Here is a 54,297-nt window from a genome sequence, read left to right on the forward strand (position 1 = left end):
ACGTCGGGCTCACCACCCGCCAGCTGGACCGGCTGCGCGAGCGCGGCGGGATCGCCGAGTTCGAACTCGACGTCCACGCCCTGCTCGACGAGGAGCGCCGCGCCGCGCACATCTCCGAGGTGGCCCGGGCCTGCGCCCGGGCGCTGGAGGAGAGCGAGGTCGTGGTGCGCACCACCCGCTCGCTCGTCACCGGCACCGACGCGGACGACTCGCTCGCCATCGCCCGCAACGTGTCCGCCGCGCTGGTCGAGACCGTACGGGCGATCACCGCCGAGCGGCGGCCCGCGTTCGTCGTCGCCAAGGGCGGCATCACCTCCAGCGATATCGCGACCGAGGGCCTGGAGATCCGCCGGGCCTGGGCGCGCGGCACGCTGCTCCCCGGCATCGTCTCGCTGTGGGAGCCCGAGTCCGGCCCCAGCGTCGGCATTCCGTACATCGTCTTCGCCGGCAACGTCGGTGACGACAACGCCCTCGCCGACGCGATCGACCTGCTCCGGAGCCGATGATGCTGCTGCATGGAACCGACGCCCTGACCGCCGCCGCCCGCGAGGGCCGGGCGATACCGGGCTTCGTCGCCTACAACCTCGAGACCGTCCAGGGCATCGTCGCCGCGGCCGAGGCCGCCGGCCGGCCGGTGCTGCTCCAGGCCGGATCGAGCGCCTTCAAACACGCGGGCCGCGCGGCTCTGATGGCCCTCGCCCTCGACGCCGCCCGGCGCTCGGACGCCGCGCTCGGCGTGCATCTGGACCACAGCCGGGACCTGGAGGAGATCACGGCCTGCGTCGAGGCGGGCTACACCTCCGTCATGGTCGACGGCTCACACCTCCCCTTCGCGGAGAACGTCGCGCTCACCCGCAAGGCCGTCGAGCGCGCGCACGCCGCGGGCGTCTGGGTCGAGGCCGAACTGGGCGCGCTGGCGGGCGACGAGGACGTCTCGACCGACGCCCGCGCGGCCGGCGGCTCCATGACCGACCCGGAGCAGGCCGCGGAGTTCGTGGCCGCGACGGGCGTGGACGCGCTGGCGGTCGCGGTCGGGAACGTCCACGGCTTCACGGCCGAGCCCGTACGACTCGATCTGGACCGCCTGGCGCGCATCCGCGATGCCGTCCCCGTACCTCTCGTACTGCACGGCGCGAGCGGGCTGCCCGAGGAGCAGCTGCTCGGGGCGGTACGGCGCGGCGTGGCGAAGGTGAACGTCAACGCGGAGCTGCGGCGGGCGTACTTGGAGGCGGTGTCCTCGGCGCTGCCCGGGGCGCTGCCCGGCTCGGACGTGGTGTCGACGTGGGCCGAGGGGCGGGATGCGGTCGCGGCGACAGCGCTCCGGATCACGCAGAAGCTGTCGCCGCCCCCCTCGACGACGCAGCCGACGTAACCCCTCCCCCCTCCGCAACGTAGCCAGGGCCGCGCGCGACCCGCGCCGGCCCGGGCGCCCCCTCCTCACGGATCCCCCTCCCCCGGTCACCGCTGGGCGCGGGTGTCCGCCAGCGGCGACAGCCCCGCCGTGCCCTCTCATGCCTTTTTCTCGTCCCCTCCCCCTCCCTCCCAAGGAACCCGCATGTCCACATCCGCTTCCCCAGCAACATCCACACCCCGGACCGCCGTCATCGGCCTGGGCGCCATGGGGCTGCCCATGGCGCAGCGGCTGGCCGGGACGTTCCCGGTGGCCGTGTTCGACATCGCGGCCGAGCGCCGCGCGCTCGCCGTCGGCCACGGGGCCACCGAGGCCGCCACCCCCGCCGACGCGGCCCGCGACGCCGACGTCGTCGTGCTGGCCGTACGCGACCAGGCCCAGGTCGACGGCGCGCTGTTCGGCGAGTCGGGCGCCGCCGAGACGCTGAAGGCCGGGGCCGTGGTGGTGCTCACCAGCACCGTCGGCCCGGAGGCCGCCCGTTCGACCGCCGCCGCGCTCGCCGAGCGGGGCAAGGACGTACGGCTCGTGGACGCCCCGGTCAGCGGCGGCCCGACCCGCGCCGGAAACGGCGATCTGCTGATCGTGGTCGGCGCGGAGCCGGCCGCCCTCGAGGTCGCCCACCCGGTGCTGGACCGGCTCGCCTCCACCCTGACGGTCATCGGCGACAAGCCCGGCGACGGCCAGGCCCTGAAGGCCATCAACCAGCTGCTCGCGGGCGTACACATCGCCGCCGCCGCCGAGGCCGTGGCCCTCGCGCGCGGCCTCGGCCTCGACCCGCAGACCGTGATCGACAGCCTGAGCCAGGGCGCGGCGGGCTCGTTCATGTTCGCCGACCGCGGTCCGCGTATGGCGCAGGCGTACGGGGATGGCGGCGCGGACTCCGTCGAGGTCCGCTCCCGCCTCGACATCTTCGTCAAGGACATGGGCATCGTGACCGGCATCGCGAAGAACGCGCATGTGCCGGTGCCGCTGGCCTCCGCGGCCGAGCAGCTGTATCTGCTGGGCGAGCGGGCCGGGCTCGCGGCCCGCGACGACTCCTCCATCGTGACCGTCCTGTCCCCGAGAGGAGAAGGCCGATGAGCCACGGCGCGCTTCTGACGGTGGCGGCGGCGGGCGTGGCCCTCCTGCTACTCATGATCATCAAGGCGAAGATCCAGCCCTTCGTCGCCCTGGTCGTGGTGTCCATCGGTGTGGCGCTCACGGCGGGCGTCCCGGCCGCGGAGCTGGTGGCCACCATCGAAGAGGGCATGGGCTCGACGCTCGGCCACATAGCCACGATCATCGCCCTCGGCGCGATGATCGGCCGCATCATCGAACTGTCCGGCGGCGCCGCGTCCTTGGCACACTCGCTCATGGACCGCTTCGGCGAACGCCGCACCCCGCTCGCGCTCACCGCGGCCGGATTTCTGCTCGGCATCCCGGTGTTCTTCGAGGTCGGCCTGATCATCCTGATGCCGATCGCATACGGCGTGGCCCGCGCGTCGCGCAAGCCGCTGCTGGTGTACGCCCTGCCCATGGGCGCGGCGATGCTCACCGTGCACGCCTTCCTGCCGCCCCACCCGGGCGCGGTGGCGGCGGCCACGACGATCGGGGCCGACCAGGGCTGGGTGCTGCTGTTCGGCATTCCGGTGACGGCGGTCGTGATCCTGCTGGGCTATCTGCTCGCCAAGCGGATGACGCGCCGCGAGTACCCGATGACGGCGGATGTGTACGCGAAGGTGTTCGGCGAAGGGGACGGGTCCGAGGCCGAATCGGGGGCCGAGCCCGCGCCCAAGGGCGCCGTCGCGGGCCCGGTCGAGGGCGCGGAGAACCCGCCGTCCTTCGGCATGGTGGTGTCCCTGATCGTCACCCCGATCGTCCTGATCCTCCTCGGCACCATCGGCACCAACTTCCTCTCCGAGGGCTCCACCCTCCGCGCCGTCCTCACCGTTCTGGGCGCCCCGATGGTCGCCCTGCTTGTCGCGGCGGCGCTCGCCGCGTACTTCCTGGGCGCCCGGCGCGGCTGGTCGAGCGCCCGTATCTCCGAGGTCATGGGCTCGGCGCTGCCGGGCGTGGCCATGGTGATCCTGGTGGCGGGCGCGGGCGGTGTCTTCGGCAAGGTGCTGGTGAAGACCGGCATCGGCGACGCCGTGGCCGACGTCCTGGACCGTACGGGCCTGCCGCTGCTGGCCCTGGCCTTCGCGATGACGATGCTGCTGCGCGCGGTACAGGGCTCCACCACGGTGGCCCTGGTCACCACGGCCGGCCTGATCACCCCGCTGCTCCAGCGCACCGACCTGTCCCCGCAGCAACTGGCCCTGGTCTGCCTGGCGATGGGCGCGGGCGGCCTGTCGGTCTCGCACATCAACGACGCCGGCTACTGGATGTTCACCCGTCTGGTCGGCCTCGAGGTCGGCGACGGCCTGCGCACCTGGACCGTCCTGACGACGGCGATGGGCGTGGCGGGCTTCCTGCTGACGAGTCTGCTCTGGCTGGTCGTTTAGCGGATACCGCAGCAAGACGGCAGCGAGACCGACCGCGTGTGCCTGGCCCCGACGGGGGTCAGGCACACGCGTTTCCCGTCATCGTCTGCGTACCGATCACCGCGAGCAGGCTCAGCTTGTCCGCCGCATCCGTGCCCGGGGCGGCGGTGTGGATGACGACGTGAAGGTCACTGCCGGGGGCGTTGAGGACGTCGCAGTCGAGGACGGGCGGGCCGACGTCGGGGTGGTGGACGGTCTTGGTGTCCATGGTGTGGCTGCCCACCGCGTGCGAGTCCCAGAGCCGGGCGAAGTGGTCGCTGGCGCGGCGCAGGTCGGCGACGAGGGTGCGCAAGGGCCGGTCGGCGGGGTAGTGGGCGGTCGCGGAGCGCAGGTCGGCGACAGTGGCGGTTTCGAAGCGGGCCTGTTGTTCGGGGGTGTGGGTCACACGGTCGGGGCGCCCGGTGAAGTGGCGCCACAGGACGTTGCGCTCGCGCTCCGAGCGCCCGGAGGGGTCGCCGTGCAGCGCGGCGTACAGCTGGTTCCAGGCGATCAGGGTCCACGCCGCGTCGTACACCCCGACCGGGGTGGCCCGCATCTGGTCGAGCATGCGCTGGACGCCGGGGGTGAGGTGGGACGAGATGCGGTCGGTGGTGGGCGCGGGCCGGCCCGCGAGGAGAAACAGGTGGCGGCGTTCCGGTTCGGACAGCCGTAGGGCCCGGGCGAGGGCGGTGAGGATCTGGGGGGACGGGGAGGTCGCGCGGCCCTGTTCGAGACGGATGACGTAGTCGACGGACATCCCCGCGAGCTGGGCCAGTTCCTGGCGCCGCAGCCCCGGCGCACGGCGCACCCGTCCGGCCGGCAGGCCGACCGTCGCCGGGTCCAGCCGGTCGCGCCAGCGGCGCAGCGCGCCCGCGAGGTCGCCGGCCGCATCGCCCCCGCCCGGGCGTCCGGTGTCCCCGTCCGGGTGTCCAGTGTTCCCGCCCGGGCGTCCGGTGTTCCCGCCCGGGCGTCCGGTGTTCCCGCCCGAGCGTCCGGTGTTCCCGTCCGGGTGTCCGTCGTCCCCGGCCAGGCTGCCGGTGTTCCCGCCGCCGCTCCCTGTTCCGCTCATCGGTTCAGTATCCGGCCGGGGGCCGTGGGCGTCCCGCGCCCAGCCTGGTACCGCTTTTACCAGGACGAGGCTTGCCCTTCCTGTTCCCTCGCGCCGCGCCGAGGCTGATGGGCATGCGAACCAAACGCCGCGTTGAGATCGCCCTGGACCTCGCCTGTGTCCGTTGCTACCTCGGCTTCACCCGCCTCACCCGCGCTGCCGACGGCGAGGCCGAGTTGACCATCCGCCCCTTCCAAGCCGAGCCCGACGCGCCCTCCGCCGGTGGCGAGCCGTTGTTCGAGGTGTGGAGGCGGACCCGGGGCGAGGCGTTCGTCCAGCAGGTCGCCTCCGACACCTCCTTCGGCGTGGCGGACGGTCTCGAGCTGCACTTCGAACGCGCCCTGTTCACCAACACCTTCGAGGCTCACCGGCTGGTCGCCCGCGCGTCCGCACAGGGGCTCGGGGAGCGGATGGCGGAGCGGCTGTTCCGCGCGTACTTCACGGACGGGCTGCTGATCTCCGACCGCACCACCCTGGCCCGGCTGGCCGCCGAGACCGGAGTGGTGGCCGCCACCGACGCCGACGAGACGGCCGCGCTGCGCGCCGAACTGGACCGCGTACGCGCGCTCGGCGTCCAGGTCGACGCCGTACCGTACGTCGCCTTCGAGGACGGGACCGTCCTCGAAGGCGCGCAGCCGGAGGACGCCTACCGCGCGGCGCTGACCGCCCCGCTCACGCCAGCCGGATGACGTTCCAGGACATCGGCTCCAGCGTGGCCCGCAGCACCCCGCCGTCCAGGGCCGTGCCGGTCGCGGCGTGCGGGGTGACGCGCTCGGGCTCGGCCAGGGTGTTGCGGGCCTCGGGGTCGGCGTCCGCGAGGACGCTGTGTTCGACGATCCGGGATACGGACAGGCCGTGCAGGTCCACCTCCAGCGGCAGCGGCCGCGTCTGGTCGCGGTTGACGGCGAAGACGGTGACCTCACCGGTCTCCTCGTCCGCGACGGCGGTGGCGTGCAGCAGCGGCACCTCGCCGTACTTGGCCGTCTCGTGCGTCGGGCTGTCGACGTTGACCTGTAGGACCTGCCCGCGCCCGTGACGCGACGCCTGCGCGAACGGGAAGAAGGTGGTCTGCTTCCAGGCCGGGCCGCCCGGCTCGGTCATGATCGGCGCGATGACGTTGACGAGTTGGGCGAGGCAGGCGACGGTGACCCGGTCGGCGTGGCGCAGCAGCGCGATGAGCAGTGAGCCGAAGACGACGGCGTCGGTGACGGAGTAGTTGTCCTCCAGGAGCCGGGGGGCCTCGTCCCAGTTGGGCGGCTCGGCGCCGTGGAAGCGGGTCAGGTACCAGACGTTCCACTCGTCGAAGGAGAGGTTGATCTTCTTCTTGGACTTGAGCCGGGCGCCCACGTGGTCGCAGGTGGCGACCACGTTCTCGATGAAGGACTCCATGTCGACGGCCGAGGCGAGGAAGGAGTCGCGGTCGCCGTCGAGCTCTTCGTAGTAGGCGTGCAGGGAGATGTAGTCGACGAGGTCGTAAGCCTCCTGCAAGACCGTCGCCTCCCACTCGGCGAAGGTCGGCATGGACTGCGAGGAGCTGCCGCAGGCCACCAGTTGCACGTCCGGGTCGATCTGCCGCATCGCGCGGGCGGTTTCGGCGGCCAGCCGCCCGTACTCCTCGGCCGTCTTGTGACCGGTCTGCCAAGGGCCGTCCATCTCGTTGCCCAGGCACCACAGCCGGATGTTGTACGGGTCCTTGTCGCCGTGTACGGCACGGCGGTCGGACAGGGCGGTGCCCGACGGGTGGTTGGCGTATTCCTGCAGCTCCAGCGCCTCGGCGACGCCACGCGTGCCGAGGTTGAGGGCCATCATCGGCTCGCCGTCGACCTTGCGGAGGAAGTCGATGTACTCGCCGAGGCCGAAGCGGTTGGTCTCGGTCGACCGCCAGGCCAGGTCGAGTCGGCGCGGGCGCTCGTCGACGGGGCCGACGCCGTCCTCCCATTTGTAGCCGGAGACGAAGTTGCCGCCCGGGTAGCGGATGACGGTGACCCCCAGCTCGCGGATCAGCTCCAGGACGTCGGTGCGCAGACCGGCCTCGTCGGCGGTGGGGTGGCCGGGTTCGTAGATGCCGGTGTAGACGCAGCGGCCCAGGTGCTCGACGAACGACCCGAACATACGCGGGTCGACGTCGCCCACGGCGAAGGCGGGGTCGAGGGTGAAGCGGGCCGGCGGGGCGGGAGCGGGGGTGTCGGCGGCGGTGCGGTTGCTGGGGGTCGTCGGCTGCATTGCGGCGTCTCTCTCCTGCGCTGGCGCGCGCTTGTCCGATATCTCGGATACCGATCGCGACTTCGAACGAGACGGTAAGATCTCCGTTCCCCACGCGTCAACGCCTCGTGCGGCCCGGAAGTGCCCGTCCCGACTGTCGGAGGCGCGCGAGAGACGCGGGTTCTGGCGGACCGACGACCACTCGATCGACGTGTACGAGGACGCCCGACGGCTCCTCGTCGTCGGCCCGGACGAGGCGCTGTACATGACCTTCAACGGTGACTCGGGATCCTGAACCTCAGCGCCGCCCGGGTGGTGTCGAGCGGGAAGTCCCCGGTGGCCTCGGGGACCCCGGCAGTTCGGCGCCGCCCTCGGGCGGAAGCCAGGCGGTCAGGCGTCCCCGGCCGACCGCTTTCCCTGCCGCCCCTCCTCCCGGTCGGCGAGCAGCGCGTCGAGAACGTTCAGGGCGCGCCAGGTCCGGGTCATCCCGAACGTTGCGGTGGCGCGGACGGCGGCGCGGACCTCGTCGGGCGTCGCTCCCGCGCTCAGTGCGCGGCCGACGTGGGCACGGAAGCTCTCCTGGAGGGTCTGGTAGAGGACGTCCACCGTCATGGTGGCGAACGCCCGCTCGCGGACGCTGATCCGGGACATGCCGGCGCGCATCCGCGACTGCAGGTCCATGTAGTCGGCGAAGCCAGGGTCGAGGGCACGCACCTCGGCGCGCATCGCCGCGGGGAGGGGACTGCCCGTGCCGTCCGCGTTCACGTGGTGGCCCTTGCCTGTCGGCCCGGGCAGGCCGTGCTTGCGCTCGACCTCGGCCAGTCGCTCCAAGGCGGCCAGCGCCGCCGGGTAGCCGCTGTCGTAGGAGATGAAACGGAACAGCTCGCGTAGGTCATCGGCGTCGAGGCCGTTGTCCAGGGCGGCCCGCACATGCAGTTCGAACGGCATCCCGAGAACCTGCTCGCAGACGTCGGCCACGAGGTTGAGAAGAGTGCGCTCGCGCGGGGTCAGCTGCGTTCCTGGACCGGTGAGTTGGAAGCTTACGGTGGCCATTTCCGCGAACACCGGGTCGAGTTCCTTGACCGTGGTCTGGGTCGGCAGCGTCATGGTGACTCCCCTTAAGCGAACACCCGTAGGGCTACGACAGTAAGGCTACGACTGTAGTCCTACAGGTGTTCCCAATACAATGGCTGACCATGGATGCGACCACTCCGGCCCGAACGACCGCCCGCACTGCGCCGCGCGGCCGCAACCCGCGTGGCCAGGGCGAGCGGCTGCGCGCCGAGATCGTCGACGCGGCGCTGCGGCTGCTGGACGAACTCGCCGACGACCAGGCGCTGTCGCTGCGGGCGGTCGCCCGCGAGGTGGGCATCGCCGCGACCTCCGTCTACATCCACTTCGCCGACCGCGACGCGCTGGTGCTGGCCGCACTGGAGCACTGCTATGCGGACCTGTTGCGCGCGGTGGACGACGCGGAGTCGGGCGCCGCCGACCCGGTGGCCGCACTGCGCGCCCGAACGGCGGTGCTCGGCGCGTGGTCGCGCGAGAATCCGGGGCTGTACAAGGTGCTGCACGAGAGCACGCTCAACCGGCGCACGGACATGTCCTTCAAGGAGGAGATGGCCAAGCGCACGACCGCGGCGATCCGCCGCTGCATGGACGCCGGGCTGGCGCCATGCGGCGACGCGGAAACCATCTCCCTGGATCTGCGCACAGCCGTCCACGGCGCGGTCTCGCTACGCGTCAACCAGCCCGAGCTGCCCTGGCCCCCACTGGAGGAACAGGTGGACCGGTTCCTGGTGAAACTGGTTGGCGTTCCGCCCGCAGAGGGGTGACGCGGCGTGGTGTGCGAAATGGCTCGGCGCAGCGCAAGGCCCCGGGCCGTGAGCCGCTGATCCCTATTTGATCTGCCCGGCCGCCCACTCGGCCCATTCGCGGCGCATGGCGTTGAACCGCAGGCCGTACTCCAGCGCGATCCGGCCGTAGACCGACAGATCGTCGTCGCCCCAGTCGATGGACTCCGCCAGCCGGCGCAGCTCCTCGTGATCCCGCTCGGACATCTCGACGAGCCCGGTCAGGTATGCGCGCGCCTGCTCGGGCTTGAGCACCCCCAGGAAGAACACCCGCAGCAGAATGTCGCTGCGGGTGTTCCGCTGTGGTTCAGTCTCCGTCAGCCAGTGCCGCAGCTCGGCCAGCCCCTCATCGGCGATGGCGTATTCCTTGCGGCCGCGTGGCCCCTCGGCGGCCACCGCGATCAGTCCGCCGGCCGCCAGTTTGGTCAGCTCCGTATAGATCTGGCTCTGGGTCGCGGGCCAGACGGTGGCCAGCGAGGTCTCGAACCGCTTGAGCAGGTCGTATCCGCTGGCGGGGCGCTCCGAGAGGAGGCCGAGCAGTGCGTGTCGAAGGCTCATGCCCCCAACTCTACCTTCCAGGATTGACATGTCTCAGCTGGACCTTCTACTTTTGACATGTCAGAAGAGGGACCTCGAAACGGAGTGACCATGTCCTACCTGCGTACGTTTCTGCCGTGGATCGTCTTCGCCGTACTGCCCTCCGGGAGCTGGCAGTGGGGCGCGCTGGCCGCGCTGGTGGTCGCGGTGGCGCTGATCGGCCAGCAGGTACGGGCCGGGGTCGGGCTCGACGCGCTGATCATCGAGCTGGGCTCGGCGGTCTTCTTCGCCGCCCTGGCCGTCGTCGCGTTCACCGACCACGACTCGAACGTGCACGACTACTCCGCGGCCCTCTCCTCGGGCACGCTGGCGGTCATCGCCGGGGCCTCGCTGGCCATCGGCAAGCCGTTCACCCTGGGCATCGCCAAGCGCACCACCCCGCGCGAGCTCTGGGCCCTCAAGCCGTTCATCCGGGTCAACGTCGTCATCACCGCCGTATGGACCGCGGCCTTCGTCCTGACCGCCCTCGCGCTCGCCTTCGAGGCGCACACCGGACACGGTCACTCGACCCCCGCCACGCTCGTCCAGATCGCCGGCTTCGCCGTCCCGATGGTCTTCACCATCCGCTACGTCGCCCACGTCCAGGCCAAGGCCGGGCAGCCGGCCTGATGACCCCGCCCGACCCGATGACCCCGCGACACCTCTCCGGGAACTACGCCCCGGTCGCCGAAGAACTCACCACCCACGACCTGCCGGTGACCGGCACGATCCCGCCCGAGCTGGCCGGCTGGTATCTGCGCAACGGGCCGAACCCGGCCGACGCCGCCTCCGGACACTGGTTCTTCGGCGACGGGATGATCCACGGGCTGCGGCTGGAGGCCGGGCGGGCCGTCTCGTACCGCAATCGCTGGGTGCGTACCCGCAGCCTCACCGGCGGGGCGCGGATCTACGACGAGCAGGGCCACCGCGACCTCGCCGCGGGCCCCGCCAACACCCACGTCGTACGGCACGCCGGCCGCACCCTGGCCCTGTCCGAGACGACCCTGCCCTACGAGCTCACCCGCGACCTGGACACTCAGGGCCCCTACGACTTCGGCGGCAGGCTGCACACCGCCATGACCGCCCACCCGAAGACCTGCCCGACCACCGGAGAGCTGCACTTCTTCGGCTACGGGATGCTGGAGTCCACCCACCTCACCTACCACCGGGCCGACGCCACGGGCGAACTGGTCATCAGCAGGCCCATCGAGGTGCCGGGCCCGACCATGCTGCACGACTTCGCCCTGACCGCCGGGCACATCGTCTTCATGGACCTGCCCGTCGTCTTCGACCCCGAACTCGCCATGTCCGGTGGCACCATGCCGTACAGCTGGGACGACGGATACGGCGCCCGGCTGGGCGTGCTGCGCCGCGACGATCCGCACGGCGCGGTGCGATGGTTCGACATCGGCCCGTGCTACGTCTTCCACTCCTTCAACGCCTACGACGCGCCGGACGGCACCCTCGTGATGCATGTGATGCGCTACCCGGAGATCTGGCGGCGGACCGACCACGGCATCACCCCGCCCCAGAACGCGGTCCTGTGGAAGTGGACGATCGACCCGGCGGCCGGGACGGTCCGCGAGGAGCAGTGCGACGACCGGCCGGGCGAGTTCCCCCGGATCGACGACCGGCTGGCCGGGCTCGCCTCCGTGTACGGGCATATGACCTGCGACAGCTCACTGGTGCGGTACGACCTGGCCACCGGGGCCACGACCGCACACGACTTCGGCCCCGGCCGCACCCCCGGCGAGGCGGCCTTCGCCCCCGCCGACGACGTGGCCGGCGGGCCCGGCTGGCTCATGACGTACGTCCATGACGCGGCCACCGACCGCAGCGACCTGGTCATCCTGGACGCGGACGACCTCGCCTCGGATCCGGTCGCCACCGTCCATCTGCCGGCCCGGGTGCCGTTCGGCTTCCACGGCAATTGGCTCGACGACCGCCACCCGACGACCCCATGATTCACTTGCCTCGGCCATAGAGCGTCTGTCGCGGCAACTGAGGCACGGGGGGATCGAATTGAGTGACGTCCACTCACCCATCCCGGAACTGAACCTGCTCAAGGAGTTCAGTGACCGGATCGGTCAGGTCTGGTACTCGGCGGGGTTCGAACTATGCGAGTACGGCGTGGACGCCGGTCTGGACACCTGGTCGGAGGATCCGGAGTTCCTGGCCCCCTTCATCCCCTTCGCGCGGGCCACCCGCTCCGGTTCCCACTACGCCCTGTGGCTCTGTGACGATCGGGCCGACCTCGCCACCCTGCCCGTCGTCTTCGTCGGCGACGACGGAGACCTCGACGTCGTCGCCCGAAACCTGCTGGAGTTGTTCCAGCTTCTGACCATCGACGACGAGACCTTGAACCCCGACCTCGTCGAGCAGCACACCGACGGCCACCAGGACTACCTCACCTGGCTGAACGAGACCTTCGGGCTGCGGCCGCCGGAGGACATCGACGCGCTCAAGGCCGGGCTGAAGGAGCACGACGAACAGTTCAAGACGTGGGCGAGCCGGTTCGTCGAGCTGGACTGAAAGCCTCCGCGAGCATCAGCCCATACGAGCGAGCATCAACCCGTACGAAAGGGACCCACCCATGACCACCGAACGCCCCCGCGTACCCACCACTGCGGACGAACGCGAGACACTGCGCGGCTTCCTCGACTTCCACCGGGCGACCCTCGCCAAGAAGTGCGACGGCCTGTCCGACGAGGAGCTGCGGCGTCAGTCGATGCCGCCCTCGACGCTCTCACTGCTCGGGCTGGTGCGGCACATGGCCGAGGTGGAGCGCAACTGGTTCCGCCGGGTGCTGGGCGGCGAGGACATCCCGCTCGTCTGGTCGGACTCGTTCGACTTCCAGGCGGCCTACGACGCGCGGGAGGCCACGCGGGCTGAGGCGTTCGATGCCTGGCAGGCGGAGGTGGAGCACGCACGGCGGATCGAGGCGGCGGCCGAATCGCTGGAGGTGACGGTCCACGCCGAGCGGTGGGGGCAGGACGTATCGCTGCGCACGGTGATGCTCCACATGATCCTGGAGTACGGGCGGCACAACGGCCACGCCGACTTTCTGCGCGAGGGCGTCGACGGCACCGTCGGGGTCTGAGGCGCCGCCTCCGCCCTCGTACCGCGCGTCCTACCGGCTCACCAGCCGGAGCTCCACCTCGCGCTCCTGGTCGCCCGGCACCTTGCCATGGTCCTCGATGGCGAAGGCGCGGGCCAGGACCTCGCGCATCAGCTCCACCTGACACGGGCAGCCCTGCAGATCGGCCGTGATGGGCGCGGTCAGTGCGGTGGGCTCGGGCTCCGGGTGGGTCGGGGTCACCTCGAAGGTCGAGGTCCACACCATGGGGTGTCCTTCGAGCGGATGCTCCGGCAGACCGGCGTAGGCATCGTCGGAGCGGTAGCACCGGTGCAGTACGTCGAAGACCACGTCGGCGTCGTCCCGCGAGATGCCGGTGAGGTTCACCATTACGTACTCGGCGTGCCATTCCACGCTGGCCATGGCGGGCACCTTCTTCGCTTTCGCTGAGCGGTTTGAGCGGTTGCCTACCTTTCATGTTCGCAGCTTTTGTGAGGTTTCACCCGGATGGCTCGTCCGGAATCGGATGGTCCGGGCGCGGGCTCCCGGACTTCCGGGGGCTCCCCCGCCGCCCGGTGCCGGACTCGTCCAGATCAGGCACGTCGTCGGGGTCGTCGGACGGGCCGCACCGGGCCGGGGGGCTGCCCGCGTCCAGGGGGTCAGGGCCGTCGTGCGCCTGCTGGTCGGGCAGGTCCCGCGGTACGGCGCCGATGTGGTCCCCGGGGGCTTCCAGTCGTCGGTCAGTCACTGCCGGTTCCCTTCGTCGGCGGACGGACCCCTCTCAGGTACCCGAAGCGCCCGGAACTACGCCGGCAGCCCAGGCAGCAGGTTCCCCATACAGGGTTTACCGACCCTTTACCTTCGGAATGGTGACCTTGTGGTTGACAGGGGGAGAAGCGATGATCGAAACCGTATTCCGGACCGATGCCGTGCCCGTGGCGGATCGGTTCGAGTTATGGCGTGAGGTCCTGACCAAGACCAAAGCGGCCGCGCCCGCGGAAGTCAGCAGTGACCACGCCGACGACTACTGGGCCGAGATCCGCATTCTGCGGCTCGGCGGCGCCCACGTATGGCCCGCGGGCATGCGCCCCATGCGCATGCGGCGCACCGCCAGGCAGATCCGGCAGTGCGACCCGGAGGTCTACCACCTCACCTATGCGCTCGTGGGCGCCAAGGGGACTGTCCAGGCCGGCCAGGAGGGCAGCCTCGGACCGCACGATATGCACATCGTCGACTCCTCGCGGCCGTACGAGGTCCATGTGCTGGCCCCGGACCGCGCCAGGGCGGTGGGGCTGGAGATCCCCAAGAGGCTTCTGCCGCTGCCCCTGGACCGGGTCGACCAGCTGGTCACCCGGCGGCTGTCGGCACAGGAGGGTGTGGGCGCGCTGCTGGCCGGATTCCTGACCCGCCTCACCGACGACGCCGGCTCCTGGGGGCCGTCCGACGGCGCCCGTCTGGAGGCCGTCCTGGTCGACCTGGTGTCCGCGGTGCTGGCCCACCAGCTCGACCTCGACGCCGCGCTTCCGCCGGAGACCCACCAGCGCACCCTGTCGCTGCGCGTCCAGGCCTTCATCCGCCAGCATCTGGGCGATCCCGAGCTGACGCCGAGCGCCGTCGCCGCCGCGCACCACATCTCGGTCAGTTATCTGCACCGGCTCTTCCGGCACCAGGGCACCACGGTCTCCGCATGGATCCGCCGCCAGCGGCTGGACCGCGCCCGCCGCGAGCTGGCCGACCCCGCGCAGCGCGCGGTCCCCGTCCATCGCATAGCCGCCCGCTGGGGGTTCCCCCACCACGCGGCCTTCACCCGCGCCTTCCGCGCCGCATACGGGCTTCCGCCCAGCGACTACCGGTACGAGACGCTGGGCGGGCGCCCGGCCCGCTGAGCCTCGGCTCAGACGAGGACGTTCTTGTAGAAGATGTTGCTGCGGCGGTCGCCCGCCTCACCGGAGGCGAAGCCCAGGAAGAGCCGGACCTCCCCCGCGGCCGTCCGGTACACCCCCATGCCTTCGGGTTCGCGGTAGGTCAGCGTGGAGCCCGCGCCGGTGAAGGCCCGCTGGGTGAGAGCGCCCGTGTTGACGTTGACGCTGGAGGTGTAGGCGTTGCCGGGGGACGGGTTGGTGTCGCTGTAGGCGGTGCCGGTCAGCTGGTAGACGTAGGAGCCGTAGAGCGTATAGCCCTGGAAGGTGGCGGAGTCGCTGGGCTGGGCGAAGTCCGCGAGGCGGTTGGTGTAGTTGCCGGCCGCGACCTCGTTCACGTTGAAGATCGCGTACCGCCTGCTGCCCGCGGTGTTCAGATAGCGGATCGCCATCCGGTTGTTCACCGGGTCGATCGCGCAGGTGGTCTCCGTCGCGTCGGAGACGGGCGAGTGCTTGGTCAGGGCGGAGGAGGTGTTGGAGAGGGTCGTCCCACTGCTCCAGCGGAAGCGGGCCAGTCGTTTGCCGCGGGCGCCGCTGTTGACGTCCACTTCGGTCCACAGATAGGTGCTGCTGCCCACCGCCTGCGCGCCGATGGACACGGCGTGTCCGAATCCGAGCAGATACATATAGCCGAGCTCATTGCCGGAGAAGTCCAGCTGGGTGATGCACAGATCGCCGCTGCTGTCGGCGGAGCCGTCTTTGAGCTGGGCCACGAACAGGCGCCGGTTGACGTTGTCGAAGCAGAACGACTGCTGGACCCTCGCGTCGTGCAGCCGCGCATGGCGGAAGAGGTCGTACGAGGGCTGGGTCAGATCGAAGCGCGAGGACGTCGGTACGGCTGTGGGGGCTGACTCGCTCGCGGTGGCCACCTTGGCGCCCAGGCCGAGCGCGGCGCCCGCCGCGGCGCCGCCGCCGAGCATCAGTAACCGGCGTCTGTTCCAGGTGCGGTCTTGCGTCATGGATCTCTGCTTTCTGTCGGTGATGTGCCGTAGCGCCCCCGTCTCTCGTCGCCGAGGGGCGGGGGCGCTACGCGCGTAGGTTCTTCGTGATCCGTCTCCAGATTTGCCCTTGGTACACCTCCTCGAACCGTCAGGTTCATGTCAGATCATGATCAGTACGCGGTCGGCCAACCCCCGCTCCAGCTCAGGAGGTTGACGCCGAGCTTCGGGGTCCCGTTGTCCTGGCCGTCGTAGTAGTGGTAGACGAGCAGGTCACCGTCGACATCGCTGATGACCGACTGCCCGCCGGGGCCGATGTAGCGCCCGTGGGACTCCAGCACCACCGAGCCGCCGTTGTTCATCATGTTGACCCCGTTCTTGTCGAGGTACGGCCCGGTGGGGCTGGTGGCGCGGCCGACCTTGATCTTGTACGTGGAGCTGGCGCCCGCGCAGCAGGTGTCGTACGAGGCGAACAGGTAGTAGTAGCCGTTGCGCTTGACGACCGTGGGCGCCTCGACGGCCTTGGTGCCGGTGGGCCGGGAGGCGATGCTGTAGACGGTCTTGTCGCCGGAGTACTGCTTGCCCGTGGACGGGTCGATGCGGATCATCTTCAGCCCCGACCACCACGAGCCGAAGGACAGCCACCACTTGCCGTCGCCGTCGACGAAGAGGTTGGGGTCGATGGCGTTGTAGTTGCTGCTGCTGGTGGTGGAGTGCACGATGCCGTAGTCGGTCCAGGTGCCCGCCTTGCCGCTGGACGAGGTGGCGAATCCGATCGCGGAGTTGCTGGACCCGAAGGACGAGACGGCGTAGTACATCAGGTACTTGCCGCCCTGGTACGAGATATCGGGCGCCCAGGGGTCATTGCTCGAGGAGTAGTTCTTCCACCATGACGGCGGGGTGTTGAAGGCGTTCCCCGAGCGGCTGAACGCGATCCGGTCGGTGGAGGTGCGGGCCTCCAGACCGCCGTGGGTGGAGTACAGCAGGTAGGTGCCGTCGCTCGCACGGATCATGGTGGGGTCGTGCACGACGATGTCACCCGTCACCCGGCCCGGATTGGGGTAGGCGGAGGCGCTGGTCGGCAACAGGGCGAAGGCCGTGGCGGCCGCCAGGACGGCGAGTCGTCGGCCCCTGCGGGCGCGGCCGCCCGGGCGCGTGCGCGCGGACTTGGCGTGGATCATTCGGCTCTCCTTCGGAATGTTTTCGGTGCCCCTCCGAAACACATGGCGGTACTCGACGCGATGGCCGGCCTCAACACCTCCCTCTTCCCAGGGGATTGACTCGCCTCTCAGCCGCCTCTACGTTCCCTCGAACGTTTCGGTGACGTTCCGGAAGTTTTTCGGAGGCAGGGGAAAGGACGCTCTTGTGATCAAGGTGATGCGCGCCGCTGTGACGGGCGCACTGGCCGTCGCCCTCCTGGGCACGGCCGCGACCGCGCCAAAGGCCCATGCCGGGGACGGCGCCGCGGCGGGGACCGCCGGCCGGGTGGACTTCGGCCAACGCCTCCAGCCCATCGACGGCTTCGGCTTCTCGCAGGCCTTCCAGCGCGCCGACATCATGCACGGCGCGCGCGGGCTGACCCCCGAACACCAGCGGGAGGTCCTGGACCTGCTGCTGGACCGGAAGTCCGGGGCCGGTCTGAGCATTCTGCGGCTGGGCGTCGGCTCGTCCTCGGACGAGGTGTACGACCATATGAAGTCGATCCAGCCGACCGACCCGGGCGGCCCCGATGCCGCACCGCGCTACGAGTGGGACGGCGACGACGGCGGCCAGGTGTGGCTGGCGAAGGAGGCGAAGGCGTACGGCGTCAAGCGCTTCTATGCCGACGCCTGGAGCGCGCCCGGCTATATGAAGACCAACGGCACGGACGCGAACGGCGGAAGGCTCAAGCCCGAGTGGCGGCAGGCGTACGCCAACTCCCTCGTCCAGTACGCGAAGTTCTACCGTCAGGAGGGCGTCCGCATCACCGACGTCGGCTTCACCAACGAGCCGGATCTCTCCACCTCGTATGCGTCCATGCAGTTCACGCCCGAGCAGGCGGTGGAGACGGTCAAGGCGCTCGGGCCGACCGTGCGGCGGGCCGGGCTCAATCTGGTGTGCTGTGACGCCGCCGGATGGGACCAGCAGGCGGCGTTCAGCGCGGCGATCGAGGCGGATCCGCAGGCCGCGGCGTTGGTCGGGGTGCACACCGGCCATCCGTACGTCACCCCCTCCGACCAGCCGCTGCCGACCGACCGCCGCACCTGGATGTCCGAGTGGAGCCCGAACGGCGCGACCTGGAACGAGGCGTGGGACGACGGCTCCGGCTACGACGGACTGGCCGTCGCCGAGGCGATCCACACCACGCTCGCGGACGCCCGCGCCAGCGCGTATGTGTATTGGTTCGGCGCCTCGATCGGGGCCACGCGCGGGCTGATCCAGCTGGACGGGGCGGACTACCACGTCTCCAAGCGGCTGTGGGCCCTGGGCGCGTACAGCAGGTTCATCCGGCCGGGGGCGGTGCGGGTGGCCGCGTCGACCGAGGCGTCGGGCGTCAAGATCACGGCGTTCCGCAACCAGGACGGGAAGCGGGTGCTGGAAATCCTCAACACGGGGACGGACGCGGTGCGGGCGGACTACGCGCTGACGGGCGGCGGTGCGGGGGGCTCCGCGCGCGGATCGGTGTACCGCACGGACGAGACGCATTCGCTGAGCCGGGTCGGCGCGGTGGACGTCCGAGGCGGAAAGCTGGGGGTCGAGCTGCCGGCGCGGTCGCTGACCACGGTGGTGCTGGGGAGCTGGACCGGCCGGCGGTAGGGTCCGCGACGCCGCGAGCCCTGCCGCCGGACGGTCCAAGCGTCGCGGGTGGGTTCGGTCCGCCCGGCGTACTGCCGGGCCGGGCAGACCGACTCCACCCCGTGGGGGGACACTCACTGGCCCGCCAGCCCCGTATGGGCCACGCCGCGGACGATCTGGCGCTGGAAGAGCGTGAAGACCACCAGCAGCGGCAGGCCGGCGATCACGACCGAGGCCATCATCTGGGCGTACCGCAGCCCGTACGAGGACTGGACGTTGACCAGCCCCACCGGCAGCGTCATCCCGTTCGGGTCGGTCGTGACCAGGAACGGCCACAGGAAGTTGTTCCACGTCGAGATGAAGGTGAAGATCGCCACGGCCGCGAGCACCGGCCGGGACAGCGGCATCACGATGGTCCAGAAGACCCGCCACCGCCCCGCCCCGTCCACGAACGCCGCCTCCTCCAGTTCACGCGGCACCCCGTCGAAGAACTTGACCAGGATGAAGACCATCGCGGGCACGGCGACCTGCGGCAGGATCACGCCCCAGTAGGTGTCGACGAGCCCCATGGAGACCATCTCCGCGAACAGCGGGGCCATCAGCACCTGCGGCGGCACCATGATCCCGGCCAGCACCAGACCGTAGAGCACCTTGCGGCCGCGGAACTCGGTGCGCGAGAAGCCGTACGCGGCCATCGCGCACAGCACCACGGTCAGCAGGGTCGTCATGACCGAGATATAGGCGGAGTTGAACATCCACTGACCGATGTCGCCCGACTTCCACACCTCGCGGTATGCGCCGAAGGTGATCGTCGAGCCGATCCACTTCAGCGGCGTCGTCGTGGTCTCCCCCTCCGGTTTGAGGGAGGTGGCCACCGCCCACGCCAGCGGCAGCACCCACAGCACCACCAGCGCGAGCGCGATCAGCAGCATGGCGATCCGGCCCGGCGACCAGCGGAACCTGCGGCCCGCGCCGGCGTCCGCGCCCGCCTTCATCTGTGTCACGGCCGTCTCCTGTGTCACAGCTGTCTCCGCGCTCATGTCCGCGCGCCCTCCTCACTCGCGCGGCGGGTCAGCCGCAGATGGATCAGGGAGACGATCACGATCAGGGCGAAGAAGAGATACGAGACGGCGGAGGCGTAGCCGATCCGGTACCCGGTGAAGCCCGCCTGGTAGACGTACTGGAGGATCGGGCGGGTGGAGTCGTCCGGGCCGCCCGCGGTCATGATGTAGACCTGATCGAAGATCTTCAGCGAGGCCAGGATCTGCAGCACGACCACAACGCCCGTGGTGCGCCGCAGCATCGGCAGGGTGATGTTACGCAGCCTGGCCCAGGCGCCCGCGCCGTCCAGCTCCGCCGCCTCGTACAGATGCTGCGGGATGGCCTGGAGCGCGGCGAGGTACAGCAGGAAGTTGAAGCCGACGGTCCACCAGACGGTGGTCGCGACGATGGACAGCATCGCGTAGCGCTCGTCGGTGAGCCAGCCGATACCGGGGTGCAGACCGAGGGAGGCCAGCGCCTGGTCGGCGAAGCCGAAGTCGGACGGGAAGATCACCCACATGAAGAGCAGCCCGACCACGCCCGACGGCAGCAGGAAGGGCGCGAACCAGCTCAGCCGCCACAGCCACTGGACCACCCGCAGATGGTGCGCGAGCAGCGCCAGGCCCAGGCCGACGAGGACGAGGGGGACCGTGGACAGGATGGTGAACCAGACCGTGTTCCACAGCGAGGACCAGACGTCGGGGTCCTGAAGGGCCTCGGCGTAGTTGTCGAAGCCGATGAAGTGGCTGTCGGTACCGGCGATGTTGTCGTCGCCAAGGCTCATCTTGACGCCGTACAGCAGCGGCCAGAGGAGGAAGAGCGCGTAGACGACGAGGAAGGGCGCGACGAAGACCAGCCCGTGCTCGGTCCAGTGGCGGCGTACGGTCCTGGGCGGGGTGGTGGCCTTGCTCTCGGAGGAGCGGGGCGGGGGCGCGGTGACGGCCGGCGCGCTCATTTCGCACCTCCGAAGGGGTTGGGGGTGTCGAGGAGCTCGCGCAGCCGGGACTTGGCCTCTTTCAGCGCGTTCTGGGGCGTACGGGAGCCGGTGAACACCCCGGAGAAGACCGAGCCGAGCTCGATCCACATGAGGGAGGCGGAGCCGGCGAACCAGGCGGGTTCGTCGAGCGCGACATCGTTGACGACCGAGCGGTATTCGGACTGCGGCTGGAGCTTGAGATACGCGGGGTTCTCCAGCGTCGGCAGATACGCCGGCACATGCCCGCCCTTGGCCCATTCCACGGTGTGCTTGAGCATCCAGGCCACGAACCCATGGGCCGCTTCATTGGTCTTGCCGCCCCGGTCCCTCTGGTGGGGCAGGACGAAGGAGTGGCAGTCGGCCTGAGCGGTGGGGCGGCCGAAGAGGGCCGGCACCCGGGTCATGGAGAACGGCAGCTTGGTGGTGCGGAAGGAGCTGATCTCCCATTCGCCGTTGAGGTAGAAGGCGGTCTTGCCGCCGTTGAAGACGGCGATGGAGCCCGGGTAGTCGACCCGGCGGTGGCACAGCCCCTCGTCGACGAGCATGGCCATGTACTCGAGCGCCTTGAGCGCCTTGGCGTCGTCGAGGGCGAGACGGCGGCCGTCGGCGGACAGGACCTTCCCGCCGGTCTGGGAGTAGAGGGTGGAGAACACCCGCCAGGGGCCGATGACATCGCCGCCGATGGTCTCGGTGACCAGCCCCGGCGCTCCGGTGACCTTCTTGGCGGCGCGCAGCGCGGCGGTGAACTCCTCGGCGCCGTTGATGGGTTTGAGCTTGCCGTCGGGGCCGAGCAGCCCGGCCTTCTCGCACACCTCGGTGTTGTAGAAGAGCACCATGGGGTGGGTGTCGAGCGGAATGGCGTACTGCTTGCCGTCGACCGCGCCGCGCTTCCAGATGTCCTCGGGGAAGTCGTCGGCGGTCACCCCGTGGTCGGCGAGCAGGTCGAGGTCGAAGGCGTCGAGGAGGCGGCCGGGCGCGAAACCGGCGAGCCGGGCCAGGTGCAGCGCCGCGACCTCGGGGGCGCGCCCGCCCGCGCCCGCCATGCCGAGCTTGGTGTAGTACGGAGAGCCCCACTGGAGCGTGGCGGCCTCCAGGCCGATCGAGGGATGGGCCGCGCTGTAAGCGTCCAGCATCGCCTTCATGTTGACGCCGTCGCCACCGCCGAAGAGATGCCAGTAGCGCAGCCGGGTCTTGCCCGAGCAGCCCGGTGAGCATGCTGCGGGCGCGGCGCAGCCGGCGGCGCCCCCGCCCACAGCGCCGACGGCGGCGAGGGCGCCGAGCCCGGTGAGCACTCCGCGGCGGGTTGGGGAGGATCGTTGCATTGCGGCTCATTCCTGCTGCACAGGCAGCGCTGTTCGCTATTTCGAATGCCGCTCGTAACTTCGGACAGGGAACATAAGCCGCCGAGGAGTGCGCGTCAACGCTTTGCACACGACTCGCCCCACCCCTTGACCCGTACGGGAGCAAGCGCTTACCGTCCGGCCGTCGGACGCGCGAGGCGGGGATGAGGCGGGGCAACTCATGTTTGAGCTGGGAGATCTGACCGTCCGCTATCCGCGCCATGACGCGGCGGGCGACGGCGACGCTGGGGCCGCGGTCGAGGCCGGGGCCGTGATCGGTCTGGAGATCTTCCCGACCGCGCTCGCCGACCGTCTGGCGCCACCCCGCGACCGCCTGCCGGAGGACGCCGCCCGCCACCACCCCGACACCGGCCCCGCCCGCCACATCGAACCGCTGGCGGCGGTGGCCCGCGCCGGGGACCCCGTACCCGAGCCCTTCGCGGGCGTACGCACCCTGCGGCGGACGGCCACGACGGCGGCGCTGCGGCTGCGGGCGCAGCGGCACACGGAAGCCGTGACCGAGGCGGCAGCGCAGGCGGCCACCGAGATCGCGGGGCAGACGGTCACCGAGTCCGCCGCATCACCCGCCACCGAGATCGTCACCGAACTGTCCGACGGAAAGGGTCTGTTGGTTGTCCACCGGCTGACCCACCGCCCCGGCGACGCCCCCTCCCCGCTCAGTCTCGGGGCGCTCCAACGCGCGGGCTTCCCTCGTCACTGCTCGCTCCTCCGTCGCTGCGCGGCTCCTCAGTCCAGCCCGCGCAGCGCCCCGAGACACGCTCACCCTTCGTACGGATCCGCACCAGCGCCGCCAACGAGGGCGACCGCCCCTTCGCCCTGGACCTGATCTCGTCCTTCACCCTCGGCGGCAGCACCCCCTTCGCCGCCGACGACGCCCCCGGCCGCCTCGTCGTCCACCGCATCCGCTCGGCCTGGAGCGCCGAGGCCCGGCTGGTCAGTGCGACCGCCGAGCAACTGCACCTGGAGCGGCCCTGGGTCACCTTCTCGGCCGTGAACGGCCGAGCTTGTGCGCTCGGTCGTTCGCACCTCGTCGCGCTCCCGACTGTCCCCTACGACGGGACGGTCACGGGTCGCATCCACCCAGCCCTCAACAGGTGTCAGGGGGAGGGTGCGGGTGCGGTGACAAGCACCCACGCCGAGCGTGCGCGATCACGTACGTTGACCCCGGCGACGACATCGGCCGGGCCAGCGAGCCCGCACCGACGACAGCGGAAATGGTCCCGGTCGGGCCGGTTGGCCCGCTCGGTATGCCCGCAGCGCGGACAGCGCTGCGAGGTGTAGGCCGCGTCCACCTCGAGGAACGGCACCCCGGCCCTGCGGGCCTTGTAGGCCAGGTGCTGACCGAGCTGATGGAAGGGCCAACAGGAGAGGGTGCCCCGCTGGTCGCGGCGTAGCCGTACCCGCTCGCGGATCCCGCCGAGTGCTTCGACGGCGATGCCGCGACCGGTGCGTTGCGCGACGGACACGATCTCCTTGCTGATGCGGTGGTTCACATGCGTGGCATGACGCTGTTCCGTCCGCTTGCGGCGGGCAAGGCGCCGCCGGGCGGAACGGCTCCTCTTCCTCTGGAGATCGGCGCGTTTGCGGGCCTGCCAGCGCCGGTAGCGGTCCAGGCGCCGTCCCTGGTAATTCGTGCCATCGGATGTGGTGGCGAGGTTCACTATGCCCCGGTCGACTCCGATCCAGTCGACCGGCTCGTACACCTCGGGCTCGGGCAGGTCACAGGTGGCGATCAGGAACCACTTCCCGCCCCGGCACACCAGGTCACTCTCACCCTTACGGTGCGCGACAAGCGTCTTGAGCTGCTCCGGGGAGCAGACGAACCGGATGCCCCGCATCCGCCCGGCCACCGTCCAGATCGACACCGTACGCGCATCGTACTGCCAGGACAGACAGCGATCGTCGAACGGCTGAGCCGCCTCGGGACGGAAGCCGATGGGGGTACCGACGGCCGCACGGTACCGCTTGCACGTGGGCGGGCCCAGATTCCCCGCCCGCAGATTGGCCCTCAGCGCCGCATACGCGTCGACGACCTTCTTCACCGCCCGCACCACCGGCTGCGCCGACAGCCCGAACCTCGCCTTCAGATCCCCATACACCTCTTTCTGCAGGTTGTTGCGGTCCTTCAGGTCCTTGGCGAAGGCGACCTGCGAGGCATAGGTGGCGGCCCGGTTGCAGGCGCGCAGGGTCGCCTCCAGCGCCGACGCCTCCTCGGGCGTCGGCAGCAATCTCACCTGGACCACCAGCTTCATGACATCGGACCATAGTGCGATAACCGCACACGCGACCGTCCCTTCCTCAGCGGCCATCCGTCCCGGTGACCCATGGGACGGATGTTCGCTTTCCGTTTTGCCCGGTGGCCGTGCGGGCGCTCCGCGCCCGGAAAGCGGATGCGGCGACGCTCCGCATCGCCAGGACGGGAGGCGATTCCTCCCCGGCGTGAACGCCGGGGCATCCTCGCCAGAACCAGGTGAAAATCGCCACGGTGGCGGAGCGCTTCGGCGCGCCCGGGTCGATGCCCGCGGCGGGGAGGCCGAGGGGTCTGGGACCTCGGCTGCGGACGGGCTGAGCATGGTGCGGGCAGGGGCTGCCCCGAGCAGTGTCAGTCGGTCAGGGAGACGATCATCTTGCCGATGTTCGCACCGCGCAGCATGCCGAGGAACGCGTCCGCCGCGTTGTCGATGCCCTTGACCACCGTCTCCCGGTAGTGCAGCTTGCCCTCGCGCAGCCAGCCGCCGACCTCCTCCACGAACTGCTGCTGGAGGTGCTGGTGGTCGTTTACGAGCATGCCCTGCATACGCAGCCGCTTGCCGATGACGAGGGCGAGGTTGCGCGGGGCGGCGGGCGGCTCGGTCACGTTGTACTGGGCGATCATGCCGCAGACGGTGATGCGCCCGTGCACGTTGAGGCGGCCGATGGCGGCCTCCAGGTGCTCGCCGCCGACGTTGTCGAAGTAGACGTCGATACCGTCGGGCGCGGCCTCCTTGAGCTGGTCCGCGACCGGGCCGTTCTTGTAGTTGAACGCCGCGTCGAAGCCGTACTCCTCGGTCAGCAGCCTGACCTTTTCATCGGAGCCCGCGCTGCCGATGACCCGCGAGGCGCCCTTGAGCTTGGCGATCTGGCCGACCTCGCTGCCGACCGCGCCCGCCGCGCCGGAGACGAAGACCGCGTCGCCCTCCTTGAAGGACGCGACCTCGAGCAGGCCCGCGTACGCGGTCAGGCCGGTCATGCCGAGGACGCCGAGGTAGGCGGAGAGGGGGGCCGCGGCCGGGTCCACCTTGACCGCGTGCTTGGCGTCCACCTGCGCGTACTCACGCCAGCCGGCGAAGTGCAGGACATGGTCGCCGACGGCGATGCCCTCCGCGTTCGAGGCGATGACCTCGCCCACGGCGCCGCCCTCCATCGGGTGGTCGAGCTTGAACGGCGGGACGTACGACTTCACATCGTTCATCCGGCCGCGCATATACGGGTCCACCGACATGTACAGGTTGCGGACCAGCACCTGGCCGGGGCCCGGCTCGGTGACGGGGGTCTCGCGCAGCGCGAAGTCCTCGGGCTTCGGCCATCCCTCGGGACGGGCGACGAGGTGCCATTCGCGGCTGGTGGCGGGAATCGCGGGCTTGGGGGCCATGGGGTTCCTCTCTTATGCTTCAGGTGATGAAACAATCATGCTGCTACATATTTCATGGTGTCAAATAAATGGGTACCCTGGTCCCCATGACCTCCAGTACCGAACCTCCTGATCCGCTGACACTCGAAGTCGTCGAACTCATCGGCACCATCGTCGCTCGCTATCACGAGGAATACGAGACGGCCGCCGGGAAGCACTCCCTGACCGGCGCGCAGGCGCGGGTGCTCGGACTGCTGTCCCGGGGTCCGACGCCCATGCGCCATATCGCACAGCAGCTGAAGTGCGAGCCGTCGAACGTCACCGGGATCATCGACCGCCTGGAGGCCAGAGGCCTCGCCGAGCGCCGCCTGGACCCGGCCGACCGCCGCGTCAAGCTCGCCGCCGCGACGGACCGGGGCAAGGAGACCGCCGACCGGCTGCGCGGCTCACTCGACTTCGCACGCGCGCCGCTGGCCGGGCTGTCGGAGCAGGAGCGCACGGTACTGCGCGACCTGCTCAAGCGGATGCTCGGGACGGACTCGGTCTGATCCCCCGCCCGGGACGGGCGGGGGGCGGGCTTGGTCCCGGGTCCCGCCCAGTTCCGGGCCATGCCAGGCCGGCGGCCCTTCTCAGGTGCACCACCACAGGAAGCGGTCGCAGGTCTCCGTGGGCGAGGGCGTGGGCTGGGACGGGGACGAGGTGGTGGGGCCTGGGTCGGAGGGCGAGGTCGGGGGCCGGGTGGCCCCGCCTCCCCCGCCGCCCGTGGCGGAGGGGGAGGCGGAGGAACCGCCCGTACCGCCGTCGGCTGACGAGGAGCCGTCCGCGCTGGGCGACTTGCTGCCCTTGGACTCCTTCTTGCCCTTGCCCGAGCCGTCCTCGCCGTCACCCTTGCCCTCGTCCGCGCTGCTCGCGCCGTCCTCACCCGCGGACGGCGCCTCGCCCGGCGCTCCGCTCTGGCGCGTACGGGGTCCGCTGGAGTCCCCCTCGCCCGGGCCGTGGTCCGCTTCCGGCGACGTATCGGGGCTGGACGAGGACGAGGGCTCGTGGAAGATGCCGCCCTCCGTGGCGATTTCCGCCACGAACAGCCCGGCCAGCACGGGGCCGAGCACCGACGCCATGATCGTCACCCGGCGCCCCCGCCCGCGCCGCGCCCGGCGCGCCCGGCCGCCGACGATGCCGCGGGGCTTTGGCTTTCTGCGGGACGCCTTGCGCCGGTCCGCGCGGGTCGAGGCGGCGCCGGGGGCCGCGGAGAGCTCGTCGTCGACGTCCTCGCCGACGACGTCACCCTTGCCGGCCTCGCTGACGGCCTCGTCCCTGCCGATGACCTCGCCCGGGGCTTCGGCCTCGGCTTCGGTCTCGCCGGTGTAGGGCGCGCGGCCTGTCCCGCCGTCGGCCCAGCCGTAGTCGACCGCGGCGTTTTCGGCGGCGGGGTACGGATGCTCCTCGGCGTACGCGCCGCAACCGGGGCAGGCGAGAGCGCCGTTGAGGTGGCGGCGGCAGGCAGGACAGTAATCCATGTCGCCGGGCAGGTTATGTGCCCGGCGGGTAGCGGAGGAACCGCGGATTGTGAGAATCCTGTGCAAGGATCGGATTCGCGCCGCGTCTGTTTCCGCTTGGCCGAAATTGTCCGCCTCGGCGGCTCAGCCCACTCAGCGCCGCTGCCTCAGAACTCCGCAGCCCTCAGCCCTTGAACGCCGGCTGCGCAAGCCCCTGCCCCGCCGTCGCGAGAACCAGCACCGACCCGGCGAGCGGCTGCTCGGCGGGGCCGAGCCCGACCCGGGCCGACGTCACATACAGGTCGGTCAGGCCGGAGCCGCCGAAGGCGCACGCGGTCGGGCGGCGCACCGGCAGCTCGACCACCCGGTCGAGCGTGCCGTCCGGGGTGTAGCGGCGGACCGCGCCGCCGTCCCACAGCGCGACCCAGACACAGCCGTCGGCGTCCACGCACAGCCCGTCGGGGAAACCGGCGCCGTCCTCGATCCGTACGAAGGGGCGGCGGCCCGTGACCCCCTCGCCCGCCACGTCGAAGACGTCGATCCGGCAGGTCGGGGTGTCGGCGTAGTACATGAGGCTGCCGTCCGGGCTCCAGCCGGTGCCGTTGCTGACCGTGACGTCGGGCAGGATCTCCGTACGGGAGCCGTCCGGGGCGATACGGGACAGCGTGCCGCCGCCCGTCGCCTCGTCGTAGCGCATGGTGCCCGCCCACAGCGAGCCGTCCGGCGCCACGGCCGCGTCGTTGCCGCGGCGGCCGGGGACCGGCTCGTGGGCCAGCCAGGAGAATGCGCCGTCGGCCCCGTACAGGCCGATGCCGTCGCGAAGGTTGACCACCAGACCGCCGCCCGCGCGGGGCTTGGCCGCGCCGACGTGCTGTTCGGTCGCCAGGACCGTGCGCCGACCGCCGGCCGGGTCGTAGGTGTGCACGCGGGACGAGAGGATGTCGACCCAGATCAGCCGCTGCGCGGCGGCGTCCCAGGTCGGGCCCTCGCCCAGCTCGGCGGCCGCCCGGACGGCGACGTCCAGTCCGCCGCCGGCACCAGCACCGACGCCGGTCGCCCCATTCGTCTCGCTCATGCTCCACGCCTCCGGTGTCCGAGGCGGGCCGACAGTTCGCCCGCGCCCTTGGCGGCCAGCTCCGCCAGTTCCTCCTGCCGCTCCTCGCTCCAGCGGATCATCGGCACCGAGATGGACAGCGCCGCCACGACCTTGCCGGCCGAGTCCCGCACCGGGGCCGCCACGCAGCTCACATCCGGGTTGGACTCGCGCTGCTCGACGGCGATGCCGCGCTCGCGGATGGCGACGAGGTGGCGGCGCAGATCCTGCGGGGAGGTGATGCTGTTGTCCGTCATCGCGGCCAGCGGCTTGTCCTGCGGGATACGGGCGGCCAGATCCTCCTCCGAGAGGGAGGCGAGCAGCATCTTGCCGACCGAGGTGCAGTGGGCGGGCAGCCGGCGGCCGGCGGCGGAGACCATGCGCACGGCGTGGGTGGAGTCGACCTTGGCGATATAGATCACGTCCGCGCCTTCGAGGATGGCGACATGGACGGTCTCGTCGCAGGTCTCGGCGACGCTGCGGGCCACCTGCTGCCCCTCGGCGGCCAGGTCGAGCTGCTCGGCGTATCGGCTGCCCAGCTGGTACGGGCGCACCCCCAGCCGGTAGCGACCGGGCTGGTCGGGGACTTGCACGAGGTAGGAGCGGGCGGCCAGGGTGGTCACCAGCTCATGGACCGTCGTACGGGGCAGCCCGAGCTTGCGGGTGATCTCGGGTGCGGAGAGCGTGCCGTCCCCGTCGAGGAAGAGCTCGAGTATGTCCAGGGCCCGGGTCACTGCGGGCACCAAGCGTCCCATGTCGCTCGCCCACCCCTTCTGGTCCAGTTGGCACCATCTGTTCGAGATTCCGGCCAGCGGCCGGTATCGCGAACACAGATTACGCAGAGGTGACTTCTCCAGGCAATGGCCAGGTATTGGTACCCCTGGGTAACGTCCGGGTGCGTCACGATGGCGCCATGAACTCCGCGCTCGACCCCTCGGCCGACTCCTTCCCCACGCCCTTCCCCTTCGTACTGGTACTGCTGCGGAGAATGGCCGATTATCACCCGGACCTGGTCGAGGGCGCACTGCGCGAGCTGGGCTTCAGCCGCTCCGTGATGCGCGAGGCCAACCGCCGCTGGCAGGCCATGCGGCGCTCACCGCGGCGCCGGTCCTCGGTCACCCACTACCGTTCCGTACTCGGCGCGCCCGAGACCACGGCCACCCGCCGGATCGGCGATCTGACCTGCGAGGCGCTGAGCTGGCCGGTGCCGCTGTGGCCGGATCTGCGGTTCGAGGTGCTGACCGTGCCGGGCGGCGGGGTGTGGAACGAGTGGCTGGTGCGCACACCCGGCGCCGCCGGGCCCCGGCCGCGTACGGTCGAGGACCTGACGCCCTGGTCCTGCACGGTGGACGAGGTGGCGAAGGCTTTCGCGCCCGCCCGGCCGATGGAGGGCTCGGCGCCCACCCGCTGGCGGCTGGCCTTCACGGCCCCGGACGGAGAAGGTGAACTCCACCACTGTGTGGCGGAGTTCACCTGGGGGCTGCTGCAGCGTGTTGACGCCGTCAGGACAGCTTCGCCGTCAGAGTGATCGTCGTACCGGCGAGCGCCTGGCTCACCGGGCAGTTCTTCTTGGCCTCCTCGGCCGCCGCGACGAACGCGTCCTCGTCCACGCCCTCGACCGTGCCCTCCACGGTGAGGTGGATACCGGTGATGCCGGTGCCCGGCTGGAAGGTGACGTCGGCCTGCGTGGTCAGCTGCGTCGGCGGGGTCCCGGCCTGGGTGAGGCCGTGCGACAGCGCCATCGAGAAGCAGCTGGAGTGCGCGGCCGCGATCAGCTCCTCCGGGCTGGTCTTGCCGTTCGCCTGCTCGGCGCGGGAGGGCCAGGAGACCGGCTGCTCGCCGATCCCGGAGGAGTCGAAGGTCACCGCCCCTTTGCCCTCGGTCAGATTGCCGTGCCAGACGGTGTGCGCGGTGCGCGTCGTAGCCATGCTTCCTGCCTCCTGTGAGCTTCTGCGAGCTTCTGCCGGCTTCGCTTCCGAAAGCCGTGGATCACCTGCCGGTGATCAGCCGGTGATCACCCCTGAGCCTACGACCCGGAACCCACGTTCCACGCGACAACGGCGGGTCGGCCGTGCTCGGTTCCGATGCGGCTGACGGTCGCCGTGTCGAGCCGGAAGAGCGCGCCGCCGGAGGGCGGCAGTCCGAGGCGGCGAGCGGTGAGGACGCGCAGCACATGGCCGTGGGCGACGAGGACCACATCGCCGCGGTCGGCGCGCAGCTCGGCCTCGATGGCGGCCAGCACCCGGTCGACGCGGGCGCCGATCCGCTCGGGCATCTCTCCGGGGTGCTCGGGGTCGCCCGGGGCGACCCCGTCGGTCCACAGGTTCCAGTCGGGCCTGGTGCGGTGGATCTCGTCGGTGGTGATGCCCTCGTAGCCGCCGTAGTCCCACTCGTGCAGGTCCGGCTCGATCCGCGCCCCCTCGATCCCCGCGAGCCGGGCCGTGGTCACGGCCCGGCTCATGGGGCTGACGAGGGCGAGCGCGATCTTGCGGTCGGCGAGCAGCGGGCGCAGCGAGCGGGCCTGTTCCTCGCCGCGTGGCGTGAGCGGCAGATCGGTCCAGCTGGTGTGTCTGCCCGACCGGCTCCACTCGGTCTCGCCGTGCCGGATCAGCACAAGCTCACCCATGGCTGCCCGGCGCTCCCGCCTCGCCCGCCTCCGCCTTCTCCTGGGCCGCCTTCTGCTGGGCCTCGGCGACGGAGGCGCGAACCGCGTCCATGTCGAGGCCGCGGGCCTGGCCGATGATGTCCTCCAGGGCCGGCTCGGGGAGGGCGCCGGGCTGGGCGAAGACCGCGATGTTCTCGCGCACGATCATCAGGGTCGGGATGGACTGGATGTCGAACGCGGCGGCGAGCTCGGGCTGCGCCTCGGTGTCGACCTTCGCGAAGACCAGGTCCTGGTGCTTGTCGGCGGCCCGCTCGTAGACAGGTGCGAACATTCGGCACGGACCGCACCAGGAGGCCCAGAAGTCGATCAGGACGAAGTCGTTTCCCGAGACGATCTCGTCGAAGTTGTCCTTGGTGAGTTCAACGGTGCTGCTCATGCCTGCGCTACCTGCTTCCATGCTGTCGGCAGTGGGCCCAGCCTGCGATCCGCAGTGACCCGGACCGCGTCAACCAGGTCGCCTCAGGTGGTATTCCCGCCCTGCTCACACGGTCGTGACCTGCGGCGACCGTGGCCTCACGCGGCCGTGATCTCGCGTGGCCGTGACCTCACGCGGCCGTGACCTCACGCGGCCGTGGCCTCAGCCGATCTCCGCCGTGTCGATCCAGGTGACGCGGTGTGCCTCGGTGGGGTCGGGGGTCTCCCAGCGGCGGATCAGCCGGTCGATGACCGCCTCGGGCACCGGTCGTGGCCGGGCGGCGTTACGGGCGCGCAGCACCGCGGGCGGCGCCTCGAGCGCCACCAGGTCGACCCGCCCGCCGTACGCGGCCACCAGCCCCACGCACTGCTCGCGCAACCGCCGCGAGACGTTGGTGGCGTTCCAGACGAACGGCTCGCCCGCGCGCAGATGCCCCCGCGCCGCCTCCCGCGCGGCCGCCACCACCGGGGCCTGGTCGGCCGCCGGATCCACGCCCAGCCCGGCGCGGAGCGCGTCCAGGCTGACCACGGGCAGACCTGGGCGGTGGGCACCGATCCAGTGGTCCTTGCCGACGCCGGGCAGCCCCGACAGGACGGTCACCGTCATCCGGGTGTCGTCGTACGCGGCGTAGTCCGGATCCCGGCCGGGGGTGCGGAAGTACTCGAAGCGGGCGTGGTCGGAGGGGAACCGGCGCGGCGCGGTCAGGCACTTCTGCTCGGCGCAGTACTCGCGGTACAGGTCGACGTTCTCCAGCATCACGTCCGTATCGCCGCAGATCCGGCCGAGGATATCGGCCCGCGCCAGCACCGCCAGGTCGTCGTTGCTGGCCAGCAGGCTCGCCCGGAAGGCGATGCGCTCCAGGTCCGGCCGCTCCAGCGCCCAGAACGGCACCTGGTGGTGCCTGACCAGGGCGGCGACGTGCTCACGCCAGGCGATGGGCGCCCCCAGCTCCCACAGCACCCTGCGGGTGATCAGCTCGCCGCGCCGGGAGTGGCCGCGGGCGGTGATCCGTCCGTCGGGGTCGGTGGCGGTGCAGTCCGGCTTCGCGGCGTCGTGCAGCAGCACGGTGGCGAACAGCAGCGCCCGCCCGGCCGCGGTCCTGGCCCGCCACTCGGGCAGCCCCGCCAGCGCCTCGGCGGCCATACGGGTGTGGGTGGCCACATCGCCCTCGCCGTGGTGGGCGGCGTCCTGCGGTACGCCCTCCAGGCGGCGGATCCACGGGTACGCCGCGACGATCCGCTCCCAGGGGACCGTCCAGTCCGGCGGCGCGGGGCACAGATCGAGCAGTTCCCGGAAGGGGCCCTCATCCTGGAAGGGGCCCTCAAGCGCGCGCATACATCACCGCCGGGTCCCGCAGCCGGTTGGGCACGATCGGGCGGTCGAGCCAGTGCGTACCGGAGTCCAGCACGCTGGTGAGGAAGCCGGCCCGCACCCACTTGTAGCGGCCGGCCACCACACCGTCCTCCTCGACCTTCACATACAGGCCCTCCATGAAGTCCGAGGTGTCGGTCTCCGCGGCCACCCGCTCGGGGTCGAGCCCGCCCGCCCCGGCCGTCTCCCGCAGCGCCGCCCGCCACCCCTCCGTACGGCATGTCGAGGGCCCGACGAACGCGGTCAGCGCGTCCAGGCTGCTCAGCGGCCCGGTGTGCAGCACGGGCACCGAGTGCACGGGAAGCCCCTCCAGCAGCTCACCGCGCCGGGCGGTGGACAGGAACACGCCCTCGTCGCGGTCCAGTACGTCGAATTCGCAGAAGTAGTGCGGCAGGGCGTCGTAGTACACCGTGTGCTTGGCGTACAGCCACTCGCCGTACAGCACATAACGGCTCCCCAGCCGCGGCCACAGCAGATCCCGGACCAGCGCCGCCCACGCCTTGAACGGCGAGAAGTGACGCTCCCGGGGCCCGCCGGTGAGGAAGTGGCCACGGCTCTGCAGCCGCAGCTCCCCGTCCGGCGTGAAGCTGATCGCCGCGTTGGCGCCGTCGAGCTTCTCCTCGACCACGAGGTACCGGCCCGCGATATCGGCGAACGGTACGGCGGCCAGGTCCTCGTCGCCGGGTTGGAGGCGGGAGCCCTGGAGATGCGGGGTCCTCGGGTACTTGCGGATCACGGAATTCTTTCTATGCCGTACACGACGGATCGGGCAACGAAGTTTTAACGGGCCTTGGGGCCTTGGGGCCTGGGGCCTGGGGGCCTTGGAACCTTGGGGCATGCGAAGGCCGGACCCGCGCTGTTTGGGTCCGGCCTTCTCGCGTCCGAGTCACGCGCAGCCCGCAGCGTGGATAGGACGTCTTCCACGGTAGGGCGCGGCACTGACAACGGGCCGGTGCGGTGGGTGGAGTAAGAGCAATATGGACAGCGACGGATAAGCGGGGTCGAGGGGGAACCGTGGACATCGCGACCATGACGACGCAGTGGCTGACACCGCAAGAACGGTTCGGCTGGTGGCACGACATGACGGCTTCGACGCTGATCCCGACCGCCATGGGCAGCGACCGCGCTGCGGACTTCGATGCCTCGGCCCGGGTGCTGAACCTCGGTGACGTCCAGGTCTCGGATATGGCCTACCCCATGCTGACCGTGACCCGGACCCCGCGGCTGATCCAGCGCAGCGACCCCGGCTATGTGCAGCTGTCGCTCACGCTCTCCGGGAACATGGGGTTGACGCAGTTCAGGAGGCACACCCTGCTCGGCGCCGGGGATCTGGCGGTGTACAGCTCCTCGGAGCCGTTCAACGGCTGGGCGAGCCCCGAGGGCGCGGCGCCGGTCCGCCAGTTACTTCTGCATCTGCCCCGGGCGGCGCTGCCGCTGACCGGACGGCAGGTGGACCGCCTCGCGGCCACCCGGATACCCAGTGGCGAGGGATTCGCCTCGCTGCTCTCCCAGTTCCTCACGCATGTCGCCCGCCATCCGCGGCAGTTCGCCCCTCAGGACGCGCCCCGGCTGTCCACCACCCTGGTCGATCTGCTCACCCACACGATCGCGCAGCGGCTGGACGCCATGTCCGTCCTGCCGCCCGAGAGCCGGGAGCGCGCGCTGCTCCTCCGGGTGCAGGAGTTCATTCGCCGGCACCTGCCCGACCCCGGCCTCACCCCGTCCGCCGTCGCCGCGGCCCACCATATGTCCCCCCGCTCGCTCCACCGCCTCTTCCAGCGGCACGGCCTGACCGTGGCGTCCTGGATCCGCCACCAGCGCCTCGAACGCTGCCGCCGTGACCTCGTCAACCCCCGGCTCGCCGGGCGGCCGATCCAGGCCACCGCCGCGACGTGGGGGTTCTCCCGCCCGGGCGACTTCACCCGCGCCTTCCGCAGCGCCTACGGCGTATCGCCGAGCGAATACCGCCACAAGACCTGAATCGCCTGATCGTCTACTGAGGCTCGGGCAGGTCCCGCCCCTCGAACCAGTGGGCGGTCATCCGCGCCGCGGTCGGAAAGGCGAACGGCTCCTGCCGGTCGGTGAGCAGCCGCAGGATGAACTCGCCGGTGCCGCAGTCGAAGCGCTGCCACGCGTCGAAGTCGTGCTGCACGAGCACCGGCCAGTCGTCCGGGTCGTCGGCACCGGTCAGCCAGTGAAACGTCACCTCCTGCTCGGAGCTGCCCCAGATCAGCACGCCGCCGGGCGCGGGATACACCGGGTGGGGCCGGTACAGCTCGGCGTACTTCGGCATGTCCAGGCCCCAACTGACAAGATCCGCCCCCAGGGCGCCCGGCACCAGCAGATCCAGATACTCGTCGAAGCTGCCCGCCCCGAACAGGTCGACGATCTCCTTGTAGCCGCTGGGCAGGGCCGTACCGAGCGCGGATTCCGCGGCCGCCCAGTCGATCGCCCAGTCGATCGCCCTGCCGGTTGCGTGGTCGTCGCGGACCGGCCGCAGCGCCTCCCATCCGGTGAGGATCGCAAGACGCTGCGGCCACCCGACATCGGACGGGAAGGCGCCCCGGCCCGCGACGACGATCACCCCGCGCGGGCCGTCCGCCGCGGCCGTCAGGCCGTAACCGAACCAGTGCTCGTTCAGGGCCCAACCACGCAACTCCAGCACCTCGCCCTCGCCCCACCCGGTGGGCGGACCGCTGAACGCGGGGATGGGGACACCACCGGTGACCAGCCGCCGCACGGGCTGACCGGTCCAGGGCAGCACTTCCAGGACGGCCTGCTCCAGCTGTGCCAGATCCCATCCGGCGCGGACGATGCAGACGTGTCCTTCGCCATGCCCGGGCAGCGGGCAGTGCGGCCGGGGGTCGGTGAGGGTCTGATCAAGCAGCTGGCGGAGCTCGGTGTGGTGCATGCGGCTCAGTGAACCTCACGGCACTGACACCGCTGCCGTTACCGCCCTGCCGTTACCGCCCTGCCGTTACTGTTCTGCCGTTACTGTTCTGCCGTTACTTCGGGCAACCGCAAGGGTGGCAGGTCTCGACCCGTACGTCGTCGATGACCGGGCCGTAGGCGCCGCCCACCGTGCTGGCGAAGCCGAGGGTCGTCGTGCTGCCGTTGGCCACGAAGGTGACCTCGCGGGTGACGTAGCCCATGTCCGCGTGGCTCTTGCCCGTGGAGTTGAACGAGAAGTCCTGGAAGTCCTGCCCGTCGATCAGCACCTTCCCGGTCTTCACCTGCAGGAGTTGGCAGGTCCCTTCGGCAAGGACCTGACCCTTCCTTGATCCTTCCTGGTCGTTCCCACGCGCACAGACCCGGTTCCGCTGCCAGGGCGGAGGCGAACGGCGGCACGCACAGCGCACGCGAATCGCCGCAATGGTGTTTCGACTCGGCGGCGGTGCCACCGGTGAACTGGGAGCGAACCCGAGGGCACGCCTGCTCGCACCCACTTGGATCGTGCGCCACTCGCGCCCGCGTGAGCCGAGAGGGACCTCAGTCCGCTGTTCCGGACGGCACAACCCATCGCGTTGGCTGCCCCGTCACGGCTGCGATCATGTCGTAGTCGCCGTCGTAGTGCAGGACGATCGCGCCGTGACGTTCGGCGGTCGCCGCGATCACGAGGTCCGATACCGAGAGAGGCTTCCAGTTACCAGCCGCGATGAGCTGGGTCTGCACATCAAGGGCACGGTCCCATGCCTCATCAGTAGTCGGAAGCCAATCGAAGCCGCGCATCTCGTCGCGAATGCGCTCCGCGTCGGCCTTCGACCGAGCACCGTGCAACACCTCGAGTTCGACGGCGCCACACACGGCAAGCAGGCCCGCATTGTGCAGCGGCTCGATCACCGCACGAACGGCCGGCTTCGGGTAACGGGCGAGTGCGGACTTGTCGATGAGGTAGCGATCAGTCATGCGGCCTGATGCGGATCAGCCGGAGTCTCAACGGGACCCGTCAAGTCCGGCAGGCCACCTTCGGCAAGCCAGTTCAGAAACGACGCACGCTTGCGGCGCTTGATGACGTCTTCCAGCGCGGCGTTCACCGTCGCGACCTTGGTCGTGGTCCCAAAGATCTCCGCGGCCTCGGCAAGCATCTCGTCATCGACATCGATCACGGTTCGCGCCATGAGTCCTCCTCCAGGCCGACGCACCCACACCTCCCGAGGATATCAAATTTCACGCCACTAGATATCGCCATTCACTGCGCGTGCGACGTGATGTGGACACGCCGCCGGACGCCGACAGCGGACTGCGGACTGCGGACTGCGGACTGCGGACCTGGACGGGCCACCGGGGCCACGCGCTGATCGACCGCGCCCTGTACCTGAGCACGCGTCGAAGCCAGATGGCCGGCCGACGACGAGGTCTACGGCAGCCGCAACCTGCGCCGATGCCCCCCGCGAGCTCGCCTGCTGGCCGCCGCCGTCCCGGCCGTCACCCACGCCCGCACCACCCCCACCACCGGCATCAGCGACCTCGCCCCCGTCAGCACACGCGAGCTGCTGACCCTGCTCTGCACCACCGTCCCACCCCTGCCGAGGCCGCGGCACGGACCACGCCCTGCGCTGGTCGGCCTGGCGTCGCCACCATCAAGCCGTCGCCCAAGCCTGCCACCAACGCTGGAACAGCGTCACTCAGTTCACTTGATCACCCGCTCGAGTTGGTGGACCCGCGCGCACGTACCGGTGTCCGACTCGATGTCCGCGGTCCTGACTCGATAGACGGCGGGCTCGATATCCACCAGCAGAAGTTCGTCTGCACGTGCTTCTGTTCCCGGAAGGGCCGCGTCGAACACGACGAGCGGACCGTTCACTTTCATGACTGGACCGTCCACCCATGTGTCCACCAAATCGATACCACCGCGTACGACCTCGATGAATCGAGCATCACTGGAGGACGAGATCCATTGAACAATGGCATGGAACTCCCCCATAAATGCGGTCGGGGCGGGGATGTCGTTGATCACCAGCGCCGACCCGGGAGCCGACGGCTCTCCGAACGTCACCAGCCCGGCGTAGCCTTCGACCTCACACGCGTTCTCGTAATCAGAGTTCGCGTAGCCGCCCCAGAGGTGCCTCAGCGACTCCTCCACGACAATCATCGGCCCGCCCTCGGACTCAACCCATGTGAGGTCCATAGCGCTGTCGCCTCCTTAGTATCCGAGTTCCTTGGCGATTCGCTCGTATATCGGCCTCATGATGGGTGCTAGTTGCCTGGCCCATCCAGCCTGCCTCCGGCTGCATTCGATGCATTGCGGATCAAGCCGCTGCGGAAAGCCATCCGGCACCCACGAACTGATGGGCTGATGGTCAGGCACAAACCCCTTCTTCGAGCCGACGGGAACCATGATTCCGCAGGTGTGGCATCCGAACCGGCTTCCGATCTCATTGATCTGGTCTCTTTCCCCGCCAGGAGATTCGTCGAACTTCTGGGACTTGCTCCGCGCCGGGATCGATTCGACCGCGTAGCCCGTCCGCAGCTGTGCGGCTCGTCAGCTTGCCTTCCACCGACCAGGTCAGATGGGTCGTCGCGCCGAGCGGATCGGCGATGGTCACCGGGCGACCGAAGGCGTTCCGGTGGTACCTCGTCGTCGCACCAAGCGGGTCGGGGACCTCGACAGGCAGGCCCGCCTCGTCGCAGCGGACTCGGGTGGTGTGGCCCAGGGCGTCCGTGACGGCGGACAGGTGACCGCGAGTGTCGTAGGCATAGTGGGTGGTGTGGCCTGCCGGGTCGGTGACCGAGGTGCGGCGGCCTGCCTCGTCATAGGTCTCATACCAGGTGGCGCCGTCCGGGCCGGTAAGGGTCACGGGCAGGCCGAGGTCGTTGTACGCGGCGGCGGAACGGCTGCCGTCAGGGCTCGCTATCGCCGTGAGGTGGCCAGACTCGTCATACTCATACGTAGTGGTGTGGCCCAACGCATCGGTGCGGAACAGAACCCGGTCGAAGCGGTCACCATCGGCTCGTGACCTCCCCCGTGAGATCTCTACGTGATGGCATCACTGGATAACCTGCTGTAGGGCTAGCGCGCGTGGCGCCGGCAGGTGGGCGATTCCGTGAGGAGCACCGTTATGGAGACGGATTCCCAGGGGGCTGGGCGGCTGGTGGCCGGTCGGTACCGACTGGCAGGCGTGCTGGGCCAGGGCGGGATGGGCGTGGTCTGGAGGGCGACCGACGAGCTGATCGGACGGGCTGCGGCAGTCAAGGAGTTGCGTACTCCGCCAGGGCTGTCGGCCGAGGAGCGGTCGATGTTCGGTGAACGCGCCTTGCGCGAGGCTCGTACGGCGGGTCGGCTCAACCATCCCGGTGTTGTGGCGATCTACGATCTCGTGCCGGCGACGCCCGAGGACGACGCTGCCTACATCGTCATGGAGCTGCTGGAGGGGCCCTCGCTGGCGGAGCTCCTGGAGTGGTACAGGGCCCTGCCGCAGGAGCGAGTGGTCCGTATAGCAGGGCAGTTGCTGGCCGCATTGGACGCCGCGCACTCGATCGGACTCGTCCACCGGGACATCAAACCCAGCAATGTCATGGTGCTGCCCGGCGACCACGTCAAACTCGTGGACTTCGGCATCGCCCACGCCATGGACGACACCCGCCTGACCCGCCACGGCGTCACAGGCTCGACCGGCTATATGGCCCCGGAACTGTTCCAAGGTGCTGATCCTTCTCCCGCGGCGGATCTGTGGTCGCTGGGCGCGACCTTGTTCCACGCCGTCGAGGGAGGTGACCCGTTCGCCCGCCAGACCCCGGCCGCCACCCTGCACGCAATCCTCCACGACGACCTGCCGCCGCTGAACTGCCGGCCACCACTCTCAACACTGATCACCGGACTCCTCACCCGCGACACCACCGACCGGATGACCAGCGAAAAAGCCCGCACCCTGGTCCCATCCACCACCGCACCGCCCGCAGCAGAACCACCCCGCCCCGGCCAGGCGACGAGTGAGAGCCTCACCGCCGCTGTCGGACCGACGACCGCGCCGCCGCACACGCCCCCGCACACACCGTCAGCTCCGCCGACATACTCTCCCCAGGCCACCTGGGCGGGCCACCCCACCGCCATCGGACAGCACGCCGACGTCCACTACTCACCCGGCCCCATGCCGTACGCTCCGCCGGCCCACCCCCCGGCCCCCACACCGGGCGCAAAGAGGGAAACAGCCATGTGGATCGCCCTTGCGGCGGTGATGGTGATTCTCCTGGGAAGTGGAGCCTTCTTCCTCCTCAGAGACGACTCCAGTAAGGACGACTCCAGTAAGGGCGCAAAGCCTGAAGCACAGGCAGGAGAAACAACGCAGGCGGGAGAAACTGCGCAGCCGGAAGAATCCACGTCCCAGGGGGATTCGGTCACCGGTGAAAAGACGTGGCCCAATCTGAGCCGGAACCACGTCACCACCTCGGTCAGCTACCCCATGACGCCTCCCGCCGGTGGCGACCACGACCCCGCCTGGCAGAACTGCAACGGTGACGTCTACAACACCCAGATCCGCGACGAGAACGCCGTGCACGCCCTGGAGCACGGCGCCGTCTGGGTCACGTACAACGACAAGGCCGCCCGCGCGGACGTCACGGCGCTGGAGGCCAAGGTGGCCAAGACGCCGTACACGCTGATGAGCCCCTACAAGAACCAGTCGTCACCGATCACGCTGACGGCCTGGGGACACCAACTCAACGTCCAGAACGCGTCCGACGCGCGGGTCAACGCGTTCCTCGACAAGTATGTCCAGGGCGCACAGACCCCCGAGCCAGGGGCTGCCTGCACCGGAGGCGTGTCGTCCTCGTAACCACCGCACCACCGCCGCGGCCGGGACCTTTACTTGACGGCATCTTGGCTAACCTGCTGTAAGGCTGGCGCCAGGTGCCGGCCCAGTGGGCGACTCCGTGAGGAGCGCGGTTGTGGGGACGGATTCCCAGGGGCTGGGCGGCTGGTGGCAGTACGGTATCGACTGATAGGCGTGCTGGGCCGGGGGCGATGGGGGGGTGTGGAGGCGACAGACGAGCTGATCGGGCGTTCGGTCGCGGTCAAGGTGCGCTGTCCGCCCTGCTGCCCGTCGCGCAGCCAGTTTCTCAGCGGCTTCAAGCCGCTTGACACGCGCCACACAGTCCCGCGTTACGGACGCCTCGACCATCCGGGTTCGTGTTGGCGATGTACATAACCAGCGGTACATCGCCAACACCCGGCCCTCAGCGGGTCAGTCCTCGTGGCGGTCGTCACTCCTGTCGTTGTCGCCCGGGCGGTCGTGGTCGTCGTGGTCGTCGTCGGCCCGCACGGCCGTGACCTTGCCGGACCGGGCGTCGACGGTGACCTCGTGTTCGGCGCCCTTGGCATCGGTGACGTCGATGTCCCAGGCGGCCGACCGACCGTTGTCGTCGTCCAGCTCGGCGGATGTCGCCGTACCGGGGATCTTCTTGAGCGCGGCGTCCACGGCCTGGCCGAGGCCGGTCTTGGCGGACCTGGCCAGAGCGGCCTCGTCATCGGAGTCGTCGTGGTCGGTCCTGTGCGCGGTGACCTTGCCGCTGGTGGCGTTCACCGTGACTTCGTGTTCCGCGCCCTTGGCGGTGGCGACATCGACCTTCCAGACGGCCTTGCCCTGGTGTCCCTCAAGCTCGACGGAGGTGACCTTGCCCGCGACCGACGCCACGGCCGCGTCGGCCGCCTGCTTGAGGTCGATCTTGGTCTTCGTGGCGGACGTACCGTCGTCGTCGGAGCCGTCCCGCGTGCCGTCGCGGTCGCTGCTGTCACGGTCGCCGTCGTCGCGGTCCTCGTAGGTGGTGCCCGCGGCCGCGTGGGTGCTGCCGTGGGTGCTGCCGTGGGAGCTGTCGTGGCTGCCGTCGTCGGCGAAGGCCACAGCGGTCGCGGCACCGGCGCCACCGAGCACCACGGTGGCCGCGAGCACGGCGGCGACGGTACGGCGACGGCCGGTCAGCGAGCGCTTGAGGGACTTCATCGTGGGTGGTCCTTTCCTCAGCTGCGGCCGGGCCGCAGGGATGCCGACCGGAGTCGGCCTGACATGGACAACCCTGCGCGAGCGATCCTGAAGCCACGCTGAAGCTTCCTGAAGATCGCTTCAGGAAGGCATGCGACGCTGTCGATATGCGCCTGCTGATCGTAGAGGACGAGAAACGCCTGGCCACCGCCCTCGCCCGGGGTCTGGCCGCCGAGGGTTTCGCCGTGGACGTGGCCCACGACGGTGTCAGCGGTCTGCACATGGCGCAGGAGCAGGACTACGACCTGATCGTGCTGGACATCATGCTGCCCGGCCTGAACGGCTACCGCGTCTGCGCCCAGCTGCGGGCGGCCGGCGACGAGACGCCGATCCTCATGCTGACCGCGAAGGACGGCGAGTACGACGAGGCCGAGGGCCTGGACACCGGCGCGGACGACTACCTCACCAAGCCGTTCTCGTACGTCGTCCTTCAGGCCCGCATCCGCGCCCTGCTGCGTCGCCGTACCCGTGCCGCCGTCCAGGTGCTGAAGATCGGCGACCTGACCGTCGATCCCGGCGCCAAGCGCGTGGAGCGGGCGGGGGCGGAGGTCCCGCTGACCACCAAGGAGTTCGCGGTCCTGGAACACCTCGCGCTGCACGCGGGCCGGGTCGTGTCGAAGGCGGACGTCCTCGCCCACGTGTGGGACTTCGCCTACGACGGCGATCCGAACATCGTCGAGGTCTATGTGAGCGCCCTGCGCCGCAAGCTCGACCTCCCGTTCGGACGGCGTTCCATCACGACCGTACGAGGCGCCGGGTACCGCCTGGAAGCCGACGGCGGCCGCCATGCGTAGGCCATTCGCCTCCGTCCGCGCCCGCGCCGCGCTGGCCGCGACCCTGGTCGTCTCCGTCGCTCTGGTCGCCGCGGGCGTCGCCGTGGTCGTCGTACTGCGCCACAACCTGGTCGACCGGGCGAGCCTGAAGTCCGAGGTCGCGGCCCGCACGGTGGCGGGCGCGCAGGCCGCGCTGAACGGAGACTTCGGTTCCGTGCCCCTGCCCGACGACGAGGACCGGCCCGTCCAGATCGTCGACTCCGCGGGCAAGGTGCTGGCCGCCAGTGACGACCTGCGCGGACGCGGTCCTGTCACGGACTACTCGCCCGCCCCCAAGGGCACCGCGCCAAGCGTCTCGTCTCACGGCGATGACAACGGCCATGACGATGACGACGATGACGACCACGACAGCGCCCCGGCCCGGGGCAAGGTCGGCACGGACGTGGACCGCAAGGACCTCGCCGTGAGGGTCGGCGACGAAACCCACGACTACAGCTTCGCCGCCGTACAGGGAACGGCCTACGACGGCCGCACCTACACCGTCTACGCGGGCACCTCGCTGGAGGACGAACAGGCCACCCTCGACCAGGTCACCAGGGTCATGCTGATCGGCCTGCCATGCCTGCTGGTCGTGGTCGCCGGGGTGACATGGCTGGTCACCCGGCGGGCGCTACGCCCCGTCGAGGGCATCCGTACGGAGATGGCCGAGATCACCGCCAGCGGCGATCTCTCGCGCCGCGTGCCCCAGCCCAACTCGTACGACGAGATCGCCCGGCTCGCCGCCACCACCAACGAGACCCTGACCGCGCTGGAGCAGTCCGTCGAGCGCCAGCACCGCTTCGTCGCCGACGCCTCCCACGAACTGCGCAGCCCGATCGCGTCCTTGCGCACCCAACTGGAGGTCGCCGTCGCGCACTCCGAACTTCTGGACGTCGAGGAGGTGCTCGCGGACGTCATCCGCCTCCAGCACCTGGCGGCCGATCTGCTCCTGCTGGCCCGCCTCGACGCCGGGGAACGGCTGGCGGAGGCCCGTGTCGACCTGGCGGTTCTCGTCCGCGAGGAACTGGCGGAACGCACTGCGACGAACCGCATCGCCCCGAGCCTCAGCATGAGCGGCGCACCGCTGGACGTGCGCGGCAGTAGAGGGCAGTTGGCCCGCGTGCTCGGCAATCTCCTCGACAACGCCCAACGCCACGCGAGGTCTGCGGTCGGCGTCGAAGTGCGCGCCGACGGCGCGGACGCGGTGCTCATCGTCACCGACGACGGCCCCGGTGTGCCCGAGGCCGACCGCGCGCGGATCTTCGAACGCTTCGTACGCCTCGACGAGGCCCGCACGCGGGACGACGGTGGAGCGGGACTTGGCCTGGCCATCGCTCGCGATGTCGTGGAGCGCCACGGCGGGACGCTGGTGGTGGGTCAGGCATCGGGTGGCGGCGCGTCTTTCCGGGTCAGGCTGCCCCGTACCACCTGACCATCGGGCTACGGGCCGACTACGGCCCGGGCCGGGCACGGACAGTCGCCGTGCCGCGGACAGCCGCCGTGCTGCGGACAGCCGCCGTGCTGCGAAACATTGGTCGTTTCCTGGTCTGCCGCTCTCTGTTTGCTGGGCTCGCTCTGGAGAGCCGGTTCCTAGGGTCGTAGCTGTCCCCCGGAGGGCCGGTTCACGGACCTCCGCATCCCCACTGATCTGGAGACACCTGATGCGTGCCCTGCCCCGCCGTGCCCTTCTCGCCGCTCCCGCCGCCCTCCTGATGTTCACCCTCGTCGCCTGCGGTGGCGGTTCCGACGACAGCTCCAGCAGCTCCAACGCCGCCGACACCCAGCAGTCAGCCCCGAGCGCGGGCGGCGCGGAGGCGGGCGGTGAGGCCGGGGGCGACGCCGACGACAAGAAGGAGCCGCCGCTGACCGGCGACATCAAGCAGAAGGCCGAGGCCGCCGCGCTGGCCAAGTACCCGGGCACGGTCCTGAAGTCCGAGGAGGACGCGGAGAAGCCCGGCATGTACGCGGTCGAGGTACAGAAGCAGGACGGCTCGACGGTCGAGGTCTACCTCGACAAGTCGTACAACGTCACCGGCACCAAGCAGGAGGGCACCGAGGAAACGGAGAACGCCGGCTGACGGCCGAGGTCCGACCCGCCGGAAGGGAGAAGCGCATGTCGACCGAGCCCCGGAACACCCCCGGCTCCCCCTCAGTGAAGCCGGCCGCCGAGACGACGGTCGTCCTCAAACCGTCGGAGGGAGCCTACGGAGCGCGCTTCGACGAGGACGCGTTCAACTACCCGTCGCCCGTCGCCTCCCAAGCCTGGCCCGGCGACGAGCCGCTGCCGAAGCCCGCGGACGCTGCCACGCCCGCGAACGCTGCCGGGTCCGCAGACGCTGCCATGCCCACGGACGCCACCGGGCCCGCGGACACCGCCGGGCCCGGCGATGAGCCGGACGCGGCGCGGCATGCACGCGGTCGCGGTCGCGAGCGGGAGCGGGAGCGGGAGCGGGAGCGGGAGGCCGGCGGGTGGCAGCGGCTGCTCGCCCGCCGCCGCCCGGTTCTGGCCGTGGCCGCCGCCCTGATGGTCATGGGCGGCTTCGGCTTCGCCCTGTCGGCGGTCAGCGACACGGTCTCCTCCAACCCGGCACCCGTCGGCACCGTGCGGGATCCCGCATCGAAATCGCCTACCGAGCAGCCCCAGCCGCCAGAGGCAACTCCCTCCCCGGCGTCTCCTCCCGACGGTGGCGCCGGCGTCCTCCCGACGCCAACCGGTTCGCTGCCATCCACCGCTGACCGGCACGACGACGAGGACGACCAGGGCCGCGAGGAAGACCAGGGCCGCCAAGAAGACCAGCAACACGAGGACGGCGACCGCTCCGGCGATGACTGACTCCCCCAGCCGGGGCGTCGCCTCCTCATCCCCGCCGTCCGGCCGGATCGCCTCGTACGGATCGCCTCGTACGGATCGCCTCGTACGCGACCGGCCGGACGGCACATTCCTCCCTTCATGCCTCTCAGGCCCCAGGCGGGTTCTCGTGAACACCCCAACTCCCGTGGCACCGCTGTGCGAGCCTGTCGCCATGCGGCTGCTGCTGATCGAAGACGACGACCGGATCGCCGGCCCGCTCACCGAAGGGCTGGGCCGCTACGGCTACACGGTGGACCGGGCCCGTACCGGCGCCGCCGGCCTGGCGGACGCCACGGCCGCCCCGGACCTGGTGCTGCTCGACCTCGGCCTGCCGGACATGGACGGGCTGGACGTATGCCGCAGCCTGCGGGCCAAGTCCGGTGTGCCCATCATCATGATCACTGCGCGTGGCGAGGAGGCCGATCGCATCGTCGGACTCGAACTCGGCGCCGACGACTACCTGGCCAAGCCCTTCGGCGTACGGGAGCTGGTCGCCCGCATCCGTGCGGTCACCCGGCGCACCACCGGCGCCCTGCCCATCGCCTCGCCGGAACCCGCCGGGCCGCCCGCCGCTCCTGGAGACGGCGCACAGCGGCTGGGGCCGCTGGAGATCGACCGTCGAGCCCGTCACGTTCGCCTCGACGGTCGTGAAATAGCCCTGACTCCACGGGAATTCGATCTGCTCGCGTATCTCGCCCAGGACCCCGGCGCCGTGCACTCACGGCAGCAGATCATGGACGCGGTGTGGGACCCGCACTTCTTCGGCCCCACCAAGACTCTCGACGCCCATGTCGCCGCGCTGCGCCGCAAGCTGGGCGACCCCGGGTGGATCACCACCGCACGCGGGGTCGGCTTCCGCCTCACCGATCCCGACCGGGACATGGCGTCCGAGGCATCGGGATGACCCGCCGCCTGCTGTTCAGCTACCTCGGCCTGACCCTACTCGTACTGGCCGGGCTGGAAATCCCGCTCGGCATCATCTACGCCCGCGGCGAGGTCTCCCGCGCCTCCCAGACCGTGGAGCGCGATGCCTCCATGCTCGCGGAGGTCACCGAGGAGAACATCGAGAAAGGCAACCTCGACGCGCTGCCCGACGTGGTCGGTGACTACGCCAACCGGACCGGCGGGCGGGTCGTGGTGACCGACCGCACCGGCATCGTCCTCGCCGACTCCCAGAAGCAGACCGGCAAGGGCACGGACCTTTCCGGCGAACCGGATATCGCCCGCGCCCTGCGCAACGAGCCCACCGTGGCCGCCGGGGACGAGGTCCTGTCGGCCACCATGCCCGGCTCCTCCGGCACCACGATCCGCGGCGCCCTGCGCCTGACCTACCCGATGACCGAGGTCACCGCCCGCATCCACCGCATCTGGGGCGCCCTCGCGCTGGCCGGCGCCTGCATCCTGGCCGCGGTGGCGCTGATCGCCTTCACCCTGGCCCGCTGGATCACCCGCCCCTTGCGCACACTGGAGGCAGCCACCGCCCAACTCGCCGACGGGCACCTCGCAAACCCGCCGGACGCGAGCACCGGCCCGCCCGAACTGCGCCGCCTGGCCGCCTCGTTCACGCATACGGCCACCCGGCTGCAGCGTCTGCTCAACGCCCAGCACGCCTTCGCCTCGGAAGCCTCCCACCAGCTCAAGACCCCGCTGACCGCGCTGCGCCTGCGGCTGGAGAACTTCGAGCCCTACCTCGACCCCCGCGCCCACGGCAGCCTCGAGGAGTCCGTCGGCGAGGTCGAGCGCCTCGGCCGTATGGTCCAGGGCCTGCTCGCGCTGGCCCGGCTCGAGAACTCGGCGACCACCGCCGAGCCGGTGGACCTGGACGCGGTCCTGACCGAGCGCGCCACGATGTGGGAACCGCTCGCCGCCGAACAGCATGTCGCCGTCAGGGTCAGCGGCGTACGAGTGGGCCAAGTGTGGGCGATTCCAGGGGCCTTGGAGCAGATCGTCGACAACCTTGTGGCCAACGCCCTGCGCGTCTCACCGCCCGGCACCACCATCACCCTGGTCCGCGCCCCCGGCGCCGAACTCCACGTCGTCGACCAAGGTCCGGGGATGTCCGCGGCCGACCGCGAGCGCGCCTTCGACCGCTTCTGGCGCGCCTCCGACACCCACCACGACGGCACGGGCCTCGGCCTGCCCATCGTCCGCCACCTCGTCCGCGCCTCCGGCGGCGAGATCACCCTGCACGGCGCTCCCGGCGGCGGCCTGGACGCCCAAGTCCGCCTGCGGCCCGTGGCCGCCGGGCGGTCTCGAACAGCGGGCGGGACCCCGCGTTCGACACGGGCAACGGCGGGAGCACGCTGATCACGGTGCGTAGAGGTCGAGCGTCTTCGGGATAGCCGGACGACAGATGACTGCGGGACCGACCGGGGGGAGCGGCCCCGCAGCCCGCACGGATGTTACACCCGTAACATGGGGGCATGTGACGCATGGGACAGGAGCGGCCCGGACACCCTCACCCGGCACCGACCCGGCACCGACGACGGCCTGACCGTCGTACCCCGCCTCGCCGGCCTGGCCGCCACCGCACCACAGGAGTGACCGGTTCCGATCAGGACTGCCGCTCCCAGCCGGATACCAGATGCCGAATACCGGATACCCCGCGCGGCCCCTTACGCGGACGTCTCCGCACCCGCCGCGCCCTCACTTGCCAATGCGGCTGCCTCGAACGCGGCCAGCGCAGCTGAGGCCCGCCCCAGCTCGGCCCGCACCCGGTCACCCTGCGGGGCGTCGAAATAGTCCCTGGCCTCGATCTTTGCCACCCACGCCCGGAATCGCGCCAGGTCGGCCTCCGATTCCTCCACCTCCGCGAAGATCGCTCGCCCGCGCCCGGTCTCGAGCTCCAGCTCCTCGAAGAACGCCGGCAGCCGCTCCAGCACCTCCGCGTACTCCTGGTCGACGGCCGCCGTCATGTCTGCGGCGAGCCCATACCGTTCGGTCTCGTCGACGACCTCGATGTGCACCACACGCATCCGTCCACCGTCACCGCGCACCCGTTCACCGAGCTCGGCCACGGCAGCGGCCACTGCGGGCCGGTCGGGCAGCAGACACACCGACTGCTGCAGATACAACGCCCCCAGCCCCTTGAGCTTCCGCCACACCTGCATCCGCAACGACGTCGCCGCACCGGCTGTCATCACCGACACCAGCAGCCACCGCGTATCCGCCTCACTCGCCACGGGACGACCGTAACCCCGCCACGAGGAGGGTGTGACCGGCAGACACGGCCCCAGCAGGGCCCCTGTAGGGCACCTGTAGGGCACCTGGATCTTGATCCGAGTGGGTGAACGGGGGCCGGCGTCTCGCAGTGGCGACCCCCGTCACTGCGTCTCCGCAGGTAAAACCGCTTCTTCCCGCGTAGTGCGCGGTGGGGCGGGTGGGACTCGAACCCACGGCCGACGGATTATGAGTCCGCTGCTCTAACCGGCTGAGCTACCGCCCCGTAACGGCGCGTCGCGCGCATCCGCGTGCGCCGTCTGCCGCAGCATAGCCGCTCATACGATCTGTTGCTTCGGGGGGCCGGGGATGGGTACCCCCATGCCCGCGTACCGGGGCCCATGACGGGCCGGGGGCCTGAGCGGCCGGGCAGGGGGATCACAACGGGGCGGGAAATGAAAAAGGACCCCGAGGGGTCCTCTCCCGCTGCTCCCCCGACTGGACTCGAACCAGTAACCCTCCGGTTAACAGCCGAATGCTCTGCCAATTGAGCTACAGGGGACCGAGCTCCCCCGACTGGACTCGAACCAGTAACCTGCCGGTTAACAGCCGGCTGCTCTGCCAATTGAGCTACAGGGGATTGCTCCGTGTGCACCGACCGCGACCCCATCCGGGGCTCCCGGACGGCGTGCGCTCGCTGCGACACATACATTAGCGCAAGCAGGGGGGTGCTCCGCCAATCGGTAACCTCGTGGGTGTCCACGGCGGCCGTGGGTGATCTGCGGCCGGGACGGGTAGGCGCTGCACGACCCCAGGGTCCGATGCGAGGGACAACCAGAAGGGCAGGTCGATGCGGTACCGGCTGACGTTCATCACGGGGCTGGCTGTCGGATACGTACTCGGCACGCGGGCCGGCCGCGAGCGGTACGAGCAGCTGCGTACATGTGCGCAGCAGTTCGTACGGAATCCGGCGGTCCGGAACACCGCCGAGACGGCCGCGCTGGGCGGGCGGCAGGCGGCGGCCAGGGCCTTTGAGAAGACCAAGCCGCTGCGCGAGCGGATCGGGCAGCGGGAGAAGTCCGCCGGCGCGGAGGACGACTGGGGGACGAGCAACACCTAGCCCTCCGCGGTGGCATGATCTGGGTCCATGGGGATAGTCGCCGGGTTGGACAGTTCGTCCGAGAGCACACGGATCGTCGTCTGCGATACGGATACGGGAGCCGTGATCAGGCAGGGTTACGCCCCGCACCCCGCGGCCGACGCCGCGACTCCCCCAGGGGCCGCCCCCGCCTCGCCGTACGACGTGGACCCCCAGTCCTGGCTGCTGTCGCTCGGCGAGGCCGCCGGGGGCAAGCTGCTGGAGGGGGTCCAGGCCATCGGCGTATCGGCGCAGGGGCACGGGCTGCTCGCGCTGGACGCGGGCGGGGGGCTCGTACGGCCCGCCCTGGTGGGCAACGACAAGCGCGCCCAGTCCGCGGCCGCCGACCTCATCGACTCGCTCGGCGGCCGCGCCGCATGGGCACAGGCGGTCGGCTCTGTGCCGAGCGCGACGCAGGCCGTCGCCAAACTGCGGTGGCTGGCCCGCACCGAACCGGACGCGGCGCGGCAGGTGACCGAGCTGATGCAGCCGCACGACTGGCTGGTGTGGCAGCTGCTGGGGCGGCCCGCGCGGCGCACCACCGACCGCGGCACGGCCTCCGGCACCGGCTACTGGTCCGCCGCGACCGGCTCCTGGCGCCCCGACCTCATCGAGCTGGCGCTCGGCCACCAGGTGCGGCTGCCCCAGGTCATCGGCCCCGCCGAGGCCGCGGGCCACACCCCCGAGGGGCTGCTGATCTCCGCCGGGACCGGCGAGACCATGGCGGCGGCCTTCGGCCTCGGCGTCGGCATCGGCGACGCGGTGATCTCGCTGGGCGCCTCGGGTTCCGTCTTCTCCGTCCACCACGAGGCGCTGGTCGACCCCTCCGGCACCATCACCTCGTACGCGGACGCCACCGGCATGCATCTGCCGGTCGTCCATACGCTCAACGCCGTACGGGCGCTGCGCGGCACCGCGGAGCTGCTGAGCGTCGATCTGGAAGGGCTCTCCGCGCTCGCGCTCAAGTCCACGCCCGGGTCGTACGGGCTGGTGCTGCTGCCCTACCTCGAGGGCGAGCGCACCCCGCATCTGCCGCACACCGCCGGGACGCTGACGGGGCTGCGGCGCGAGAGCATGAAGCCCGAGCACCTGGCCCGCGCCGCCTTCGAGGGCATGCTGTGCGGGCTCGCGGACGCGCTGGACGTGTTGCGCGGGCGCGGGGTCGCGGTGCGGCGGGTGTTCCTGCTGGGGTCCGCGGCGGACCTGCCCGCGGTGCGCGCCATCGCCCCCGCGCTGCTTGACGCCCAGGTCGTGGTGCCCCAGCCCGCGGACTACGCCGCGCTGGGCGCCGCCCGGCAGGCCGCCTGGGCCCTGGGCGCCGCGCACGGCACCCTCTCGCCGCACCAGCCGCCGCTGTGGCCGGCGGCCGCGAGCCAGGTCTTCGAGGCGGGCGAGGAGCTGGCGGTGGGGCAGGCGGTGCGGCAGCAGTACGTCGCGGTGCGCGAGCAGACCCACCCGGGGGCGTTCGAGGCCGGCCCGGGTGTGGGGCAGATGGGGTAGCGGTCGGTACGGGTTGGGTCAGGTCGGGTCGGGTCAGGTCGGGTCGGGTCGGGGTATCCGGGTTGCGGTCTGTTCGGGCCCGCCGTCAGTCCGGATAGCCGTCAGTCCAGATAGCCGCGGAGCTGGTCCGCGAACGCGTGGTCCCGCAGCTTGTTGAGCGTCTTCGACTCGATCTGCCGGATCCGCTCCCGCGTGACCCCGAAGATCCGCCCTATCTCCTCCAGCGTCCGGGGCCGCCCGTCGGCCAGCCCGTACCGCAGCTGCACCACCTTCCGCTCCCGCTCCCCGAGCGTGGAGAGCACGGCCTCCAGATGCTCCCGCAGCAGCAGGAACGCCGCGGACTCGACCGGCGAGGCGGCATCCCCGTCCTCGATCAGATCGCCGAGCGCGACATCGTCCTCCTCGCCGACGGGCGCGTGCAGCGACACCGGCTCCTGGGCCAGGCGCAGCACCTCGCTCACCCGCTCCGGGGAGAGGTCGAGGTGGTGGGCGACCTCCTCGGGCGTGGGCTCGTAGCCGCGCTCCTGGAGCATCCGGCGCTGCACCCGCACCACCCGGTTGATCAGCTCGACGACATGCACCGGAACCCGGATCGTACGGGCCTGGTCCGCGAGGGCGCGGGACATGGCCTGGCGGATCCACCAGGTCGCGTACGTCGAGAACTTGTACCCGCGGGCGTAGTCGAACTTCTCCACGGCGCGGATCAGCCCGAGGTTGCCCTCCTGCACCAGGTCGAGCATGGTCAGACCTCTGCCGACATAGCGCTTGGCCACGGAGACGACGAGGCGGAGGTTGGCCTCGATGAGGCGGCGCTTGGCCATGCGGCCCAGGACAACCAGCCGGTCGAGGTCGTGGGCGAGCTGGGTGTCGAGGTCGGGGGTGTTGCTCAGCTTCTCCTCGGCGAACAGGCCCGCCTCGACGCGGCGCGCGAGCTCCACTTCCTCGGCGGCGGAAAGCAGCGGGATGCGGCCGATCTCGCGGAGGTACTGGCGGAAGAGGTCGGAGGAGGGGCCGCTGGAGGTCTCGGCGCGTACGGCCGGCTCGGGGGCCTCCTCGGGGGCCTCCTCGGCGGCCTCGGGGAGCTCTGAGGGTCCGGCGGCTTCCTCGGCTTCTACGGCCTCGGGGGGTTCCGCGGCTTCCGCGGCTTCCGGCGGCTCCGCTTCCGGTCCGGCTGTTACGGCCGCCAGTGCCTCCACCGCCTCCAGCGCGGCCGGTGCCGAGGCCGCGGCCGGTGCCGCGGTCGGTCTGGAGTCGGCGTGAGGGTGGGGGGACTGCGGCGGCGTCGCCGTGGGGGCCGCGTCGGTCAGGGTCTGGGTCTGCACGGGGGCGACCTCCAGGGTGATCGCTGCTGAGGCGGCAGAACGATCGGGTACGGCTGCGGCGGCCACGCCACCGTCCGTCCCGTACATCATGAGCGGATCTGCGGGGGAATCCGGCCCTTCCTGGCCAACACCGCCGCGCTCCGAGGACTCAGGCACCGCAACCCAGTGTGGAGTACGACACAGGCCCGCCACGAGGGGCGTGCGAGCACTTTTTGCGCTGCGGGCCGTGACCGGGCGGTTACAGCGCCGGGCCACGGCCGCCCGCGGGGGCCGCCTACAGGGCCGCGGCGCCCTTCTCGCGGAGGGACTGCCCGTACTGCTGCAGCACCCACAGCTCGTTCTGCACGGCGGCGAGGTGGTCGGCGTCCGCGCCGGCGCTGAGGCGCTGGAGAGTGCCCTGGACCTCGCCGATCCGCTGGTTCACCGCGGCCAGCCGGACGGTCACCAACTGGACGCCCGCGTACACCTCGTCGGGGTCGCGGCGGGTGTTCAGGGCCTCGACCGCGAGCTCGGTGACCATCGCGCGCACCGTGTCGTCGGGGGCGGCGTCGCGGACCCGCGCCAGATAGTCGCCGTCGGCGGCGCCCGCCCCGCCCGCGTCCTCGATGGTGCGGCGCACGGCGGCGTACGGCGGGGCGGTGAACTCGTCGATCCCGTACGCGTCGAAGGCCGGGGAGACCAGCTCCGGGCGCTGGAGGGCGAGCTTCAGCAGCTCGCGCTCGACGCGGTGGGCGGGGCTGCGGAGGTTCAGCGCGGGGCCGCGCGGGGGCTGCGGGCCGCCGTCGGGGCCGCCCCCCGGCCCCGCGGCGTGCCCGGCCCCGGGGCCGGAGCCTCCACCTTGGCCGGGGCCGCCATAGCCTCCGCCGGGCCCGCCCGGACCACCGGGGCCGCCCGGGCCGCCGCCGCGGCGGGCGCCGCCCTGCTGTGGGCCGCCGCCGCGCTGGCCGCGCTCGCGGGCCCACTGGGCGAGCTGTGAGACCCGGCGGACGACGAACTGGGTGTCGAGGATGCCGAGCAGCCCCGCGAGATGCACCGCGGACTCGTGCTGGATCGATCTGTTCTTGATCCCGGCGACGACCGGCGCGGCCTCCTCGAGCGCCGCGGCCCGCCCCACCGCCGTATCCAGGTTGTGCCGGGCGACGATCTGCCGGATCGCGAACTCGAAGAGCTGCGTACGGCTGTCCACCAGCTCCTTGACGGCGCCGTCACCCTCGGCGAGACGCAGCTCGCACGGGTCCATCCCGCCCGGCGTGATCGCGATATACGTCTCGGCGGCGAACTTCTGGTCGTCCTCGAAGGCCCGCAGCGCCGCCTTCTGCCCCGCCGCGTCGCCGTCGAAGGTGAAGACCACCTCGGCGCTCGAGTTGTCCATCAGCAGCCGCCGGAGGATCTTGATGTGGTCGCCGCCGAAGGCCGTGCCGCAGGTGGCGATGGCGGTGGTCACCCCGGCGAGATGGCAGGCCATGACGTCCGTATAGCCCTCGACGACGACGGCCCGGCTGGTCTTGGCGATCTCCTTCTTGGCGAGGTCGATGCCGTACAGCACATGGGACTTCTTGTAGAGCGGCGTCTCGGGGGTGTTCAGATACTTCGGGCCGTTGTCGTCGTCGCGCAGCTTGCGCGCGCCGAAGCCGACGACCTCGCCGGTGATATCGCGGATGGGCCACATCAGACGGCCGCGGAAGCGGTCGATGGGGTTACGGCGGCTCTCCTGGGCGAGACCGGAGAGGATCAGCTCCTTGTCGGTGAATCCGCGGCCGCGCAGAAAGCGGACGAGGTGGTCCCACCCGGCCGGGCTGTAGCCGACGCCGAAGTGCTGGGCGGCGGCTTGGTCGAAGCCGCGCTCGGCGAGGAATTTGCGGCCGATCTCCGCCTCGGGGCTGTCCAGCTGCTCCACATAGAACTGGGCGGCCGCCTTATGGGCCTCCACCAGGCGGGTGCGCTCGCCCTGCTGCCGGCCGGGGGTCGCGCTGCCCTGCTCGTAGCGCAGGGTGATACCGGCCTGGGAGGCCAGCCGCTCGATGGTCTCGGCGAAGGAGAGGTGGTCGATCTTCATGATGAAGTCGACCGTGTCGCCGCCCTCCTGGCAGCCGAAGCAGTAGAAAAGCCCCTTGCTGGGGCTGACCTGGAAGGACGGGGACTTCTCGTCATGG

At 70.7% G+C, this 54,297-nt stretch carries 56 protein-coding genes, 3 tRNA genes and 1 pseudogene (2 of these 60 running past the window's edge); 26 read left to right on the top strand and 34 right to left on the bottom strand.

Features of this window, described 5'->3' with window-relative positions:
- The 4 genes from ACH4U7_RS39075 to ACH4U7_RS39090 form a co-directional block, all read left to right on the top strand.
- A protein-coding gene (locus ACH4U7_RS39075) for a four-carbon acid sugar kinase family protein (RefSeq protein WP_398532517.1) crosses the window boundary here: on the top strand, positions 1-506 show its 3' portion. It extends 940 nt beyond the left edge of the window; only the last 506 of its 1,446 coding nucleotides appear in the window; its start codon lies off the left edge, out of view; its stop codon occupies positions 504-506.
- Positions 503-1,372, top strand: a complete 870-nt coding sequence (locus tag ACH4U7_RS39080) for a ketose-bisphosphate aldolase (protein WP_398532518.1) — start codon at positions 503-505, stop codon at positions 1,370-1,372. Before ACH4U7_RS39075 ends, ACH4U7_RS39080 begins: the two co-directional genes overlap by 4 nt.
- Before the next feature lie 183 nt (positions 1,373-1,555).
- A complete protein-coding gene (locus tag ACH4U7_RS39085; protein WP_398532519.1) occupies positions 1,556-2,491 on the top strand; it encodes an NAD(P)-dependent oxidoreductase in 936 nt (311 codons plus the stop codon).
- Entirely contained in the window at positions 2,488-3,894 is a 1,407-nt protein-coding gene (locus tag ACH4U7_RS39090) for a GntP family transporter (RefSeq protein ID WP_398532520.1), read from the top strand. The genes ACH4U7_RS39085 and ACH4U7_RS39090 overlap by 4 nt, the downstream gene beginning before the upstream one ends.
- A gap of 58 nt (positions 3,895-3,952) precedes the next feature.
- Here ACH4U7_RS39090 and ACH4U7_RS39095 read toward each other — a convergent pair whose 3' ends face one another.
- Positions 3,953-4,981: a helix-turn-helix transcriptional regulator gene (locus ACH4U7_RS39095; protein WP_398532521.1), complete on the bottom strand. Its 1,029-nt coding sequence runs from the start codon at positions 4,979-4,981 to the stop codon at positions 3,953-3,955.
- Between the two features lie 113 nt (positions 4,982-5,094).
- Here ACH4U7_RS39095 and ACH4U7_RS39100 point away from each other — a divergent pair, with 113 nt between their 5' ends.
- Complete coding sequence (locus ACH4U7_RS39100) at positions 5,095-5,709, top strand: DsbA family protein (protein WP_398532522.1); 615 nt, start codon at positions 5,095-5,097, stop codon at positions 5,707-5,709.
- Here ACH4U7_RS39100 and ACH4U7_RS39105 read toward each other — a convergent pair.
- Complete coding sequence (locus ACH4U7_RS39105) at positions 5,693-7,243, bottom strand: alpha-N-arabinofuranosidase (RefSeq protein ID WP_398532523.1); 1,551 nt, start codon at positions 7,241-7,243, stop codon at positions 5,693-5,695. The genes ACH4U7_RS39100 and ACH4U7_RS39105 overlap by 17 nt on opposite strands.
- A gap of 369 nt (positions 7,244-7,612) precedes the next feature.
- Entirely contained in the window at positions 7,613-8,329 is a 717-nt protein-coding gene (locus tag ACH4U7_RS39110) for a carboxymuconolactone decarboxylase family protein (protein ID WP_398532524.1), read from the bottom strand.
- Positions 8,330-8,418: 89 nt separating this feature from the next.
- Here ACH4U7_RS39110 and ACH4U7_RS39115 point away from each other — a divergent pair, with 89 nt between their 5' ends.
- On the top strand, positions 8,419-9,057 hold the full coding sequence (locus ACH4U7_RS39115; protein ID WP_398532525.1) for a TetR/AcrR family transcriptional regulator: 639 nt from the start codon (positions 8,419-8,421) through the stop codon (positions 9,055-9,057).
- Between the two features lie 63 nt (positions 9,058-9,120).
- On the opposite strand, the gene ACH4U7_RS39120 is transcribed toward ACH4U7_RS39115, so the two are convergent.
- A complete protein-coding gene (locus tag ACH4U7_RS39120; protein ID WP_398532526.1) occupies positions 9,121-9,633 on the bottom strand; it encodes a PadR family transcriptional regulator in 513 nt (170 codons plus the stop codon).
- A gap of 90 nt (positions 9,634-9,723) precedes the next feature.
- On the opposite strand from ACH4U7_RS39120, the gene ACH4U7_RS39125 reads away from it, so the two are divergent.
- The 4 genes from ACH4U7_RS39125 (at position 9,724) to ACH4U7_RS39140 (ending at position 12,751) form a co-directional block, all read left to right on the top strand.
- On the top strand, positions 9,724-10,281 hold the full coding sequence (locus ACH4U7_RS39125) for a hypothetical protein (RefSeq protein ID WP_398532527.1): 558 nt from the start codon (positions 9,724-9,726) through the stop codon (positions 10,279-10,281).
- Positions 10,281-11,615, top strand: coding sequence for a carotenoid oxygenase family protein (locus ACH4U7_RS39130; protein WP_398532528.1), 1,335 nt, complete (start codon positions 10,281-10,283; stop codon positions 11,613-11,615). Before ACH4U7_RS39125 ends, ACH4U7_RS39130 begins: the two co-directional genes overlap by 1 nt.
- A 58-nt stretch (positions 11,616-11,673) precedes the next feature.
- Positions 11,674-12,183 (top strand): hypothetical protein, encoded by a 510-nt coding sequence (locus ACH4U7_RS39135; protein ID WP_398532529.1) that lies wholly within the window; start codon positions 11,674-11,676, stop codon positions 12,181-12,183.
- A gap of 61 nt (positions 12,184-12,244) precedes the next feature.
- Positions 12,245-12,751, top strand: a complete 507-nt coding sequence (locus ACH4U7_RS39140; RefSeq protein WP_398532530.1) for a DinB family protein — start codon at positions 12,245-12,247, stop codon at positions 12,749-12,751.
- 30 nt (positions 12,752-12,781) lie between these two features.
- On the opposite strand, the gene ACH4U7_RS39145 is transcribed toward ACH4U7_RS39140, so the two are convergent.
- Complete coding sequence (locus ACH4U7_RS39145; protein ID WP_398532531.1) at positions 12,782-13,150, bottom strand: hypothetical protein; 369 nt, start codon at positions 13,148-13,150, stop codon at positions 12,782-12,784.
- A 76-nt stretch (positions 13,151-13,226) separates the two neighbouring features.
- Positions 13,227-13,475, bottom strand: a complete 249-nt coding sequence (locus tag ACH4U7_RS39150) for a hypothetical protein (RefSeq protein WP_398532532.1) — start codon at positions 13,473-13,475, stop codon at positions 13,227-13,229.
- Positions 13,476-13,626: 151 nt separating this feature from the next.
- Between ACH4U7_RS39150 and ACH4U7_RS39155 the strand changes: the two genes are divergently transcribed.
- Positions 13,627-14,613 carry a helix-turn-helix domain-containing protein gene (locus ACH4U7_RS39155; protein WP_398532533.1) on the top strand — a complete coding sequence of 329 codons (987 nt, stop codon included), beginning with the start codon at positions 13,627-13,629 and terminating at the stop codon, positions 14,611-14,613.
- Positions 14,614-14,621: 8 nt separating this feature from the next.
- On the opposite strand, the gene ACH4U7_RS39160 is transcribed toward ACH4U7_RS39155, so the two are convergent.
- Positions 14,622-15,605 (bottom strand): teichoic acid biosynthesis protein C, encoded by a 984-nt coding sequence (locus ACH4U7_RS39160; protein ID WP_398532534.1) that lies wholly within the window; start codon positions 15,603-15,605, stop codon positions 14,622-14,624.
- Between the two features lie 152 nt (positions 15,606-15,757).
- Positions 15,758-16,765 (bottom strand): arabinan endo-1,5-alpha-L-arabinosidase, encoded by a 1,008-nt coding sequence (locus ACH4U7_RS39165; protein WP_398532535.1) that lies wholly within the window; start codon positions 16,763-16,765, stop codon positions 15,758-15,760.
- Between the two features lie 184 nt (positions 16,766-16,949).
- Here ACH4U7_RS39165 and ACH4U7_RS39170 point away from each other — a divergent pair, with 184 nt between their 5' ends.
- Entirely contained in the window at positions 16,950-18,380 is a 1,431-nt protein-coding gene (locus ACH4U7_RS39170) for a glycoside hydrolase (protein ID WP_398532536.1), read from the top strand.
- Positions 18,381-18,493: 113 nt separating this feature from the next.
- On the opposite strand, the gene ACH4U7_RS39175 is transcribed toward ACH4U7_RS39170, so the two are convergent.
- Genes ACH4U7_RS39175 through ACH4U7_RS39185 form a run of 3 tightly spaced genes read right to left on the bottom strand, consistent with a single transcriptional unit; the run spans position 18,494 to position 21,698 of the window.
- Positions 18,494-19,354 carry a carbohydrate ABC transporter permease gene (locus ACH4U7_RS39175; protein WP_398532665.1) on the bottom strand — a complete coding sequence of 287 codons (861 nt, stop codon included), beginning with the start codon at positions 19,352-19,354 and terminating at the stop codon, positions 18,494-18,496.
- 41 nt (positions 19,355-19,395) lie between these two features.
- Positions 19,396-20,355, bottom strand: coding sequence for a carbohydrate ABC transporter permease (locus ACH4U7_RS39180; protein ID WP_398532537.1), 960 nt, complete (start codon positions 20,353-20,355; stop codon positions 19,396-19,398).
- A complete protein-coding gene (locus ACH4U7_RS39185) occupies positions 20,352-21,698 on the bottom strand; it encodes an extracellular solute-binding protein (RefSeq protein WP_398532538.1) in 1,347 nt (448 codons plus the stop codon). Before ACH4U7_RS39185 ends, ACH4U7_RS39180 begins: the two co-directional genes overlap by 4 nt.
- Before the next feature lie 199 nt (positions 21,699-21,897).
- Here ACH4U7_RS39185 and ACH4U7_RS39190 point away from each other — a divergent pair, with 199 nt between their 5' ends.
- On the top strand, positions 21,898-22,563 hold the full coding sequence (locus tag ACH4U7_RS39190; protein ID WP_398532539.1) for a hypothetical protein: 666 nt from the start codon (positions 21,898-21,900) through the stop codon (positions 22,561-22,563).
- A gap of 271 nt (positions 22,564-22,834) precedes the next feature.
- Here the strand turns inward: ACH4U7_RS39190 and ACH4U7_RS39195 are convergent, their stop codons facing one another.
- Positions 22,835-23,989 carry an RNA-guided endonuclease InsQ/TnpB family protein gene (locus ACH4U7_RS39195; protein WP_398532540.1) on the bottom strand — a complete coding sequence of 385 codons (1,155 nt, stop codon included), beginning with the start codon at positions 23,987-23,989 and terminating at the stop codon, positions 22,835-22,837.
- A gap of 350 nt (positions 23,990-24,339) precedes the next feature.
- Positions 24,340-25,368 carry an NADP-dependent oxidoreductase gene (locus tag ACH4U7_RS39200; protein ID WP_398532541.1) on the bottom strand — a complete coding sequence of 343 codons (1,029 nt, stop codon included), beginning with the start codon at positions 25,366-25,368 and terminating at the stop codon, positions 24,340-24,342.
- A 68-nt stretch (positions 25,369-25,436) separates the two neighbouring features.
- Here ACH4U7_RS39200 and ACH4U7_RS39205 point away from each other — a divergent pair, with 68 nt between their 5' ends.
- Positions 25,437-25,895 (top strand): MarR family winged helix-turn-helix transcriptional regulator, encoded by a 459-nt coding sequence (locus ACH4U7_RS39205; protein WP_385614484.1) that lies wholly within the window; start codon positions 25,437-25,439, stop codon positions 25,893-25,895.
- An 81-nt stretch (positions 25,896-25,976) separates the two neighbouring features.
- Here ACH4U7_RS39205 and ACH4U7_RS39210 read toward each other — a convergent pair whose 3' ends face one another.
- The 3 genes from ACH4U7_RS39210 to ACH4U7_RS39220 form a co-directional block, all read right to left on the bottom strand.
- Positions 25,977-26,864, bottom strand: a complete 888-nt coding sequence (locus tag ACH4U7_RS39210; RefSeq protein WP_398532542.1) for a hypothetical protein — start codon at positions 26,862-26,864, stop codon at positions 25,977-25,979.
- 163 nt (positions 26,865-27,027) lie between these two features.
- Entirely contained in the window at positions 27,028-27,918 is an 891-nt protein-coding gene (locus ACH4U7_RS39215) for an SMP-30/gluconolactonase/LRE family protein (RefSeq protein WP_398532543.1), read from the bottom strand.
- On the bottom strand, positions 27,915-28,691 hold the full coding sequence (locus tag ACH4U7_RS39220) for an IclR family transcriptional regulator (RefSeq protein WP_398532544.1): 777 nt from the start codon (positions 28,689-28,691) through the stop codon (positions 27,915-27,917). The genes ACH4U7_RS39215 and ACH4U7_RS39220 overlap by 4 nt, the downstream gene beginning before the upstream one ends.
- Positions 28,692-28,849: 158 nt before the next feature.
- Between ACH4U7_RS39220 and ACH4U7_RS39225 the strand changes: the two genes are divergently transcribed.
- Entirely contained in the window at positions 28,850-29,464 is a 615-nt protein-coding gene (locus ACH4U7_RS39225; protein ID WP_398532545.1) for a hypothetical protein, read from the top strand.
- On the opposite strand, the gene ACH4U7_RS39230 is transcribed toward ACH4U7_RS39225, so the two are convergent.
- From ACH4U7_RS39230 to ACH4U7_RS39250, 5 genes are all read right to left on the bottom strand, one after another.
- Entirely contained in the window at positions 29,439-29,864 is a 426-nt protein-coding gene (locus tag ACH4U7_RS39230) for an OsmC family protein (protein WP_398532546.1), read from the bottom strand. The genes ACH4U7_RS39225 and ACH4U7_RS39230 overlap by 26 nt on opposite strands.
- Positions 29,865-29,962: 98 nt before the next feature.
- On the bottom strand, positions 29,963-30,562 hold the full coding sequence (locus ACH4U7_RS39235; protein ID WP_398532547.1) for a histidine phosphatase family protein: 600 nt from the start codon (positions 30,560-30,562) through the stop codon (positions 29,963-29,965).
- Positions 30,555-30,977 (bottom strand): thioredoxin, encoded by a 423-nt coding sequence (trxA, locus tag ACH4U7_RS39240; protein ID WP_398532548.1) that lies wholly within the window; start codon positions 30,975-30,977, stop codon positions 30,555-30,557. The genes ACH4U7_RS39235 and trxA overlap by 8 nt, the downstream gene beginning before the upstream one ends.
- Positions 30,978-31,178: 201 nt before the next feature.
- Positions 31,179-32,351, bottom strand: coding sequence for an AAA family ATPase (locus ACH4U7_RS39245; RefSeq protein ID WP_398532549.1), 1,173 nt, complete (start codon positions 32,349-32,351; stop codon positions 31,179-31,181).
- On the bottom strand, positions 32,338-33,123 hold the full coding sequence (locus ACH4U7_RS39250; protein WP_398532550.1) for an RNA ligase family protein: 786 nt from the start codon (positions 33,121-33,123) through the stop codon (positions 32,338-32,340). Before ACH4U7_RS39250 ends, ACH4U7_RS39245 begins: the two co-directional genes overlap by 14 nt.
- Before the next feature lie 278 nt (positions 33,124-33,401).
- On the opposite strand from ACH4U7_RS39250, the gene ACH4U7_RS39255 reads away from it, so the two are divergent.
- Positions 33,402-34,367: a helix-turn-helix domain-containing protein gene (locus tag ACH4U7_RS39255; RefSeq protein WP_398532551.1), complete on the top strand. Its 966-nt coding sequence runs from the start codon at positions 33,402-33,404 to the stop codon at positions 34,365-34,367.
- A 13-nt stretch (positions 34,368-34,380) separates the two neighbouring features.
- Here ACH4U7_RS39255 and ACH4U7_RS39260 read toward each other — a convergent pair whose 3' ends face one another.
- The 6 genes and pseudogenes from ACH4U7_RS39260 to ACH4U7_RS39285 form a co-directional block, all read right to left on the bottom strand.
- On the bottom strand, positions 34,381-35,298 hold the full coding sequence (locus ACH4U7_RS39260; protein WP_398532552.1) for a hypothetical protein: 918 nt from the start codon (positions 35,296-35,298) through the stop codon (positions 34,381-34,383).
- Between the two features lie 94 nt (positions 35,299-35,392).
- Positions 35,393-35,620 (bottom strand): annotated as a pseudogene (locus ACH4U7_RS39265) (DUF642 domain-containing protein); the annotation flags it as partial.
- Between the two features lie 256 nt (positions 35,621-35,876).
- Complete coding sequence (locus ACH4U7_RS39270) at positions 35,877-36,293, bottom strand: PIN domain nuclease (protein ID WP_398532553.1); 417 nt, start codon at positions 36,291-36,293, stop codon at positions 35,877-35,879.
- On the bottom strand, positions 36,290-36,505 hold the full coding sequence (locus ACH4U7_RS39275; protein ID WP_398532554.1) for a type II toxin-antitoxin system VapB family antitoxin: 216 nt from the start codon (positions 36,503-36,505) through the stop codon (positions 36,290-36,292). The genes ACH4U7_RS39270 and ACH4U7_RS39275 overlap by 4 nt, the downstream gene beginning before the upstream one ends.
- 512 nt (positions 36,506-37,017) lie before the next feature.
- Complete coding sequence (locus ACH4U7_RS39280; RefSeq protein ID WP_398532555.1) at positions 37,018-37,515, bottom strand: Imm21 family immunity protein; 498 nt, start codon at positions 37,513-37,515, stop codon at positions 37,018-37,020.
- A 247-nt stretch (positions 37,516-37,762) separates the two neighbouring features.
- Complete coding sequence (locus ACH4U7_RS39285; RefSeq protein ID WP_398532666.1) at positions 37,763-38,359, bottom strand: hypothetical protein; 597 nt, start codon at positions 38,357-38,359, stop codon at positions 37,763-37,765.
- A gap of 87 nt (positions 38,360-38,446) precedes the next feature.
- Between ACH4U7_RS39285 and ACH4U7_RS39290 the strand changes: the two genes are divergently transcribed.
- Positions 38,447-40,159 carry a DUF3105 domain-containing protein gene (locus tag ACH4U7_RS39290; protein WP_398532556.1) on the top strand — a complete coding sequence of 571 codons (1,713 nt, stop codon included), beginning with the start codon at positions 38,447-38,449 and terminating at the stop codon, positions 40,157-40,159.
- 408 nt (positions 40,160-40,567) lie between these two features.
- Here ACH4U7_RS39290 and ACH4U7_RS39295 read toward each other — a convergent pair whose 3' ends face one another.
- Complete coding sequence (locus ACH4U7_RS39295) at positions 40,568-41,323, bottom strand: PepSY domain-containing protein (protein WP_398532557.1); 756 nt, start codon at positions 41,321-41,323, stop codon at positions 40,568-40,570.
- A gap of 146 nt (positions 41,324-41,469) precedes the next feature.
- Between ACH4U7_RS39295 and ACH4U7_RS39300 the strand changes: the two genes are divergently transcribed.
- From ACH4U7_RS39300 to ACH4U7_RS39330, 7 genes are all read left to right on the top strand, one after another.
- Positions 41,470-42,156, top strand: a complete 687-nt coding sequence (locus ACH4U7_RS39300) for a response regulator transcription factor (RefSeq protein ID WP_398532558.1) — start codon at positions 41,470-41,472, stop codon at positions 42,154-42,156.
- The gene (locus tag ACH4U7_RS39305; RefSeq protein ID WP_398532559.1) at positions 42,149-43,606 is read left to right on the top strand and encodes a sensor histidine kinase; all 1,458 of its coding nucleotides are present in this window, start codon (positions 42,149-42,151) and stop codon (positions 43,604-43,606) included. Before ACH4U7_RS39300 ends, ACH4U7_RS39305 begins: the two co-directional genes overlap by 8 nt.
- A gap of 229 nt (positions 43,607-43,835) precedes the next feature.
- Positions 43,836-44,252 carry a PepSY domain-containing protein gene (locus ACH4U7_RS39310; protein ID WP_398532560.1) on the top strand — a complete coding sequence of 139 codons (417 nt, stop codon included), beginning with the start codon at positions 43,836-43,838 and terminating at the stop codon, positions 44,250-44,252.
- 35 nt (positions 44,253-44,287) lie between these two features.
- A complete protein-coding gene (locus ACH4U7_RS39315) occupies positions 44,288-45,007 on the top strand; it encodes a hypothetical protein (RefSeq protein WP_398532561.1) in 720 nt (239 codons plus the stop codon).
- A 190-nt stretch (positions 45,008-45,197) separates the two neighbouring features.
- Positions 45,198-45,929, top strand: a complete 732-nt coding sequence (locus ACH4U7_RS39320; RefSeq protein ID WP_398532667.1) for a response regulator transcription factor — start codon at positions 45,198-45,200, stop codon at positions 45,927-45,929.
- The gene (locus ACH4U7_RS39325; protein ID WP_398532562.1) at positions 45,926-47,332 is read left to right on the top strand and encodes a sensor histidine kinase; all 1,407 of its coding nucleotides are present in this window, start codon (positions 45,926-45,928) and stop codon (positions 47,330-47,332) included. The genes ACH4U7_RS39320 and ACH4U7_RS39325 overlap by 4 nt, the downstream gene beginning before the upstream one ends.
- 108 nt (positions 47,333-47,440) lie before the next feature.
- Positions 47,441-47,569, top strand: coding sequence for a hypothetical protein (locus ACH4U7_RS39330; protein ID WP_398532563.1), 129 nt, complete (start codon positions 47,441-47,443; stop codon positions 47,567-47,569).
- A 71-nt stretch (positions 47,570-47,640) separates the two neighbouring features.
- On the opposite strand, the gene ACH4U7_RS39335 is transcribed toward ACH4U7_RS39330, so the two are convergent.
- From ACH4U7_RS39335 to ACH4U7_RS39350, 4 genes are all read right to left on the bottom strand, one after another.
- A complete protein-coding gene (locus ACH4U7_RS39335; RefSeq protein WP_398532564.1) occupies positions 47,641-48,207 on the bottom strand; it encodes a Chromate resistance protein ChrB in 567 nt (188 codons plus the stop codon).
- A 189-nt stretch (positions 48,208-48,396) separates the two neighbouring features.
- A tRNA-Ile gene (locus ACH4U7_RS39340) sits at positions 48,397-48,470 on the bottom strand.
- A gap of 203 nt (positions 48,471-48,673) precedes the next feature.
- Positions 48,674-48,746 (bottom strand) — tRNA-Asn (locus tag ACH4U7_RS39345).
- A gap of 5 nt (positions 48,747-48,751) precedes the next feature.
- Positions 48,752-48,824: transfer RNA gene (locus ACH4U7_RS39350), tRNA-Asn, on the bottom strand.
- A 210-nt stretch (positions 48,825-49,034) separates the two neighbouring features.
- Between ACH4U7_RS39350 and ACH4U7_RS39355 the strand changes: the two genes are divergently transcribed.
- Together ACH4U7_RS39355 and ACH4U7_RS39360 are read left to right on the top strand one after the other, a co-directional pair.
- On the top strand, positions 49,035-49,304 hold the full coding sequence (locus ACH4U7_RS39355) for a YtxH domain-containing protein (RefSeq protein WP_398532565.1): 270 nt from the start codon (positions 49,035-49,037) through the stop codon (positions 49,302-49,304).
- 27 nt (positions 49,305-49,331) lie between these two features.
- Positions 49,332-50,822, top strand: a complete 1,491-nt coding sequence (locus ACH4U7_RS39360) for an FGGY family carbohydrate kinase (RefSeq protein ID WP_398532566.1) — start codon at positions 49,332-49,334, stop codon at positions 50,820-50,822.
- A gap of 101 nt (positions 50,823-50,923) precedes the next feature.
- On the opposite strand, the gene ACH4U7_RS39365 is transcribed toward ACH4U7_RS39360, so the two are convergent.
- Together ACH4U7_RS39365 and dnaG are read right to left on the bottom strand one after the other, a co-directional pair.
- Positions 50,924-52,300: an RNA polymerase sigma factor gene (locus ACH4U7_RS39365; RefSeq protein WP_398532567.1), complete on the bottom strand. Its 1,377-nt coding sequence runs from the start codon at positions 52,298-52,300 to the stop codon at positions 50,924-50,926.
- 118 nt (positions 52,301-52,418) lie between these two features.
- Positions 52,419-54,297 carry the 3' portion of a DNA primase gene (gene dnaG, locus ACH4U7_RS39370; RefSeq protein WP_398532568.1) on the bottom strand. The gene runs 128 nt beyond the window's last position, so the window shows 1,879 of its 2,007 coding nt (coding positions 129-2,007); its start codon lies off the right edge, out of view; it ends in the stop codon at positions 52,419-52,421.

It is taken from the genome of Streptomyces sp. NPDC020845 (assembly GCF_044334165.1).
GTDB lineage: Bacteria > Actinomycetota > Actinomycetes > Streptomycetales > Streptomycetaceae > Streptomyces.

Excerpts from the sequence above, each read along its gene's own strand:
- ACH4U7_RS39090 (WP_398532520.1), top strand. The coding sequence starts at position 2,488 with ATGAGCCACGGCGCGCTTCTGACGGTGGCGGCGGCGGGCGTGGCCCTC.
- ACH4U7_RS39210 (WP_398532542.1), bottom strand. The coding sequence starts at position 26,864 with ATGGATTACTGTCCTGCCTGCCGCCGCCACCTCAACGGCGCTCTCGCC.
- ACH4U7_RS39355 (WP_398532565.1), top strand. The coding sequence starts at position 49,035 with ATGCGGTACCGGCTGACGTTCATCACGGGGCTGGCTGTCGGATACGTA.
- ACH4U7_RS39200 (WP_398532541.1), bottom strand. The coding sequence starts at position 25,368 with ATGGCCCCCAAGCCCGCGATTCCCGCCACCAGCCGCGAATGGCACCTC.
- ACH4U7_RS39180 (WP_398532537.1), bottom strand. The coding sequence starts at position 20,355 with ATGAGCGCGCCGGCCGTCACCGCGCCCCCGCCCCGCTCCTCCGAGAGC.
- ACH4U7_RS39160 (WP_398532534.1), bottom strand. The coding sequence starts at position 15,605 with ATGACGCAAGACCGCACCTGGAACAGACGCCGGTTACTGATGCTCGGC.
- ACH4U7_RS39220 (WP_398532544.1), bottom strand. The coding sequence starts at position 28,691 with ATGGGACGCTTGGTGCCCGCAGTGACCCGGGCCCTGGACATACTCGAG.
- ACH4U7_RS39230 (WP_398532546.1), bottom strand. The coding sequence starts at position 29,864 with ATGGCTACGACGCGCACCGCGCACACCGTCTGGCACGGCAATCTGACC.
- ACH4U7_RS39225 (WP_398532545.1), top strand. The coding sequence starts at position 28,850 with ATGAACTCCGCGCTCGACCCCTCGGCCGACTCCTTCCCCACGCCCTTC.
- ACH4U7_RS39195 (WP_398532540.1), bottom strand. The coding sequence starts at position 23,989 with ATGAAGCTGGTGGTCCAGGTGAGATTGCTGCCGACGCCCGAGGAGGCG.
- ACH4U7_RS39270 (WP_398532553.1), bottom strand. The coding sequence starts at position 36,293 with ATGACTGATCGCTACCTCATCGACAAGTCCGCACTCGCCCGTTACCCG.
- ACH4U7_RS39155 (WP_398532533.1), top strand. The coding sequence starts at position 13,627 with ATGATCGAAACCGTATTCCGGACCGATGCCGTGCCCGTGGCGGATCGG.
- ACH4U7_RS39190 (WP_398532539.1), top strand. The coding sequence starts at position 21,898 with ATGTTTGAGCTGGGAGATCTGACCGTCCGCTATCCGCGCCATGACGCG.
- ACH4U7_RS39145 (WP_398532531.1), bottom strand. The coding sequence starts at position 13,150 with ATGGCCAGCGTGGAATGGCACGCCGAGTACGTAATGGTGAACCTCACC.
- ACH4U7_RS39315 (WP_398532561.1), top strand. The coding sequence starts at position 44,288 with ATGTCGACCGAGCCCCGGAACACCCCCGGCTCCCCCTCAGTGAAGCCG.
- ACH4U7_RS39295 (WP_398532557.1), bottom strand. The coding sequence starts at position 41,323 with ATGAAGTCCCTCAAGCGCTCGCTGACCGGCCGTCGCCGTACCGTCGCC.
- ACH4U7_RS39215 (WP_398532543.1), bottom strand. The coding sequence starts at position 27,918 with ATGAGCGAGACGAATGGGGCGACCGGCGTCGGTGCTGGTGCCGGCGGC.
- ACH4U7_RS39175 (WP_398532665.1), bottom strand. The coding sequence starts at position 19,354 with ATGAAGGCGGGCGCGGACGCCGGCGCGGGCCGCAGGTTCCGCTGGTCG.
- ACH4U7_RS39280 (WP_398532555.1), bottom strand. The coding sequence starts at position 37,515 with ATGGACCTCACATGGGTTGAGTCCGAGGGCGGGCCGATGATTGTCGTG.
- ACH4U7_RS39325 (WP_398532562.1), top strand. The coding sequence starts at position 45,926 with ATGACCCGCCGCCTGCTGTTCAGCTACCTCGGCCTGACCCTACTCGTA.
- ACH4U7_RS39130 (WP_398532528.1), top strand. The coding sequence starts at position 10,281 with ATGACCCCGCCCGACCCGATGACCCCGCGACACCTCTCCGGGAACTAC.
- ACH4U7_RS39085 (WP_398532519.1), top strand. The coding sequence starts at position 1,556 with ATGTCCACATCCGCTTCCCCAGCAACATCCACACCCCGGACCGCCGTC.
- ACH4U7_RS39165 (WP_398532535.1), bottom strand. The coding sequence starts at position 16,765 with ATGATCCACGCCAAGTCCGCGCGCACGCGCCCGGGCGGCCGCGCCCGC.
- ACH4U7_RS39080 (WP_398532518.1), top strand. The coding sequence starts at position 503 with ATGATGCTGCTGCATGGAACCGACGCCCTGACCGCCGCCGCCCGCGAG.
- ACH4U7_RS39330 (WP_398532563.1), top strand. The coding sequence starts at position 47,441 with ATGGGGGCATGTGACGCATGGGACAGGAGCGGCCCGGACACCCTCACC.
- ACH4U7_RS39110 (WP_398532524.1), bottom strand. The coding sequence starts at position 8,329 with ATGACGCTGCCGACCCAGACCACGGTCAAGGAACTCGACCCGGTGTTC.
- ACH4U7_RS39310 (WP_398532560.1), top strand. The coding sequence starts at position 43,836 with ATGCGTGCCCTGCCCCGCCGTGCCCTTCTCGCCGCTCCCGCCGCCCTC.
- ACH4U7_RS39095 (WP_398532521.1), bottom strand. The coding sequence starts at position 4,981 with ATGAGCGGAACAGGGAGCGGCGGCGGGAACACCGGCAGCCTGGCCGGG.
- ACH4U7_RS39300 (WP_398532558.1), top strand. The coding sequence starts at position 41,470 with ATGCGCCTGCTGATCGTAGAGGACGAGAAACGCCTGGCCACCGCCCTC.
- ACH4U7_RS39205 (WP_385614484.1), top strand. The coding sequence starts at position 25,437 with ATGGGTACCCTGGTCCCCATGACCTCCAGTACCGAACCTCCTGATCCG.
- ACH4U7_RS39100 (WP_398532522.1), top strand. The coding sequence starts at position 5,095 with ATGCGAACCAAACGCCGCGTTGAGATCGCCCTGGACCTCGCCTGTGTC.
- ACH4U7_RS39275 (WP_398532554.1), bottom strand. The coding sequence starts at position 36,505 with ATGGCGCGAACCGTGATCGATGTCGATGACGAGATGCTTGCCGAGGCC.
- ACH4U7_RS39185 (WP_398532538.1), bottom strand. The coding sequence starts at position 21,698 with ATGCAACGATCCTCCCCAACCCGCCGCGGAGTGCTCACCGGGCTCGGC.
- ACH4U7_RS39140 (WP_398532530.1), top strand. The coding sequence starts at position 12,245 with ATGACCACCGAACGCCCCCGCGTACCCACCACTGCGGACGAACGCGAG.
- ACH4U7_RS39115 (WP_398532525.1), top strand. The coding sequence starts at position 8,419 with ATGGATGCGACCACTCCGGCCCGAACGACCGCCCGCACTGCGCCGCGC.
- ACH4U7_RS39105 (WP_398532523.1), bottom strand. The coding sequence starts at position 7,243 with ATGCAGCCGACGACCCCCAGCAACCGCACCGCCGCCGACACCCCCGCT.
- ACH4U7_RS39120 (WP_398532526.1), bottom strand. The coding sequence starts at position 9,633 with ATGAGCCTTCGACACGCACTGCTCGGCCTCCTCTCGGAGCGCCCCGCC.
- ACH4U7_RS39245 (WP_398532549.1), bottom strand. The coding sequence starts at position 32,351 with ATGCGCGCGCTTGAGGGCCCCTTCCAGGATGAGGGCCCCTTCCGGGAA.
- ACH4U7_RS39290 (WP_398532556.1), top strand. The coding sequence starts at position 38,447 with ATGGAGACGGATTCCCAGGGGGCTGGGCGGCTGGTGGCCGGTCGGTAC.
- ACH4U7_RS39125 (WP_398532527.1), top strand. The coding sequence starts at position 9,724 with ATGTCCTACCTGCGTACGTTTCTGCCGTGGATCGTCTTCGCCGTACTG.
- ACH4U7_RS39260 (WP_398532552.1), bottom strand. The coding sequence starts at position 35,298 with ATGCACCACACCGAGCTCCGCCAGCTGCTTGATCAGACCCTCACCGAC.
- ACH4U7_RS39305 (WP_398532559.1), top strand. The coding sequence starts at position 42,149 with ATGCGTAGGCCATTCGCCTCCGTCCGCGCCCGCGCCGCGCTGGCCGCG.
- trxA (WP_398532548.1), bottom strand. The coding sequence starts at position 30,977 with ATGAGCAGCACCGTTGAACTCACCAAGGACAACTTCGACGAGATCGTC.
- ACH4U7_RS39320 (WP_398532667.1), top strand. The coding sequence starts at position 45,198 with ATGCGGCTGCTGCTGATCGAAGACGACGACCGGATCGCCGGCCCGCTC.
- ACH4U7_RS39235 (WP_398532547.1), bottom strand. The coding sequence starts at position 30,562 with ATGGGTGAGCTTGTGCTGATCCGGCACGGCGAGACCGAGTGGAGCCGG.
- ACH4U7_RS39360 (WP_398532566.1), top strand. The coding sequence starts at position 49,332 with ATGGGGATAGTCGCCGGGTTGGACAGTTCGTCCGAGAGCACACGGATC.